This window comes from Methylophilus luteus (assembly GCF_042676265.1).
Classification (GTDB): domain Bacteria; phylum Pseudomonadota; class Gammaproteobacteria; order Burkholderiales; family Methylophilaceae; genus Methylophilus; species Methylophilus luteus.
In genome coordinates, this window is sequence record NZ_JBHTKB010000001.1 from 1,758,719 (window position 1) to 1,816,389 (window position 57,671).

Sequence of the window (57,671 nt, forward strand, 5' to 3'; positions counted from 1 at the left end):
GCGCGCTGGAACGGCCACCACCTCGGTAATCGCGTATGCCGTATTTCTGGGTATAGGTGTAATCGGCATGCCCGGGCCTGAAGGTATTCATGATCTTGCTGTAATCCTGCGAGCGCTGGTCGGTATTGCGTATCAGCAAACCTATAGGCGCGCCTGTGGTCTTGCCTTCAAACACACCGGACAATATTTCGACTTCATCGGCTTCGGCACGTTGCGTCACATGGCGCGAGGTACCCGGTTTACGCCTGTCCAGATCGATCTGCAGATCCGCCGCTGACAGCTCCAGGCCTGGCGGGCAGCCATCGACCACCCCGCCTATGGCCGGGCCATGCGATTCGCCAAACGAAGTCAGGGTGAACAGCGTACCAATGGTGTTGCCAGACATGCGATTCTCTCATTGAATAATTTGCTCTATTTTAGCATAGACTGGCTTACAGCCTGCCCCCTGGCCTTAGCGCCAGCGCTGACTTGATTTCCACACAACGAACGCTTATGCTGGACCCGCACTGTTTATTCGGACTACCATGGCCAAACGCAAACACCCCCACCGCAAACACCGTTTACTGGGCACTGCCAGCCCGGTGGCTGCACCTGAAACCGACACCGGCGCTGAAACGACACCCGCCTGTATCCATAGCATCAGCTACAACGCCACCGATATAAACTCCAGGCAACTGACCATGCACGACATCGTCGAATGGCAGGCGCCAGCTGCGCATACTTCGTGGATCAACGTGCACGGCGTGCTGGATATCGCCTTGCTGCAGGCGGTCGCCCGCCGTTTCAAGCTGCACCCGCTGGTGCTGGATGACATTTTAAATACCGAACAGCGGCCCAAGCTGGATACTTACCCGGATTATCTGTTTCTGGAAACACGGTTGTTTTATTACGATGCCGAAACCATGAGCGTGAGCTCGGAGCAGATCAGCATGGCACTGGGACGTGAGTGGTTACTTACCTTCCAGGAAAGGCCTTCCGGCAGTTTTGAACCGGTGCGTGAACGCCTGCGACAAGGCCAGGCCCTGCTACGCCAGAGCGGCGCGGATTATTTATGCTATGCCTTGCTGGATAGCCTGATGGAACGTTATTTCCAGGTGCTGGAAGCCATCAATGAAGATGCCGAACGCCTGGAAACGCAATTGCTGGACCAACCCAGCCCGGACGATCTGCAGAACATACACCGTCTCAAGCATGTCACCATACAGTTACGCCGCGCGGTATGGCCTTTGCGCGAAGTGCTGAATAGCCTGATCCGTAACGAGCATGGCTTTTTCAGCCCGCAAACCCTGCCCTACCTGAGAGACCTGTATGACCACACCGCGCATTTCACCGAATCGCTGGAAGCGATACGCGACATGCTGAGTGGCCTGATGGATATTTACATGACCAGCATCAGCCAGCGCGTGAACCTTGAAGTGCGGGCATTGACCGTGGTCGCTATGCTGTTTATGCCAGCCACTCTGATCGCCGGTATCTTCGGTATGAATTTCGACAACATGCCATGGATACATGATCAGTATGGTTTCTGGTGGGCCATGCTGATCATGCTGGGCATAGCCTCAGTGATGCTACTGATGTTCTGGCGTCGGCAATGGCTGGGCAACCGTCGTCACGAGCGTTGATCAGCATCAGACCTGGGTCGTGCGCGGTAACTGCTTGATCACATCCTGCAGCTCGAAATACAGTGTCAGGTGATCACGCGCCCCCGGGCTGCTGGCATCGTATTCAAACACATGCTGCCCCATGCGCCCACACTCGGCGAGCGCGGCATGCTCGGCTATCCGTGTCACCAGCACTTCGCTGCCAAACAGGCGGCGCATCTCCTGCTCGACTTCGGCAGTCATTTCCTTGCGTTTATCGGCGCGCGTGAGCAGGTAGCGGCGTTGCACGCGACGTTTCAATACCGGCTCCAGCGCATTCAGCGCCTTGTCTATTTTCACTGCCGAATGTATGGATAAATAATCTGCTGACACCGGCACCAGCACCAGGTCACTGGCGAATACCGCACTCAGCGGGATCACCCCAATGCCAGGGAAACAATCCATGAATACCGCATATCCGGCATGTGTCTTGTGCAGTTGCGCCAGGCCGTCAGCAAGCCGTTGCAAAGTGGCCGGGCCGCGGCCAAACTGTGAATCCAGGTTCATCAGCTCTTTATTGGCAGCGATCAGTTGCAAACCGTTGCGCAAGGGCTGGATCAAATCGGCCAGCGGCGTGTCTGCCTGATAAAAGCGGAACAGATGCTTTTGCATATCCAGGCCTATATGCTTGAAAGTCTCGGTCAGCCGCGCCTGCGGGTCCATATCCAGCAATAATACCTGCTGGCGTTGACGTTGCCAGGCAGCCGCGAGGTTGAGCGCGGTGGTGGTTGAACCGACATCGGCTTTATGATTATAAATAGCGATTTTCAGCATGATAAGTGTGAGCAGGCAAGCGTAGTGAGAGCCAGATGCTGTGAATGATATTGCCAGTCATCATAAACGATGTTGTTGCCAGACACTACCCCGCGGCTGCGGCAGGCAGTGCTATATGAAACTAGCAGACAAAAAGAAACCCGCTATTGCGGGTTAAAAGGGGGTTTGGATCAGGAGGAAATCAATGCTAGTCGTTGACAAATCAACCAAGCTAGCCATTAAACAAAACATTTTGTGCCCTGTTTAAAGATGACTCTAGTTTAGGAGAGAGTTATTGCAACAATTTGACCGAGCTGTAACTGAATTGTAAAAATGAAAATTTAATTGTTATTGAAATGTAACTGATACAGTACAGCCACATCATCCTGACCATAAAGACTAAAAGCTTGAGAACAGGCCTGCCAGCACTGATAGCCTGGCAGGCCTGCTAATACAAGCAGCAAACGATCAGCTGAAGAAGTCGCGAGCTTTATCGACCCAGCTCTTGTTCTTCGGGCTGTGCTTGCCGGCATCTGCCTGCGTGCTGCTTTCAAATTCGCGCAGCAATTCTTTCTGTTTCTCTGTCAGGCGCACCGGTGTTTCCACCACTACATGCACCATCAGATCACCATGCTCACTGGAGCGCAATGGCTTGATACCTTTGCCGCGCAGGCGGAACACACTGCCGGTTTGCGTTTCAGCCGGGATCTTCATTTTGGCGGCGCCGTCCAGGGTAGGCACTTCTATCTCGCCACCCAATGCCGCCGTGCTAAAGCTGATCGGCATTTCGCAATGCAGGTTAGCGCCTTCGCGCTGGAAGATCGCATGTTCTTTCAGGTGGACCACCACGTATAAATCACCGGTTGGCCCCCCGTTCACGCCTGCTTCGCCTTCGCCGCTCAAACGTATGCGGTCACCTTCATCGACACCAGCCGGGATTTTGACATTGAGGGTCTTGTTTTGCTTGATGCGGCCGCCACCATGACAGGTCGGGCAAGGTTCTTTCACCATTTTGCCGCTACCGTGACATTTAGGGCAGGTTTGCTGCACCGAGAAAAAGCCCTGCTGCATACGCACCTGGCCATGACCGTTACAGGTGGTGCAGGTGACCGGTGAAGTCCCCGGACGTGCGCCTGAACCGTGGCAGGTCTCGCAATTGGCCTGCACCGGGATACGTATCTTGGTTTCAGTGCCTTTGGCTGCCTCTTCCAGGGAGATTTCCAGGTTGTAACGCAGATCGGCACCACGGTACACATTGGAGCGCTGGTTACGGCCACCGCCGCCACCAAAGATATCGCCGAAAATATCACCGAATGCATCGCTGAAGTTGCCGGAATTAAAGCCGCTGAATCCGCCACCACCCATGCTCTGGTCTACACCGGCATGACCATACTGGTCATAGGCTGCACGTTTCTGCTCGTCGCTTAATATTTCGTAGGCTTCTTTGGCTTCCTTAAAGCTTTCTTCCGCTTTAGGGTTATCCGGGTTGCGGTCAGGGTGATATTTCATCGCCAGTTTCTTAAAGGACTTTTTAATTTCCTCGTCACCAGCGTCGCGGTTCACACCCAACACTTCATAGTAATCTTTTTTTGCGGCTGCCATAGTTATTCCGTTTTAATGCGCTTGCGCCAATATGAACAAACACACCCGCGATCTGCGTAGTGTGTTTGCCGGCATCATAAACAAGGGCGGGTAAGCTGCACCCGCCCCTTTTTAAGGTTAGTCTTTTTTCACTTCTTCAAACTCGGCATCTACCACATCGCCTTCCACTGTTTTTTCATCCTGTGGTTGTGCGCCTTCGGTATTGGCCTGCGCTTGTTGCTCAGCGTAGACTTTCTCGCCCAGTTTTTGTGAAGCTTCCATCAGTGCATTGGTTTTGGCCTCGATCGCTTCTTTGTCGTCGCCATCTTTGGCGATCGCTTCCAGGTCTTTGATCGCGTCTTCGATCTTGGCTTTTTCATCGGCATCTATCTTGTCGCCATGTTCAGCCAGCGATTTCTTCACGCTATGCAATACGCTGTCAGCCTGGTTACGGGCGTCGACCAGTTCACGCAACTTTTTGTCTTCATCAGCATATTTAGCGGCATCTTCTTCCATGCGCTGAATCTCTTCTTCAGACAAACCGGAGTTGGCCTTGATCGTGATCTTGTTCTCTTTGCCGGTGGCCTTGTCTTTGGCAGACACATGCAAAATACCGTTGGCATCGATATCAAATGTCACTTCAATCTGCGGCATACCACGTGGTGACGGTGGAATATCGCTGAGGTTGAACTGACCCAGGCTCTTGTTGCCGGCAGCCATTTCACGCTCACCTTGCAACACGTGTATGGTCACCGCGTTCTGGTTATCTTCTGCGGTAGAGAACACTTGCGAAGCCTTGGTAGGAATCGTGGTGTTCTTCTTGATCAGCTTGGTCATCACGCTGCCCAGGGTCTCAATACCCAGCGACAGTGGTGACACGTCCAGCAGCAATACGTCTTTAACGTCGCCTTTCAGCACGCCACCCTGAATCGCAGCACCAACGGCGACCGCTTCATCCGGGTTCACGTCTTTACGTGGTTCTTTGCCAAAGATCTCTTTTACTTTCTCCTGCACTTTTGGCATACGACTTTGACCACCGACCAAAATCACGTCAGAAATATCTGAAGGTGATACACCCGCATCTTTCAATGCAGTTTTGCATGGGCTGATAGTGCGCTCGATCAGGTCTTCGACCAATGCTTCCAGCTTGGCGCGGGTGATTTTCACCACCAAGTGCTTAGGACCGGTCGCATCTGCCGTGATGTAAGGCAAGTTCACTTCAGTCTGCTGTGCACCAGACAGTTCGATCTTGGCTTTTTCAGCAGCTTCTTTCAGGCGTTGCTTGGCCAGCAAGTCGTTGCGCAGGTCCAGGCCGTTCTCTTTTTTGAACTCATCCGCCAGAAAATCTATGATGCGGTTATCAAAGTCTTCACCACCGAGGAAAGTGTCGCCGTTGGTAGACAATACTTCAAACTGGTGCTCGCCATCGATTTCAGTGATCTCGATGATAGACACGTCGAAAGTACCACCACCCAGGTCATACACCGCGATCTTGCGGTCACCTTCCTGCTTGTCCAGGCCAAAAGCCAGGGCCGCCGCAGTTGGTTCGTTGATGATACGTTTCACGTCCAGACCGGCGATACGGCCGGCATCTTTAGTTGCCTGGCGCTGGCTGTCGTTAAAGTAGGCAGGCACCGTGATCACGGCTTCTGTCACTTCTTCGCCCAGGTAATCTTCGGCGGTCTTTTTCATTTTGCGCAAAACTTCGGCAGAGATCTGTGGTGGCGCCTGTTTCTTGTCGCGCACTTCTACCCAGGCATCGCCGTTATCGGCTTTGCTGATGGTGTAAGGCATCAGATCAATGTCTTTTTGCACTTCTTTTTCGTCAAAACGGCGGCCGATCAAACGTTTTACAGCAAACAATGTATTTTTTGGGTTAGTCACCGCCTGGCGTTTGGCTGGTGCACCGACCAGAATCTCGCCGTCTTCCTGATAGGCAATGATAGATGGTGTAGTACGCGCACCTTCAGCGTTCTCTATCACACGTGGCTTGCCACCTTCCATCACGGCGACACACGAGTTGGTGGTCCCCAAGTCAATACCGATAATTTTTCCCATGTTTCGCTTCCTTAAAAATTTTGTGAATCACATTAAGTTGTTTATTGACCAAGTTGTTAATTGATCAAACTATGATGTGATAATTGGGATGCCTGAACAGATTTCAAGCCCCTGTTTATAATGTGGATTATTTTGCCTGTATTACGGTAACCAGCGCCGGGCGCAGCACACGTTCGTTCAGGGCATAGCCTTTTTGCAGCACGCTGAGCACAGTGTTAGGTTCACCTTCTGCCGGCACCATGCTGATAGCCTGGTGCTTATTGGGGTCGAACTTCTCACCCAGTGGGTTGATTTCAGCAATATTGAATTTCTCAAACACACCCAGCAACTGCTTGGCGGTCAATTCAACGCCGTTCTTATAGCTGGCGACATCGGCATTTTCCACGGCTAATGCAGCATCCAGGCTGTCTTTCACTGCCAGCAACTCATTACTGAATTTTTCCAGCGCGAATTTGCGTGCCTTATCAATATCGTCCAGCGCGCGTCTACGTACATTCTCGCCTTCTGCTTTCACGTACAGCACTTGTGCTTTGGCTTCTTCCAGTGCGACTTCCAAGGCTGCGATACGTGCCTCATGGTTGTCAGCGGACTGCTCTGTATGCACTTCATTAACAGCTGCTTCGTTAGCCGCCGTGTCTACGGATGTTTGCGGATCTTGCATGTTACTCCCCTATGAATTCAAGACTTTTCATTTGACGATTTCACACACATGGGGATGACCCTACTGATTTCAAGGGCAAATAGATGATTTTGCAAAAATTGCTGCTGGCAGATCAGGGCTGGCGCTGATTTTCAGCCACGGTGACCTGGGTCACCGCTGCCACCACGGCTGCGATATCAGGCACCTGCTGCTGGCCGCCCAGATTGATAGCCGCTGCCTGGCGCCCGCCAGCCACACCGGTCAGGCCGGGGTCAGTATCCGTATATAAAGCCACCACCGGCACATCCAGGGCTGCGGCAAAGTGCGAAAGCCCGGTATCCACTCCCACCGCAAACCGCGCTTGCGGAATCACAGTTGCCAGTTGCTGCAAGCTCAGCTTAGGTAACACCAGGGCTTGCGGCACGCTGAGGGCGATGCGCTCGGCGCGACTTTTTTCTGCCGCAGAAGCCCACGGCAGGCACATGCTCCAACCTTGCTCGGCATAATGCCGTCCCAGCGCGATCCAGTGCTCTTCCGGCCATAACTTGCTGTCACGGCTGGTGGCATGCAGGGCTATCCACGCTGGCGGCGGCAAGGTGAGCGCGGTGGTTAGCGCACTGGCCGGTTGCACACGCAAGCCATAATCCGGCAGGTCCTGCGGTACGGCATAACCCAGACTGAGCGCCACCAGCGTACGTATGCGCGTGACCGCATGCTGCTGGTAGGAGATGGCGTAACGGTGCTGATAAAAGCGGCTGGCCAGCGGTTCGCGTATGGAGCGTGCATCATAACCATGGTGCGGGCCACGCGCCCAGGCAGCGATGCAGGCGCTTTTCAGCAGGCCCTGCACATCGATCACCGCATCGTAAGCCGGTGCCGCCAATGCGCCCCTGACTTGCCTGATCTCTTGCCAGGTGCGGCAGCGCAATAACTGTTTGCGCCAGCGGCGGATGGCAACAGTAAACACCTGCTGCACCTGCGGGTGCAGGCGGGGAATATCGGCAAAACCCTCTTCGACCAGCCAGTCGATCTGGGCGTCAGGGTAGTGCTGCAAAATATCCTGTACAGCTGGCAAGGCGTGTATCACATCGCCCATAGACGTGGTCTTGACCATCAGAATCCGTTTCATGCCCGCTATTTTCGCATACAATCTAGCCCATGAAGTTTGCTTTTCTGATATTCAAATATTTCCCCTATGGCGGTGTACAGCGTGACATGCTGCGTATCGCCCAGGACTGCGTGGCGCTGGGCCACCAGGTGACTATCTTCACCGGCGAGTGGCAAGGCCCGCAACCGGCTGGTGTGCAGGTGCGCCTGTGTGCTGGCAGCGGCTGGCGCAACCACACCCGGCATGCCAGCCTGATCAGCGCCATGCAGCAGGCCGTGCGCGGTGAACAGTTCGACCTGGTGGTGGGTTTTAACCGCATGCAACCGGTGGATGTCTACTTTGCCGCGGATTCGTGCTTTATTGCCAAAGCGCATGAAGAACGGCCGTGGTGGTATAGGCTGACCAGCCGCTACCGCTGGTTTCAGCAGGCGGAACAAGCGATTTTCTCGCCTGCCAGCCATACGCATATATTGACGTTGACGGCACAGGAACAAGCCACTTTCCAGCACTGGTACCAGACGCCGCATGCACGCTTTCACCTGATCCCGCCTATCCTGGACCCGCAGCGCTTTCCGCCATTTGAACGCGTGCAGGCAAAACAATGGCTGGCAGCCACTTTTGGCATACTGCCTGAGCACACCGCATTGCTGCTGGTGGGTTCCGGCTTTAAGACCAAGGGTGCTGACCGCGCGGTCACGGCTATCGCTGCTTTGCCTGAGCAGGTCAGAAAAAACGTGCGCATGCTGATCATAGGCCAGGATAATCCGCGCTGGTTACAGCAACTTATCCAGGCGCAAGGCCTGAGCCAGCAGGTGCAGGTGCTGGGCGGACGTGATGATATCCCGCAACTGATGCAAGCCTGTGACTGGCTGGTGCATCCGGCCAGGCGCGAACTGGCAGGCCATGTATTACTGGAAGCCATGGCCTGCGGCCTACCGGTGATCACGACAGAGGTATGCGGCTATGCGCCACATATCGCTAACGCCGGTGCCGGTATCGTGCTTGCCAGCCCGTTCGCGCAAGAAGCACTCAACCAGGCCCTGGCAACCGCACTCACTACATCACGGGAACGATTTAGCCAGGCCGGACTCAGTTATGCTGCGCAGTTGATGCGCGATAACCCAGGAAAGGCAGAAGCCCACATACTCACGCAGTTAGCTTCGGAAACCACTTTGCATACACCATCGCCAGTCAGACAAAACAACCAGTCGCAAGGCAGCCAGCTATGGCTGTCACCCAGGCACGCACCCGCACTGCAGGCATATTCTTTTGAAGACTTTATGGCCTTGCAGGGCTACACCGTGCGTGCGGCGGCCAACCGCAAGACCATGCGCATCAATATTGGCGGATCATCCTATTTCATCAAGCAGCATGAGGCCACCGGCTGGCGCGAGATCGCCAAAAACTGGCTCAGTTTCAAACGCCCTATCATAGGTGCCATGACTGAAGTGCGCGCCATCCAGGCGCTGGAAAACATAGGCATAGCGACTACGCCTATCGCCGCCTGGGGCATACAGGGCCATTGTGCTGCCAGCCAGCGTTCATTCTTGCTGACTGAAGATCTGGGTGACATACACTCGCTGGAAGATATCTGCAAACACTGGCGATCACAACCGGCCACAGCAGAAACGCGGCAGGCGATGCTGATCGCAGTGGCCAGGCTGGCGAGAAAATTCCATGCCGCCGGCTTGTGCCACAGAGACTTTTATCTGTGCCATATCGCCTTGCAGAAATCTGCGCCGCTGAGCGCAGACAGCGAGTTTTACCTGCTGGATCTGCACCGCGTACTGCAAGGCGTTTCGCCGCATGGCACCGCCGTACGCAAAGACATTGCCGGGCTGATCTTCTCCTGTATGGATTTCGGTTTTACGCGGCAGGACTGGCAGGTGTTTAAAGCCCATTACTTGCCCCAGACTGACCAGTTCTGGGCGCAGGCCTTTGCGCGGGCTGAGCGTTTGCATGCCAAATTTCATAGCCCTAAACAGCAGAGCAAGTATCAACAGCAGCGCGATGCTACCGACTTGTAGCGCTGTTAAATGCTAGTGGCCTACCTGGCTACGTGTCTGGTGGATTACTTAGGCGGATTACTGGGCAGAGCCTGGCGCGGCGCGGCCAGGCATAAACGGGATATTGCGCAACTTGTCGGCCGCCGCCTTGCTGTCTTCACTGCGCTTCAAGGCATAGGCTTTGGCCTGCTCAAGCAAGGGTGCAGACGGCAGGTTGGGGTCATCCGGCAGTGAAGAAAGTCTTTCAAAACTTTCTTCATAGGTGTTGGCGACTTGCTGGTCGATCTGCGTTGCCATCTCGTCAAAACTGACCGTCCCCTCGCGCCCTTCCAGCATGATGGCATTCCATTTACGGTTGGCCTGCTGGTCTATCAGGGTGAATTTTTGTACCTGTTTGCGTATCGCCTGCTCTTCATGCCAGCGGTATTTAGGCTCAGGTAAATGGCCTAGCAATATGGCTATACCCAGCAGCCAGCTGATCGCACTGATCAAACGCCAGCGTTGCAGATGCTGATGCCGGACTGCTGTGGCAGGCAGGCACAGCACGGCAAATACGATACCGGTCACAAAACCGCCTATATGCGCAGAATTATCTATGCCGGGGATGATAAAACCCATGGCTATGGTCAGGGCTGAAAACGCCATTGCGCCCCAGAACAGCCAGCGGAACTCCTGCCGTTGCATCTGGTGCCTGCTGTACCAGACGTAGACCAGCAAGGCGCCATAAATACCAAAAATCGCGCCCGAAGCACCGCCAGACACGGCCTGGTTACCCTGTATCACCAGTGACAACAGGTTACCGGCTACGCCGCTGACCAGGTAGATGCCCAGAAAACGGGCCGGGCCAAACATGCGTTCTACCAGCTTGCCGCCATCCCATAGCGCCAGCATATTCATACCCAGGTGCAATGCGCCAAAATGCAGGAACATGGCGCTAGCCAGCCGCCACCACTGCCCGTCCGCAGTCGCCGGCGCAAAGTTGGCACCCCAGGTCAGTTGCACATTATTTGGTGAATGCCAGAAGCCGGCACCGCCCCACAACATGAGCACGAACACCAGCAGGTTAAGCGCGATCAACAGCCTGGTGACCGGCGGCACAGCCGCGCGCAAGCCGATCTGGCTTAGCGGTGCCTGCTGTGGCTGGGTTGCCATTTAAGCGGGGTTTCCTTGATAAGGCAGGTGCAATAGCGGTGGCTGTTGCAGCCAGTCTGTCAGTGTCTGCAGATTTTCGTCCTGCATGGCCATATGCGAGTCGATCTGGTTAGCCACCCAGCCACAACACGGGATCTGCCGCTGCTGTAACAACTGTGCCGTCAGCAAGGCATGATTGATACAGCCCAGCCGCATACCCACCACCAGTAGTGCTGGTAACTGCAATGCCTGCACCAGGTCGGCAATGCTGTGGGTGGCATTCAGCGGCACCAGCAAACCGCCGGCGCCTTCAACGATCACCACATCGGACATGGCGGCCAACTCTGTAAAAGCTGACTGGATCACATCCAGCCGGATGTCGACGCCAGCCGCTATCGCCGCCAGGTGCGGCGCGATGGCCGGTTGAAAACAATAGGGGTTGACCAGTTCTGGCGGTGCCTGCACGTTAGACGCTGCGGTCAGCCGCATCACATCTTCGTTTTGCCAGCGGCCAGCCAGCCACTCGCAGCCAGAAGCCACCGGCTTCATACCCACCACTTTCAAACCTTGTGCGACCAACTGCTGTATCAGGTGCTCAGTCACCGTGGTCTTGCCGACACCGGTATCGGTGCCGGTGACAAACAAATGGCGCGGCAAACCGGTGCTGACCATTTACACTCCTACGGTCTTGCGCGGCATTAACTGGACCGGGCTGGTGCCGGGCGCGGTGTAAGGCTGGCTGCCGGTCCAGGCATGCACGAATACCACCTCATAGGTCGCCGGTAATTTGCCTTGCTGGCGAAAGCCTTCGTAACCCTGGCGCAGCTTTTGCAAAAAACCTTTTCCGGTCAGGCCTTTGGGGCGGCCGGCCGTGGCATTGTGCGCGCCTATGGCTTTGAGGTCGCGCATCACCGATTCAACGCTATCGTAAGTCAGGGTGTAATGCATCACGTCCAGCACCGGGGCATTGAAACCGGCGCGGGTCATGGCATCACCGATATCGTGCATATCGATAAAACGGCTGACATGGGTATGCTCGGCACCCGAAGCAGCGCGCAACTCTTTCAAGGTATCCGGCCCCAGGGTGGCAAACATCAGCAGGCCATCCGGGCGCAGTACCCGGCGGAACTCCTGCAGGGCGGCATCGAGGTCATTGCACCACTGCATGGCCAGGTTGGACCACACCATATCGACACTGCCGGTAGCCAGCGGCAATGACTCGATATCGGCACACACCAGGCGCGGCGATGACTGCCAGAATCTATACCAGGGGAATAATGCGCGGCTGCGTGACAGCATGCCTTCGGCGATATCCAGTGCGATCCCTTGCGCAGCGCGATAATGCCTGAGCAAGGCACTCAGGCCATGACCGGTACCGCATCCGGCGTCCAGTATCACTTTGGGCTGCAATTTGACCACATCGAGCCGGCTGAGCATTTCTTCACGCACCTGGCGCTGCAGAATGGCGGCGGCATCATAGTGTTTTGCCGCCCGGTGAAACGACTGCCGCATGCGCGACTTGTCTATTGAATATTCATCCTGCATTTAGCGCTCCGCGACAGTGCGCACGGCAGACTCATCGGCCATAAAGGTCTCTACCGTTTCGCAGAAAGCATCGGCATGCGAAAGAAACGGCGCGTGCGCCGCACCGGCGATCACGCGTAATTTTGCGCGTTGCAAATGCATGGCCAGCCAATGCGCGGCACTCACCGGTGCCAGCGTGTCACGGTCACCATGGATGATCAGGGTGGGCTGATACAAGCGGCTGATCTCTTCGCGCAGGTCGGTCTGCAACAGGATATCCAGCGCCTGGTTCAGGCTCTCCTGCGTGGGTGTCGGTTTGGCAGCAAACGCGATGCGCAGCTGGCGTATAGTGCTGCGCGTATCTTTGGCATGCATGCATTGCAGGGTGAGAAAATTGAGCAAAGTCGCATGAAAGTCTTTTTCAAAACGCTCGTTGAACTGCTGAAAATGCCTGGCCTCTATGCCGTGCGGCCAATCCGGCTTGCTGACAAAGCTGGGGTTAGTACCGACAAGAATGAGTTTTTCTACCCGGTCCGGCTGGTTCAATGCGATCTGTTGCGCGATCAGGCCGCCCAGCGACCAGCCCAGTATGGTGGACACACCGGGGATCTCTTCGGCCACGGTCTCCGCCAGGCTGTATAAATGGTAGGGGTTGACCGGGCGGCTTTGCCCCATGCCGGGCAGGTCGACCAGGAATAAGCGGTAGTTGGCAGCAAGCCGTTTGGTGATGCGCTCCCAGACGGCGCTATTCATGCCCCAGCCGTGCAACAGCACCAGCGGCTTGCCCTGCCCCATGATCTCTATAAAGCAGCTCATGCCTTTTCCCCGGCGGGAATGTCACGCTCGGCAGCCTGCAAGGCTGCGATCAAGGCACGCACGTCCTGTTCACTATGGGTGGCAGAGAGTGAAATGCGCAGGCGTGCGGTATTCACAGGCACAGTCGGCGGACGGATGGCAGGCACCAGGATGCCGCGCGCCTGCAGGTACTGGCTGAGCGCCAGCGCCTCAAAATTGTCGCCGACCACCAGTGGCTGTATCGCGGTTTCTGAAGGCAGCAGGTGCCAGCGTGTCAGTGACAGCTCACTTTTCAGCAAGCCTATCATGGCAAACAATTGCTGTCTGCGGGCATCACCGTGCTCTATCTCATGTACCGAGGCCAGTAACGCTGCCGACAACGGCGGCGGTGCCGGTGTGGTGTAAATATAGCTGTTGGCATGCTGGATCAGATAATCGATCACCACCTGCTCACCGGCGACAAAGGCGCCGGCGACACCGGCGGCTTTGCCCAGGGTACCCATCATGATCAGGCGCGGCGACTTTAAGCCCAGATGCTGCAAAGTGCCGCGACCCTGCGGACCCAGCACGCCAAAACCATGCGCATCATCTACATAAAGATAGGCATCGTAACGCTCACACAGTGCCAGGTAGGCGGCCAGCGGTGCGATATCGCCATCCATGCTGAACACGGCATCGGCGGTGATCAGTTTGTGGCGGGCGTTGCTGGCTTGCAGCAGTTTTTCCAGCGCGTCTACATCATTGTGCGCAAAGCGGTGATGGGTGGCACGCGACAGAAAAGCGCCATCGTTGAGGCAGGCATGGTTAAGCTTGTCGGAAAACACCGCGTCGTCGCGACCCATCAGCGCGCTGATGACACCGATATTGGCCATGTAGCCGGTAGAAAACAGCAAGGCGGCCGGCTGACGCACCAGTGCTGCCAGTGCGTGTTCCAGCTGGTCGTGGTAACGGTGATGGCCGGTGATCAGGTTAGAGGCACCACTGCCTACGCCGGCCTCGGCCGCTGCGTGTTGCAAGGCGGCCACCAGCGCAGGGTCATTGGCCAGCCCCAGGTAATCGTTGCTGCAGAATGACAAAAACCGCTGACCATTGGCGGTGATATGTTCAGCCTGCGGCGAATCCAGCAAGCGACGTTGCCGCGTCAGGCCTAGTGTTTTACGCTTTTCCAGGTCAGCGTGCAGAAAGTCCAGCATGTGCGGCCACTCAGGTTTTCTTCAGGTTAGATTTTCTTCAGGCCAAGTTTGGCGAACAGCGCATTGTCGGCATCGGCTTCCGGGTTACCGGTGGTCAGCAGTTTTTCGCCGTAAAAGATGCTGTTGGCACCGGCGAGGAAACACAGTGCCTGCACTGCATCGCCCATGCTTTGCCTGCCGGCAGACAAACGCACAAAACTGTTCGGCATGGTGACACGGGCGGCGGCGATAGTGCGTACGAACTCCAGCGGGTCCAGCGCTTCGGTCCCATGCATAGGGGTACCTTCCACCTGGGTCAGCAAGTTGATAGGCACGCTCTCGGGTGGTTGCTCCATATTGGCCAGTTGCGCCAGCAGGCCGGCGCGCTGGGGACGGCTCTCGCCCATGCCGATGATGCCACCACAACAAACGTTGATGTCTACACTGCGTACGCGGTCCAGGGTATCCAGGCGGTCCTGGTAGGTACGGGTGCTGATGACATCACCATAATACTCAGGCGCGGTGTCCAGGTTATGGTTGTAATAATCTAAACCCGCTTCTTTCAGTTGTTCGGCCTGACCATCCTTGAGCATACCTAAGGTGGCGCAGGTTTCCAGACCCATGGCTTTCACTTCGGCGATCATTTTCAGCACCGGGTCCAGATCACGCTGCTTGGGTCCACGCCAGGCAGCGCCCATGCAGAAACGGCTGGCACCGCTGTCCTTGGCGGCTTTGGCAGCGGCCAATACATCATCCAGCTGCATCAAAGGCTCGTTTTCAACCTCGGTGTGGTAACGCGCCGCTTGCGGACAATAGCCGCAATCTTCAGAACAGCCACCGGTCTTGATAGACAGCAGGGTACTCACTTGTACCGCATTCGGCTCGTGGTGCTCGCGGTGCACCAGTTGCGCCCTATGCAGCAAGTCGTTGAACGGCAGTTCAAACAGTGCCATGATATCGTCGACTGACCAGCGTTCAACGGTCACATGGTCACAGGCACTAGAGGCTCTCAGGCCATCGATATTGATGATGGAAGTTTGCAGTTCGCTGTTGCCAGCGCTAGAAGAAGTTTGTTGTTCCATAATGATCGCACAAGGTTGAAATTGAATGTTTAATGGGCTGAATTATAGGTTGTTTACCCTCAGACGTGAAAAAATTTTACAACAGCTTAAATTTTAATCACCTGAATCCACTGCCGTTGCTACAGCACTGGTTAAACAGCAATCTGCCTTGCCCGCTATGTGCTGCACCCGCGCAACCCCAGCCTTCACTACTACTCGCGCCACTGTGCACTGACTGCGCCAGCGCCCTGCCCTGGTACCACTCAGCACGCTGCCCGCAATGCGCGCTGCCGACCAGCGGCGGCGCTTACTGCGGGATCTGCCTGCAACATCCGCCGGCATTTGACCGCACCCTTGCGCCGCTGCGCTATGCCTATCCGCTGGACCGCCTGTTGCAGCGATTCAAATATCATCAGCAGTTGCCGCTAGGCAAATTACTGGCGCAGACCATGCTGCCGCAGCTGACAGCCTTAGCAGTGGCAGAGCGACCTGAAGTGATGCTGGCTATGCCCATGCACCCGCATCGCGTGCGGCAGCGCGGCTTTAATCATGCGCTGGAACTGGCCAGGCAGTTGCAACCAGCCTGGCAGATACCTTTAGTGATAGACGGCTGCGCGCGCATTCTGGATACGCAGTCACAGGCAGGAATGGATATGAAAACCAGGACCCGCAACCTGCGCGGCGCGTTTGCGACACCACTACAGTGGCAGGGGAAACATGTGCTGATCGTGGATGATGTGATGACCACCGGCGCCAGCATGCATGCGCTGGCGAAAGTGCTGAAGCAGGCCGGTGCCGCCCGTATCACCGCACTGGTGATCGCGCGTACCTTGAAAACCGGTGATGATTAAAAACTTGCGGGTGATGGCGGTGACTGAATGCTGATCACTCGTCACGCGCTTGCGACGCGCCGCCTAGCTGGCGGATACGCTGGGCGACAAATTCGGCCAATCTATCACTCAAAGGCTGGCCTTGCGCCGCCTGTAATTGCTGCAATGCCTGCGCATTCTGGCCGCTGGCCTGCAATGAAATCGCATAAGCCACCTGCCATTGCGCCTGCCCTGGCTGCAACACCAGCGCCCGCTCGAAATAGGGCAAGGCGGCCTGGTGCTGGTTGAGTTGCTGGTAAGCGATCGCCTGCATCCATTGCGCTTCGGCATCGCGGGCAAAGGCATAGGCATGCGGCTTCAGCGTCTGCAGCACTGCTTCTGGCTGCTTATGTGCCAGCTGCCATTTAGCCAGCGATCTGGCCAGGCCCGCCTGTTCAGGAAAACGCTTGATACCAGCCTGCAACAAAGCCACTGCTTCAGTTTCCTGCTTGTTTTCAAACAGATAGGCAGCCAGCAGCTGACGTGCATCCTCAGACTGCGGGTAAGTGACCAGCGCCTGGCGCAAGGTCGCCAACGCCTCGCTGAGACGGCCTTTTTGCTCATGATCCACGGCTTTCTGGATCAGCACATTCACTTGCTGTTCCGGCCGCACATGTTTGCTGACCGTGCCATTATCCTCAGAGGCTGCTTCAGCGCCGGCCCGGTTTTTACCAGCATTGCCGGTTTCCGGCGGCGGCTCTATTACGGACACCACGGTGGCCGAGCCAGCATTATCTGCTGGCCTGATAGTGAACTCGCCTTCTACCTGCGTTGCCTTGTCACTCTTGGCGGCAGCAAGGCTAGCGCGATCATTTTTGGCAGCAGCAGAGCTGGCGCTGTCAGACATAGGCGTGATTTTTTGGCGGATGGGCGGTTTGGTCACCGAGGCAGACAGTTCGGCCTGCCATTCGCTGAATAAAGATTTGGTTAACTGCGGATGGGTATCCGGCGGCGTCTGCTCGACAGCGATCTCAGCTGGCGCCGGCGTGGCCACTGGTGCAACCACAGGTTTGACCGGTACTGCCGCTGCCACCTGGGCCGGTTTATCTTTAGTGAAACCGGCCAGTGCAGAACGGTAAAGCAAGGTCAGCTCGGCACTATGCAGATAAGCCCATACCGCCAGGCCTGCCAGCACCAGCACCATCAGCAGGCGTTTGAACCACTGGCCAGCACCGGTAGGCGCATGTGACAACACCGGCTTGACCTGCTGCCCGGCCCAGCCATCAGTGCTGGTGCCGCCCTGGCGTGCTTCTACGTCTTTCAATACCTGATTAATTAAACTCACTGCTTTTCCTCAAGGCCGGTCAGCGGCCAAAACCAGCCATGGCTGTGTGTAGGGTCAACCACCATTTTAAGCCATGGCTCCACCAGCGGTGCTGTGCCTTGACGCTGGCCTGGGTATCCAGGATAGCCGCTTTCACATCTTCGGCAGATACGCCTTGCTGGCCGCGGCCAAAAGCGGAGAGCAGCGATTTATGCGCCAGGATATTGAGTAACCTGGGGATGCCGTTGGCGTAACGATAGAGCAGGCGCATGCTGGCCGGGGTAAAAATCATGCCGCCCTGGTAGCCGGCCACATGCATGCGATGGTTGAGGTAAAACCCCAATTCTGACCATTGCAGGCTTTTTAACTGGTATTCAAAGCTGATGCGCTGGCGTAACTGGCGGATGGAAGGGTGATTGATACGTTCTTCCAGCTCGGGCTGGCCAAACATCACCACCTGTATCAATTTGCGTTTTTCGGTTTCCAGATTACTGAGCAGGCGCAACGCTTCCAGCGTCTCCAGCGGCATGGCCTGCACTTCATCCAGGCAGACGATCACATGCTTGCCTTCTTCGGCATAGGTGAGCAACCTGCGATGCAAGGCATCTATCATGTCATGGTGGGTAAAGTCCGGCTTGAAGGCCACGCCGAATTCGGTGGCCAGCGTCATGAGCAAGGCATGCGGGTCCAGATAGGGATTGGGGATGAAGGCGACTTTGCAGCTGGACTCCAGTGCCTTGAGCAGGCGGCGGCACAACAGCGTCTTGCCGGTGCCGACCTCCCCTGTGATCTTGACAAAGCCTTCGCCAGACTGGATAGCGACCAGCAGCGTGTTCAGCGCCTCTTGCAGACTGCGTGTCGCATAATAAAAGCTGGTATCCGGGGTGATAGTGAATGGATACTCTTTCAAACCAAAATGTTGCAGGTACATGCCCGCTCCTAGAAACTCTCACCCTTCAGTTTATCAATACGCTCCTGACTATCAAGCATATCTTGCGCCCAGCTGTCGCCGCCACGCACTATGGTCGACTTGAGCAGGATGACCAGCTCTGTTTTTCTGCTCACTTCATCTTTCTGGCGGAACAGGTTACCCAGGAATTTAACATCACCCAGGCCAGGTACTTTGGTACGCGTGTTGTCTATGGTTTCTGACATCAGGCCGCCGATGGCGATCACACTGCCATCCCTGGTGCGCACTATGCTGTCAGTTTCATTAATATTGGATGAAGCAGTTGGAATGGTGTAAGTACCGCCATTGGCTGCCGATAAAGTCACCGTCCGGTTCACCTGGGTCACATCGCTGACAAACGGGTGTACATGCAGGATGATGTTATCACTTCTGTCTATCTGTGGCGTCACATCCAGCGAGATACCCGAAAAGTAAGGTTGCAACTGAATGTCCGGCGTCACGATGGCACCGCCGGTAGTGGTGGTGACGTTGGTTTTCACGTTGGTGACGAAAAACGCATCGTTACCCACTTTAAGCACGGCTTTCTGGTTATTGATGGTGGCGATACGCGGGCTGGAGATGACTTCTACATTACCCTGCGTTTCGAGGAAAGTCAGCAACGCCGAGAAATTACCGCCTTGTACCGCCAGCGCAAAGGCTGCGCCGCCCAGCGGGATAGGCGAGCTATTGGCTAAAAAGCCGGGGCTGGTACTAGACACCACGCCATCGGTGATGGTGCCGGTAGGGCCTATGGAGCTGTTACCGTTGACATTACCGAAGGTCACATCACGCGAACCTCTGCGCAAGAAAGCCCAGTTGATGCCTTGTTGCGATTCTTTGTTGAGCTGCACTTTCAGTATCTTTGCTTCCAGGATCACCTGGCGATCGACGGTCACTTGCATCAGGCTTAAAAACTTCTCCACCTGACGGATCTCTTTGGGCATGGCACGTACCATGATCAGGCCGGATTGCGGATTGATCACTACTTTGCGGCCGCTTTCTTCGCCTATCATGCTGTTCAGCGAGTTGGCCATGTCACCCCAGAAATCATTGTTGGTGCCCATGCTGACATCTGAAGCATACACTTGCAGGTTAGCTGCGCCGCCACCGCTGGAAGCCGGCGTACCGACCGCAGTACCACCTGAAGCAGCCGCCGCCTGTCCGCCACCACCCTGATTGCTGACAGTGCCTGAAGTCACTTTGGTGGCCGAAGTCCCCTTGCGTGCACCAGTGATATAGTTGACCTGGAATACGCGGGTCTGTATGGTTTGCGGCTCGACAAAAATCTGTTTGCCAGTCATTTTGTACTCATAGCCGTAGAGATCACGCAAGGCGTTGAGCGCTTCAAACAGGGTCACGTCACGCAGGTTGATCGAGATATCGCCTTTGAGTTCAGGGCTGAGCGCAATGCTGTATGGGCTGCCAGAGACTATGCCCATCAACACCTGGGTGGCAGGTGCTTTGTTCACTACCAGGTCAAACCTGGGCTCAGCACGTTTGGCCAGCGATTTTGGCGGCTCTATGCGCAGTGGCTCAAACAGCTCATCGGTCACCTCCTTAGGTGGCGGTGCGACTTGCGCTTTGGCCTGGGCTGCAGATTTGCTCAGTTCGCTCTGAATTTTAGGGTTGATAGATACATTACTTGGCGCAAACGGATTGCTGTTACAACCCGCCAGCCCGGCGCTGATCATCATCAAACCCAACGTATTCACAAAAGTTTTCATAGCAGTCTCTCAATGTGTATAAACCCGTATGTCTTGCAGATGCGACATGCAGGTATTTATTACTTTATTTCTTTACTTTACCGGTCTGTCTGGTGGTTTTTGCTTTTGTTTTTACCGGTGGCCTGGCTTCTACGTTATAGCTGGTCAAACCCATGCCTATCACTTTTTTCTCACCTGTTTTACTGATAAATATCGCCTGCTGGTTGCTGACGGAAGTCAGCTTAAAGCCGTTGTAGCTCTCCCCCACCTGTACCATCTGGTCATTCACCACTGCAAACCCGCTTTTGCCATTGTGTTGTATCGCAGAGAGCACCCATGGCTGCTCCTGCTGCGATTGGGCATTAGGCAGATACTCCAGCACCGCAGGCGGCGGCTTGGTCGGGTCGACCAGTTCGGCGTATGCCTGGCCCTGTGCCAGCCCTAACATCAACATTCCCTGTATCAATACGCGCATGCTAGATCCCCAACCATGCATTTTCACCACTCAGGGTATACACCTGAATCGTCAATTCATTTTCCGGATAATCCGACTTCAGTTCTGCGGTTTCCCACGCGACGCGCTGGCTGATGGCTTTTAAGGATTGTGCATAATCCATCAGCGCAAAATATTTGCCTTTCAGTCTCACCTTGACCGCGTGCTGGTAAACATGGGGCACATTCAGCCAGATATCTTCGCTGCCTGCCACCGGCGTGCCGCTGGCAGGGGCAGTCTGCTCCTGGATCAGCTTTCTTTGCTTTTCAATAAAATCCGTCACTGGCAGTGATTGCATTTCAAGCACTTGCACATCGGTATGTTGCTGCAGCAGTTTTTTCAGTAACAGCACCATTTCCTGCGGCGGCACCATATAGGAAGATATCCTCACCAGATCTGAAGACTGACTGGCGATCTTTGCATTCACTTCATCGATATCGTGCTGGAAAGCATTGCTGGCAGGCTGTGGCGCGGCCTGGGTGGCAATGGTGTTCATCTGCTCGGTCAGGGCCGCCGTGTCATTCTGGATCTTTATGATTTCTTCTTGCGTGCTGTTTACCTGGGCACGCTGCGGTTCTAGCAAAAAAGTATCCAGCAAGCCAATCACCGCAAACAGGCCTGCGCCAAAGATCATCCAGCGCTCCCGCTTGGAGAGTGCCAGCCATTTACTGTTAAGGGTGTGTAACTGTTCGAATCGCATGCGTCACTTTCCTATGGCTGCTTCACTTGTGTGCTGGGTTGTTTAGGCTGCCCGGTCTGGCGTACAAAGTCATCCCAGCTCAGCGCGCTCACTGGTTTAGTTCTGTCGCGCAAGTCCTGGCCTTTTACTTCAAACGTATACACCTGTAATTTCACTGGCACTTCTACCACCGGCGCAGGTGCTGCGGCAGGTGCGACTGGTGTCACCGGTGCGGCTGCCACTGCGGCGCCCTTGACACCAGTTTGCGGTGCTGGTGCGGTGGCGACCACCGGTGGCACAGGTGCCACCACGGCTGCTGGCGCAGGCGCGGTTTTCTGTAGTTCTACCTGTTTGAATTGCAAGCCGGAGAACTGAGTGCCTTCAAATACGCGTTGTGCTGATAACAGATCCAGGTACAAAGGGATATCTTCAGTCTGCAAGGCCTGGCCGGAAAGCGAGACATGTTGTGCCGCCGGCTCTATCTTGAAACCAGTCAGCCATAAGCCGGGCTGATGCTGTCCGGTCAGGGCGCGCATATAATCGATCAGGTGATAAGCCTGCTCGGAAATGGATTGCTGGAAAATGGCCAGCATTTGCGATTGCATCTCAAAGCGGCTATTCAGTTTTTTCAGCTCGGCTTCCAGCTTGCTGTTATCCACCGGTGTCACTTTGCTGGCGAACTCATCCACCTTTTTCTGCATGGCAGCATACTGGGCAGTCGCCTGGTCGCGTTGTGTCTGCAACTGCGCATTTTCAGCTTCTATACCGGTGTAGAAATAAAACATGGCCAGCGCCGCCAGTGCATAGACTGCGCCAACCAGGGTCAATGTGAACCAGTCTTTGGACTTGACCAGCCCACTTTCAAACAGGTTGACTTGCTGACTCATGCCACCGCCTCCTGACGCAAGGCTGCACCGAGTGCCGGCAGTAACATGGCTTGTTTTTCCAGGCTGGCAAAATCCTGGTTAGGCGGCAGATCGACGATATCTTCCAGGTTGTAAACATTGACTGGCACATACAGGCTGGTACTCAGGCCTGTCACCAGGTAATCGCGGTTGGCAACCGGGGAAACCACCAGGCGATTGAGGCTCAGGTATGGGAACTGACGATCAAAGCTATCCAGCGAGCGTTGCAACTCCAGCACCAGCTTGTCAAAGTTGCTCTGGTACAACTCACCCCTGTCATTGAGGAAATCCTTATCCAGCTCTATCAGGCGAGCATGGTATAGCTCGCCTTTGGCGGTGAATGTCAGCAGACAACCTCTGGAGAGCATGGTCAGCATGACCAGGGCACGGTCTTCGGTTTCCAGCAATTGGGCGATGTTACGCTGCACCAGCGCATGCACATCGATAGACCTCAAATTGAAACCGGCTTCTACGATCTGGTTACCGATCTGGCTCACGGTGGCTTTTTTGGCACAGATCGCCAGCATGGCTGGCTGGCGATTGGCATAAGCGGGGTCAACCGGTATGTTCACGCCATCCACTACGGCTTGTTCAACTGAATAATCCAGCAGGTCTTTTACCTTCCAGCGCAATGCCTGCTTGATCTCTGATTCGGGCATGGTCGGCTTTTCAATCTGCAACACATTGTATTGGTCTACGTTAAGCATGACATTACAAGGCGTGGTTTTTAAGTCATTTTTGGTCACAAAGTGACGCAATGTGGAGGTAGCCTGCAACGGCACCTGCTGAATTGTGGCTAAAGAGACGGTTGGTTTGGCGCCATCCAGCCCAGGCGTTAACGCCACGGTGCTCACATGCATGTCAGTGAAGCTAACCCCCACCTGCTGCTTGTTCTTTTGTCGTTTAAACCAACTCATAGACATTCATCTACTCTCTATAAGAAATTATTATTTAAAATCAATGTATAACAATTAAATTTTAAAGTGAATATATAGCATTGTATGTTAAAAAACCATCTTTCAAGACGCTAGAAAAACGTCTGATCGCATAAAGTTCTAAAACTGTGCTGTATTAGTTACAAATAGTGTCAACAAATACGCCATCAATCAGTGTTAGCAACTTTAGTGCCTGATTTGGCGCTTCAATCCGGGGATTAAAACAACAAAACCACCTGATTTAGGTGGTTTCGTTTGTACTAGAAGTTTTCTCGCATATAAATGATGGGGGCTTTATAGATGCCGAAGGTGGCACGGCCCGAGGGGTCTGTCGTTCCAAACCACGGCAGCGCGCCATCGTTTGAATTGCTCTCGGCTGAGCCGGTACACACTCTTTCTGGTGGCAGCGGCGGCGCGTCTTTGGCAGCAAGGTTCACCTCCAGATCTACACTGCCGGTATTCGGGGTGGTACCCGACACGCCGGGGGCGCTTAAACGCATTCTAAGCACGCCACCAGCCATTGCTGACGCCACACTCAACTGGGTCTCACACGCATTCAGATTGCCTCTGTAGGTTTTCATGGCAAAGGTCTGAATAGGGATGCTGGTGCAGGCATCGGCTGTGCTTCTGACGAAAGCACTACCATTCCAGAACTGTGCTTCTACCGGTACCGTCAACGGTAGCAACTCCGAGCCATGCGCAGAGCCTATCGCCAGGCGCCCGTACCTGAATGGTATGCCGGGAGACGTGATTGAGGTGGTGTCCGAGGTGACGCCATCGTCATCCACCGGCTTGGCAGAGACCACCACATTTTGCGGGACGCTCTTGCTAGGCGGACGGCTAAGCTGCAGCTTGGCCTTGACTCTTGCTTCACCTCTATTCCAGGTGGCGGGGGTATTTGCCGGGGCACCCGCAGCGGTACTTTCAAAAGTTGGCACAAGCGGACTGGCACTCAGGGTGGCTCCGGCTGGCGCATTTGAGCTGAAGTTATAGCTGTTGAATTTACTCAGATCCAGCCTAGCATAACTGTTGGCTCCATAATCGCCGTGATAGTTTTGCGTTTTTACATTGGCCACATTTTCTGCAGTGATGATGAATGGGGCGTTAAAGCTAGGCATGGTGGGTGTAAATTGCCCATAATAAACAAAGGTAGTGCAGGCATAGGTATCAGGCGTACCTGATGTTTCTTTGAAATGGTCGGGGATAAAACGGCCAAAATAACTGCTGGTGACACTGCCAACCTTGCAGCCATACAGTTTGGGCGTGCCACTACCCACATTATCAAATTCTGTGGCTGGCGCTGAGCTGCAATCGCCTTTTGCCCTGTCTACTTCAGCAAAATTGTCGTCGTAAACGCTGTTTGCCAAAAACTGGAACAGGCCGACTTCACTGTATTTAAAGTTGGTGGCGGCACTTATACCAGTGGCAGCGGGAGGAAAACTGCCTGCTATCGGGCCATCGACACTCTCATAAGTGAGGATACCAACAACAGGTGCACCGGTATGCGCTGTTAATGAGGCGACCCTTGGAGTGCCATTGTAATTGCTCTCGCCAGTCACCGCCTGTAACTGAAAGTCAGTGCCCGCTTTACGGATAGGTGTGGAGCTCGGTCCGGCAGGAAGGCTGGCTGTGGCATTGCTGGAGGTCAGTGTAAATGCCTGCGGACGGACCGCAAAGTTATCACTGGAGCAGCCGTTCTTGTTTAAATTATTATCCACCACCCGGCAGCGTAAATTCGGATAAGCGTTAGGCACATCGGCCGCGCTGAATGAGATGGTTTTCTTTCCGACATCGGTGGACGCGAATGTCACCGTCTTTTTTGCCAAGGGTGCAATGCTAGTCCCACATGCACCGTTGGCATCATTCACCAATTCGACGGTGACACTATCGGTAGCAGAGGCATATCCGGTCGCCTTGGTACCGTTACTGGTCAGCGCATAGACATCCAGATCAAAGGCACGTCCGGCCAACTTGGTATAAATAGGATTGCGGGTATTGGCGGCGTAGGTCAAGCCACTTTCCATACATTCAAACGTGCTTAAACAAGCTGTGCTATTAAAGGTAAAACTGCAACTCTGGGAATTGGTGGCGGTGTTCAAACATTTAACACCATTTAATGGCAGCCTGGCTAAGCCACTTGCTCCCAGGGTATAAGTTGCAGCCGCAGTACCTTGCAAAGTCACAGTATCGATCTGGGCATTACCCCCGACCTCAAATGATGAATTCGGCGAGGTGACAGTAGGCGATGATGGTGAGACAGTCAGATCCCCGGTTAAACTGCCCGAACTTAAAATCTGGGAAGCCGGGCAAGGCACAGTGGATGACAGACATGCCAGAACCTGGATATCCACCGGACACAAGGTACTGGTACCAGGATGGCGGATCTCCAGATGATCATAACTGGGGACATAGGTCGAACCAATCACAAAATCGTAACTGAAGGTGTATATACCAGGCGCTGTGAAGTCATACTCGATTGCAGCACCAGTATCGATATTGGTGGTTGAGATGCTGTTATTTAATGCATTGGTTTTACCTATACCGCACGGGTTATTCTGCGCATCATAAGTCCAGAATGTGTCCCACCTGCCCACACAATAGTTGCTGAATCGTCCGGAACGCTCACGAAAAGACTCTACGATATCCAAATTTGCCGGCAGCGTAGTACTTGATGGGCAATTGCCATTGATCACTGGATAGGTTCCAACGACCTGTCGACCATTAGTATCTACGTAACGTATGCCACATCCATTATCATTACCTCCCAGGTAAGTATCAACGGCGTGGTAATACCTGAAAGGATTACTTGTACTGACTGGATACAACAGAGGAATATTGACTGTCACTTCGGCCGTGACATAGGACAATGGCAAGGTATATTTCCATACCACTGTCACTTGCGGATTACCTGAGGTCAGGCTTGTATTTGGGAGCGTCAGTCGCGAGGTTGTCTGTTGAACTTGTCCACTGGAAGCTGTGGCTGGAGTGACAGACAAATCACCTGTATTGGTATAAGCATTGGGGCTGGCAACACCGTTTCTGGCAAATACAAAATGATTGGGACCATATAAACTTTTATTAGCCCTGATATAAATACCATTATCCAGTCTATTTCTAGCTGTACTGGTGGTCGGAATCTGGGAGTCTTCGAACAATTGCCCTTTGATTGCGCCATTACTGTTGGCCCTGATAATCTGAATCTGGCTACCCCGGTGAATATGAATGCGCAATCCATCACCATCAGCACCACCACCTGAGTTTAAAATCACATCATCAGGTGCGGCGGCCATCACCATTGATATGCCGGACAGACAAAAAAGGCAGATCAACAATGGCAGTATTTTATTCAGTACTTTGTACACGACATTTCCATGTTAGTTGCATTCCTCGCTGCCAGGTGGGGTGTTATAGATACACCGGCTCAATGTCACTGTGATTCTTCGCTCTATATAATCTTGCGACCCCGCCACGCCAACCGAAGCGGTCGAGGTGATGGTATAAATATTAATATCCTGAGTGTTGCCTTTGTCTTGCGCAACCGTTCGGTTGCAAGCGAGCACAATATTAAAACCATTCACGGTAAACGGCGCAGGCGGTACCGGACAAACTTGCATGCCAGCGGGTGTGAGTACCTGAAAAGCAGCCCATTCCACCCCTGCTCTGGCCGCCAGATAGGCCTGCGCACCCTGCACGTCCTGGATAGTGCCCAAATTGGCCAGCATTGCCAGTCGCATGGCGTACCCTACCAGTGCCGCAAGGGTGACCAGTAGAAATATTGCCATAGGCAACATAAAACCTTTTGCGCGATAAGCAATGTTTTTCATGGCGAATTCACCACATTGATCAAGTTAACCAGCCTGACCACCCCGCCATTTTTAGATAACTCCAATTGCGCAGTGACCACGCTTGAGTGCTGCATCACGCCTTCGGTGTAGGTGAAACTGCAGCCGGTGACATCATCGGCCACCACGCGCGCAGTCAAGCCATTGAAGTTGGCCGGATGTGCCGAAGGGATAGCCACACCGCTATACATCAGCAGGCGGCGGTTAGGCAGGTCGCACACGTAAAACACCGCGCCGTTGACGATATAAAAACGACTGGCAGGAGAAGGTAGCGGGAAAGCCGCCCCGGTATATTGCACCTGGGTCAGATTGCTGCCCGGCGCGCTGCTGATGGTGCGTATGGTGTCGCCACTGTAAGCATCAGCACCCGGTATGCCCAGGTTATAGATGACCAGCTGATCCCCCGCCGACACTGGAACAGGCTCACTCAACACAGTAAGAGTATTGAGAGGCTTTTCAAAATCATCCTGTAAATAGCGACCACCCGCCCGTATCGGTACAAACTCCACATAATTGCCTGCGACAGGCACAAAGACGCTGTTCGGCAAGGCATTACGCACATCACGCGACATACGCCGCAATGCGACATCGGCACGGTCAGCCAGCTGGTAATAGGCTTCAGAATTCACATATGCCATCACCGAATGCCGGATAAACGTGGACGAGATACCGCCTATGATGGCCGTCACCGTAATGACGATCACCAGCTCTACCAGCGTAAAGCCGCCTACTGAACCGCGTGTTTTCTTAAACTTTGGGCGCATAACGAACCTTGAAACCGGTCAGTCTGATGGTGGTGTTGGCCGGGCCGGTGACAGTGACCACGATTTTCAAAACTGCATCTGCAGCCATGCCGGTAAACGGGGCCGTACCACCGGCCTGGCTGATCGCTACGGCAGCGCTGTAGGCAGTTAACCCGGGGATAGAGGCAGTGCTGCCGATACGGCAAATACTGGCACAGCCACCGCCGGGCATGGTAAAACCGCCATAATCCGCCACATTATCAAAAGGATTACTGGCACTGTACCGGCTTTCGTTTGCAGGAGTGGGACCATTGAGGTTTGCGTTTTGCGCATTAGTGCAATTGCCGTAACCAGTCGCCGTGCCGGCATTCGGGTCGTCAGGGTCACAAAAGGTGAACGGCATCTGCTGGATCTCCTGCATCAGGGATTCAGCAATGGCGATGGCCTGCTTGCGCGCCAGCGGGTCTGCCGAGTGACCGCTCATCCAGGACAAAGCGCCAACCACCCCGGCAATCGCAGTGGTGACGATGACGATAAACACCACCAGTTCCACCAGCGAAAATCCGCGATTGCGTTTTCGGCTGTGGGCACTGCTGTGTTTATTTTTTTGATTGAAAGTGTGCGTCATATGTGGTGACCGCCAACCAGCGACGGTCAACGTATATAGCCTGTATCCTGCTCAATATTCACTGTGAATGATTGCGCACCATTCTTGTTAGTCACTGTGTAACTGGAGGCGACATTGGGGATCGCCCGCCCCAGCGCATCAAAGCCCAAACTATTATTGAAAGCACTCACAGTGACACTTTTTGAAAAGGTGAATACATAAGCGGTGCCGGTTTCGGGATTGATGACGCTTTGCGCACAAGCTGCATCAAAACACAAACGAACAGTATTAGGCGTCACCGCGGCATTTCGTATAGCATAGACATCCCGTCGCTGGGCGATGGCGGTTTTTTGCGCATAACGCAGCGTAGATGAAAGTAAACCCGCGTCACCGCGGGTTTCAAAGATATCGCCATTTGCAAACCTTGGCGCTGCGACTGCCACCATCACTCCTGCCAGCGCAATCACAACCACCAGTTCTACCAGTGTGAATCCCCGTGACGCTACGACACGCATATTAGCAATTAATTGCCGCCGCATTTATCTTTGGTTAAGTTCGCTGTATCTACCACACCCGTTGTTGGGTTATAGGTCAGCGTACATGTAGCAGAAGTCGCAGAGGCAAAGGTAGCATTATCAACACCACTGGTACCCCAAGTTGGCTTGAAAGATGCGTCGTCTAGCGATTGTAAAGCAGCCCCTATGCCTGCCTGGGTGGATTGTGGGTAACCTTTATCAGTCACGTTCACTGTCTGAGTGCCATCCATTAAGATCGTTGTACCAGTACCACCGTTTGCGATCCAGGCAGCACGGGACATATTGGCTGCAGACCTCATTGAGGCAGCCAGCCCTTGCATGGCCGCCACTCGCGCATTTGACTGCACATTCACAAACCGTGGTAAAGCGGTCGCTGCCAGAATACCTAATACTGCAATCACCACGACCAATTCAACTAATGTAAAGCCCGCTTGTTTTTTCATTACAAAGACTCCTAATCAAAATTCCCTGCCTTTATTCGCACAGTGACAGGTTCTAACTGCGTTAATTTCATTCCAGCAAAATCCGTGCCAGACAATTTTGGTCCATATTCATTCGTAATATACGACCGCTGATTACTGCTACTACGCCGGGCTTGAAGCCGAGTTCTTATAAACACAACACTTTTACAAAAACCATCTCGCAACCTGCGGTCGCTTACTTCAGTTTAACCACCTTTAAGCATGACAGAACTCATATCCCAGATCGGCAGGAATACGCCCAAAGCCAATACCAGCACCAGCGCACCCAAGAACATGATCATAATAGGCTCGATCTGCGCCCCTAATGTCTTAACGTCATATTCCACGTCAGCTTGATACATATCGGCGATTTCTTGCATTAATTCATCCAGCGAGCCGGATTCTTCACCTACCGCGATCATTTGCAGCACCAGCGGATTAAACACCCCGGTTTGCGTGGCTGTCCTTAAAATGGTTTCGCCGCGCTCTATGCCGGTAGACATGCTGAGTATCTTGACCGAAATATAATCATTCTCTACGGTTTGTGATACCAGGCGTAATGCAGAAAGTATGGGCAGGCCACTGCGGGTCGATAGCGCAAAACTGCGCGCAAACCTAGCCATGGTGCCTTTGAAGATGATTTTTCCGGCAATCGGGATACGCATCTTGATGCGATCCCAGTTCGAGCGTCCGGCAGCTGTGCTGACATAGGATTTAAATGTCCATACCGCACCGGCCACCATCGCAATCAATACGAACCAGTAATTGCGCATAAAACTGGAAAATCCTATCAGTATCTTGGTGATAAAAGGCAGGTCGGCATGCATGCTGGCAAACACTTTTTCAAACTGTGGGATCACCATGATATTGATCACGATGATGGCAATGGCCATGGCCGTCATCACAAACAAGGGGTAACGCAAAGCGGATTTGATCTGCCCGCGCATAAAGCGCTCAAATTCAATATGTTCTGCCAGCCGGGCGAAAATATTATCCAGATTACCGGTGGTTTCGCCCACGCGTATCATGCTGATATAAAAGCTATCGAACACTTTGGGATGCTCGGCGAGTGCGAGTGACAATTCGCGCCCTGAATCCAGGCTGACCCGCAACTGACCGACCACGCGTGCCAGTTTGGCATTGCCGACCGAACTCTGAATGCCGGTGAGCGCGCGCATGATAGGAATGCCGGCTTTGAGCAAGGTGAACATCTGGCGGCTGAACAGCATCACGTCCAGGTCAGTCACTTTTTCTTCAAACAGGTTGAGGGCGACGGCAACGGCAGCTCTTTGCTTGATTTCAATCGGCGTGATCTTAGACAGCATCAGGGCGGTGCCCAATGCGTCCAGGTCTGAGGCTTCCTGTGTGCCGGAAACCAGCAGGCCATCTTCACTACGTCCCTTGTAATCAAATACTGGCATGGTCTTTACCCTTCAAACTGGTTATCTACACGCATGATCTCATCCAGTGTAGTCTTACCCTCTAAAGCGAGTTGCAAAGACTGGTCGCGCAGGGTTTGTCCCTTGAGCTTTTCACGCGCTTTGGTGATAAACACGTTGGTGTCCGGCATGTTAGCCGCCAGTGCCAGCTCGTTGGTCATTTCCAGCAGTTCATACAGGCCGACACGCCCCAGGTAACCGGTGCGGTTGCAGTGCTGGCAACCTTTGCCATGCTTGAATAAAGCCGGGATCTCTTCAGGTGGCAATACCTGGCGCAACCAGACCCGCTCAGTTTCATTCGGGGTATGGTCAACCGCACAGTGCGGGCAGATCAACCTGACCAGGCGTTGCGCCATCACACCCAGCAATGACATGGCCACCATAAAGCGTGGCACGCCCATATCGATCAGGCGCACCGGCGCGGTGGAGGCATCGTTGGTATGCAGTGTGGATAAGACCAGGTGACCCGTCATGGACGCGCGCAGACCGGTTTGGGCAGTTTCTTCATCCCGCATCTCACCCACCAGCACGATATCCGGGTCTTGGCGCAGGATGGCACGTAATAATTTGGGGAAATCCAGCTCTATCTTTTCACTGACCTGGGTCTGGATGATGCCAGGTAAGCGATACTCCACCGGGTCTTCTACCGTGATGACCTTGGTCTCGGGCGTGTTGAGTTCACTCAGGGCAGAATAAAGCGTGGTTGTTTTACCGCTACCGGTAGGGCCGGTGACCAGCACCATGCCACTAGGCCGGTTGATCATTTTGCGGAAACGCTCCAGCAGTTCCGGTGGCATACCCAGTTTATCGAGCTGGAAATGCGCAGTGTTCTGGATCAGCAAACGCATGACCACGGTTTCGCCATATTGGGTAGGCATGGTGGAAATACGCATATCCACCGCACGGCCTTTAACGGTAAAGCCAAAACGGCCATCCTGCGGCAAGCGTTTCTCTGAAATATCCAGGCCAGCCATGATCTTTAAACGCATGATCAGCGCAGAAACGATCTTCATATCCGCCTGGGTTTGGAAATGCATGACGCCATCGATGCGGAAACGGATCAGCAGTTTATTTTCCTGCGGTTCTATATGCACATCAGAAGCGCGCACCTGCACCGCATCTTCAAAAATGGTCTGCAGCAGCTTGACCACCGGGGCATCATCAATGCCCAGGTCCACGCCCATCAGGCTGGCGAGGTCTACATTGCTGGCGGCCAGGTCTTCCTGCAGCTCCAGCGCCAGTGAAGAGATCTGTTCGGTTTGCCGGTAGGATCTGTCTATGGTCTGCATGAGCAGACTTTCCTGCACCACCACGATATCGATATCGCGTTTGAGCAGCCGCACTAACTCATCGTAGGCGTAGACATCCGAAGGGTCGACCATGGCGATCAGGAAACTGTCGATACGTTCTTCGAGCAGGATGGCGCGGAAGCGGCGGGATTGCACCTCAGGCAGTTTTTGCACCTGTTTGGCGTCGAGTTCGTACTGACCGAGGTCGAGGAAAGGGATATTCAGCTGATGTGCCACGGCCTCGGCAATTTGCCGTTCACTGGCAAAACCTTTGTCGGCAATGACGCGACCCAGCCGACGGCCTGTCTTGCGCTGTTCTTCCAGCGCTTGATCAAGCTGAGCTTGGGTCATGTAATTTTGTCTGACTAGAATTTCACCTAGTCTAATTTTTTCGGGACGAGCCATGGCTTTGTAATTATTTATCGTAATAGACTTTCTCGTCTATCATATCACCAACATTCTAATCTTTCGTTTGTGAACAAACCGCTAAAAATGTTTCATATCGTGCTTTTTGAACCGGAAATTCCTCCTAATACCGGAAATATCATCCGTTTATGTGCAAATGCCGGGGCCAGCCTGCACCTGGTGCGGCCTTTAGGCTTTGAATTATCTGACAAACACCTCAAACGTGCCGGTCTCGATTACCACGAATATGCCGCATTGAATGTCTACGAAAACTGGGCCGCATGCCAGCAGGCACTGCAGCCAAAACGCATGTTTGCCATCACCACCAAAGGCAGCACCAGGCATAGCGACCTGTCATTTCAAGACGAAGATGTGTTTGTTTTCGGGCCGGAATCACGCGGCCTGCCTGAAGAGATACGTGCGCAATTCACGCCTGAGCACAGAGTCAGGCTCCCTATGCTGCCGCATAGCAGGAGTTTGAACCTGTCAAACTCTGCCGCCATCTTGTTATATGAGGCCTGGCGCCAGACCGGCTTTAGCGGTGGCGTTTGAAGCGGACAAAAAAAGCCCCGATTAAGGGGTAAATCGGGGCAATAGGCCTCATCGTAAAGGCTTCCGCTCAGGGAGGAAAGAAGCGGAAAGATGATTCATCATCATCGTGCTTGTATGAGTAGGTGCAAATTCAAAAAGTTCCAGCCGATTTATTTATGCTCATGAATAGTGATTTGATGGCGCGGGATAGGCTGCTCGAATGCCACATCATGCGATAATAATGCCATGCAATCTGAAATCGATCTATTACAGGGCCTGAACGACAAACAACTGCAAGCGGTCACCCTGCCGCATGTCTCGGCGCTGATCCTGGCGGGTGCGGGCAGTGGCAAGACCCGGGTGCTGACTACGCGTATCGCCTGGCTGATCCAGACCTCGCAGACTTCGCCCATGGGGCTGATGGCAGTGACCTTTACCAATAAGGCCGCCAAAGAGATGCTGACCCGCCTGACCAGCATGCTGCCTATCAACACGCGCGGTATGTGGGCTGGCACTTTCCATGGTTTGTGTAACCGCATGTTGCGCGCCCATTATCGCGAAGCCGGCTTGCCCAGTACTTTCCAGATCCTGGATACTGCAGACCAGCTTTCGGCTATCAAGCGCGTGATGAAAGTCATGAATGTCGATGACGAAAAATACCCGCCCAAACAAGCCATGGGTTATATCAATGGTTGCAAGGAAGAAGGTCTGCGTGCCGACGCTGTAGACGCCTACGATGGCCATAGCCAGAAACTGCGCGAGGTCTATGCCGCTTATGACCAGCAGTGCAATCGCGAAGGTGTCGCCGACTTTGCCGAACTGCTGTTGCGCTGCTACGAGCTGTTGCAACGCGAACCGCATATACGCGCGCATTACCAGCAGCGTTTTCAATATATCCTGGTCGACGAATTCCAGGATACCAACCGCCTGCAATATTTATGGCTGAAACTGCTGGGCGGTGCGCACAACAGTATTTTTGCCGTGGGCGACGATGACCAGAGTATTTATGCTTTCCGTGGCGCGCGCGTCGGCAATATGTCCGATTTCCAGCGTGACTTCAAAGTAGAGAACATCGTCAAGCTGGAAGAAAACTACCGCTCGCACAGCAATATCCTGGATGCGGCCAACGCCATCATCAGCAATAACAGCAACCGTCTGGGCAAGAATCTGTGGACTTCGGCCGGCAAAGGCGAGCCTATCCGCATTTATGAAGCGTATAACGACACTGATGAATCGCAATTCATCGTCGATGAAGTGAATATGCTGCAAAGCGAAGGCGTGCCCCTCAGCGATATCGCCCTGCTTTACCGCAGCAATGCGCAGTCACGCATACTGGAACATTCACTGTTCTCGGCCAATATCCCCTACCGCGTCTATGGCGGCCTGCGCTTTTTTGAGCGCGCCGAAGTCAAGCATGCGCTGGCCTATATACGCCTGATCGCCAATGCCAATGACGATACCGCCTTGTTGCGTATCATCAACTTCCCGCCGCGCGGCATAGGTGCGCGCGGACTGGAACAGCTACAGGAAGCCGCACGCCAGAACGAATGCAGTTTATGGCAGGCCGCCACCAACAAGGTAGGCGAAGGCACGCTGGGCAGCAAAGGCCTGGACGGTTTTGTCGCGTTGATCCGCCATATGGTGGACCAGACCTACGGCATCACCCTGGGCGAGGTGGCAGAAATGGTCATCAACCTGAGCGGCCTGATGGCGCATTACCAGAATGACAAAGAAGGCGAAGACCGGGTAGAGAACCTGCAGGAACTGGTCACCGCCGCTGTCGCGTTCAGCAAACAGGATCTGGGCAACCACCATAATATGGAAGAAGATGCGGACCTGATGACGCAGTTTCTCAACCATGCCAGCCTGGAAGCGGGTGACCACCAGGCGGATGTCGGCCATGAAGCGTTGCAATTAATGACGGTGCACGCCGCCAAAGGCCTGGAGTTTCATAGCGTGTTTATAGGCGGGGTCGAAGAAGGCTTGTTTCCGCATGAGCAGGCCGCTTATGAGAACGGCGGGCTGGAAGAAGAACGCCGCCTGATGTATGTAGCGGTGACACGTGCCCGCCAGCGCCTGTATCTGAGCTACGCACAAAGCCGCATGCTGCACGGCCAGGTGCGTTATGGCATCGCCTCACGCTTTATCGATGAGATCCCCGAAGCACTGACCAAACGGCTGAACAGCAAACCGGCAGCCAAGACCTACGCCACCGGCGGCCAATATACGCCGGCCAAGAGCACACAGGCCAGCTATCCGTTCAAGATAGGCCAGGGTGTACGCCATGGCAAGTTTGGCGAAGGGGTCATCGTCAGCTATGAAGGCAATGCCAGCGACCTGGCAGTGAAAGTCAATTTTGGCAGCGCCGGCCTGAAGACGCTGATGCTGGAATATGCCAGGCTGGAAAAGATTTAAAGCCTGGTGCTGGCCCAGGCCGGCGATGCAACAATAAAAAAACCGCCTGTTTTGCGACAGGCGGTTTTTTAATGCGATTTTCTTAGCTATCCAGCTTCAACCTTTATGCATGCAGCACAGGCGCAGCCCTGAACACATCTTTGTAACTGATATATTGCAATGCAAACATCAGGGCGCTGATCACCAGCAAAGCTGCGAACACCAGCAAAGGCATCAGCAACTCTGCCACCATAGGGATCAAAGCGCCCAAGATGCCTATGACCAGGCCCAGACCCAGCATCACCAACAGCATGCCTACTGTCATCACCACCCAGGAGATGAGCATGGGCACAAAATATTGCAGAATGCCGGCTATGCTGGATTTGATCGCTTTAGGCAGGTTATAACCATTCAAGGCGATCAGCATGGGCGAGAACCAAGTGGCGATAAACAAGGGCAACAGCAGCAGTATCAATTTGATCATGAATGGCAGGAAGCCTTCGAGAAACTTGGTCATCTGTGACTCTGTCATCCCCGCCTTGGAAGGCGCATGGGCAACCAGTTCAGCCAGCTCGCTACCCAGCAGCATAGTCGCCAGCAGCGTGTAGATCAGGCCGCTCAGCCCGAGCAACAACAAGGTTTTAATGTTGGTCTGCAGCTGCAGCCAGACGGTGCGCGGAACCAGCTGGCTCTGCAAGTCCATCTGCCTGTATAACATGACGAAAAAAGCCATACACGCCGGCCAGATCACCACAGTCGCCACTGCCAGGATCTTGTCCAGTGACGGCAACACCCTGAAGATCATGATATAAGCCAGTGCCCATAGCATCCAGACATGCGGCTGCGTCTTAAACAAGGCCAGACTCTCACGCACCCAGCGCAAGCCCTGTTGGGTTCCGGTTTCTGTCATATTCTCCCTTTTTTATCTTTTTAAGTGAAAGCTTTGCGGTTAAGCAGCACCCGCTCAAAATGTGCGGGGTCTTTGGCATGCGTGAGTTCACCCGCAACTGGATAATGAAAATCATACAGGCGCGATAACCAGAAACGCAAGGCAGCCCGCCGCAGCAATGCCGGCCAGTGGGTTTTCTCGGCAGGCGTAAAGGCACGCACAGACTGATAGGCATTCATGAACACCGCCAGTTTTTCATCAACAAAATGGCCATTGGCGTCTACGCACCATTCATTGACAGCAATGGCGACGTCATAGGCCAGCACATCGTGGCAGGCATAATAAAAATCAATAAAGCCGCCCAGCGCATCACCGTCAAACAGCACATTGTCGCGGAACAGATCCCCATGGATCACGCCGTGCGGCACATCGGACAGATCCAGGCTGTGTTGAAACTCCAGTTCTTCTTGCAGCAGGTGTTGCTGCACTGCCGTGAGCTTGGGCATGACCTGCTGGGCCGTCATTGCGCGCCAGCCTTGCCCGCGCTGGTTGTGTGACTGCTCATTGAAATCCAGCCCGGCAAAATGCATGCGTGCCAGCGTCAGCGCCACTGCCTCTATCTGCACCAGGTTAGGCTGGTCTACATCGCTGCCTTTCAGGCAGCTGACCATCAACGCCGGCTTGCCATGTATACGGTGCAGGGCGACGCCATCGCTATCGGCGATAGGCCTGGGGCACAGCACACCATGCCGTGACAGGTGCGCCAGCAAATGGACGAAATAAGGCAGCTCATCAAAATCGTTTTTTTCGAACACCGTCAGCACAAAGCGCGCCTGGCTGGTTTCTACAAAATAATTGGTATTGGTGATCCCGGCAGCAATGCCGCGCAAAGTCTGCAGCTCGCCAATATTAAAAGGCGTCAGCCACTGACGCACTTCTTCCAGACTCAGGGTGGTAAAAACAGACATGTGATTTACAGGCCCGCCCATTTCGGGCTGACCTCAAAGATTAGAATTAGAATCGGAACAGTGTCCATTTAGGCACGGACAGCGGACGGGTCGGGCCATCATTGACCCACTCACCGTTGCGGTCTTCGCGGTGCAGATAATAAGGCTTGCCGCTAGGCGGTGTCACCTTGACCATATAGACGTCGCCATTGATGCTGTATTCCTCAAGCTCGTTTTCGCCATCCTTGCGTTTGGTGATGGTCGGCTTGTCTATGGGCTGGCCCTCAATGATCTTTGGCGGCGAAGGGACTTCCTCCAGCAATTCCGCATCGCCCGGGGCGGCTGCCCAAACCGGCAGTGAAAAACCGGCAACACATACAACAGCAAGCAAAAAACGGGGAAAGTCACGCATGGATAACTCCTTAATCAGTGATTGCTATTCTAGCAAAAAGCCGCCACTCGGCGACATCTGCAACCACAATAACCGCGAAATAAATCAGCAAATGAAACAAATACACGAGCGCGGTGCATGCGCGGACGATGTTTTAATGAAAAACTGTTACAAATAAAGCTGCAGCTTGCGTTCAGCAGGCGTGAGCTCAAAGCCGGTGGTTTCATAATGCTTGAAGATGGCATCCACGATCTGCGGTGGCTCATCAATGAGCTGGATCAGGTCCATATCTGCCTCTGACGCCATGCCCTCAGCCACCAGCGTATTGCGCAACCAGTCTATCAGGCCAGCCCAGTACTGGCTGCCGACCAGGATGATAGGCAGCTTGCGGGTTTTGCCAGTTTGCACCAGCGTGATTGCCTCCATTAATTCGTCCAGCGTACCAAAACCGCCAGGCATGACGACAAAGGCACTCGCATATTTGACGAACATGACTTTGCGCATGAAGAAATATTTAAAGCTGATGCCTATATCCTGGTAGGGATTGCCATGCTGCTCAAAAGGCAGCCTGATATTCAGGCCCACACTGGCACCACGCCCGGGGAAAGCACCTTTATTGGCCGCTTCCATGATGCCGGGGCCACCGCCAGACAGCACACTAAAGCCGGAGTCTGAAAGTAGCCTGGCGATCTCTTCGGTCTGCTTATAGTAAGGATGATCGGGTTTGGTACGCGCGCTGCCAAAAATCGATACGGCAGGCATGATGGCTTTGAGGTTCTCGGTCGCCCCCACAAACTCAGCCATGATCTCAAAGGCGTGCCACGATTCATGGCTGGCATCGGCACCGTTGAGCAATTCAGGCTCAACCGTGCTGGGCAGCTTTTGGTTGTTCATACATCAGTCCTTCAAATTACAAACAAAATTAGTGTACATGAAGTGGCTTTGAATTGCGTAAAATACGCCTGTGAAATGTTTTTGACTGTAAGCAATGGCATCAGCCTGTTGAAATGCAACTATGCAACTCAACCCAAACAATGAACCCTTGAGAACTTAATAATGAAGACCCTGCTTCTGGTTGACGGCTCCAGCTACCTATACCGCGCTTTCCACGCCATGCCTGACCTGCGCAACTCGGCTAATGAACCGGTAGGGGCGATACAGGGCGTGCTCAATATGCTGCGCCGCCTGCACAAAGACTACCCTTCTGATTACAGCGCCTGTGTGTTCGACGCCAAAGGCAAGACTTTCCGCGATGATCTCTATCCGCAATACAAAGCCAACCGCGTCAGCATGCCGGATGACCTGCGCGTGCAGATAGAGCCCTTGTACGAAACCATACGCGCCATGGGCTGGCCGCTGATCATTGAAGACGGGGTTGAAGCCGATGATGTGATAGGCGCCCTGGCCAAACAGGCAGAAAAACAAGGCATTAAAACCATTATCTCCACCGGCGACAAAGACATCACCCAGCTGGTCAACGCGCATATCACTGTCGTCAACACCATGCGTGATGCTTTCCGCAAAACCGATGACGTGCTGGATATCGCCGGCGTGGAGAACAAGTTCGGCATTCCTCCCGAGCTGATCATTGATTACCTGATCCTGGTTGGCGACACCTCGGATAATGTCCCCGGCGTGGAGAAAGTCGGCCCGAAAACCGCCGTCAAATGGCTCAAGGAATACGGCTCACTGGATAATATCGTCGCCAATGCAGACAACATCAAAGGCGTAGTCGGCGATAACCTGCGCAAAGCCCTGCCGTGGTTACCGACGGCCCGCGAGCTGATCACCATACGCTGCGATGTCGGCTTGTGTGAAAAATTTGATGACCTGATCCAGCAGGCGCCGGATATAGAGAAACTGCATGGCCTGTTCGACCATTTCGAGTTCCGCACCTGGAAGCGCGAGCTGGATAAACTAGCTGATGGCTCCACTGCCGGCACTGCCGCTGCCACCTCGCCGCAGCCAGCGGCTGCCGTTGCCACAAAAAATGATTACGTGCCTGACACTCGCCGCCAGTACCAGACCATAGTGACGGAGGCGGCGCTGGATGACTGGTTGCTACGCCTGCAACAGGCAGAGCTGCTGTGCTTTGACACCGAGACCACCTCGCTGGACCCGCTGCAGGCCAAAATAGTCGGCGTGTCATTCAGTGTCACGCCGGGCGAGGCCGCCTATGTGCCGCTCACCCATGATTATTTTGACGCCCCTGCCCAGCTGCCGCTGCAGGCCACGCTGGACAAGCTGAAACCCATACTGGAAAACCCGGCCATCAGAAAAGTCGGCCAGAACCTGAAATACGATATGCATGTGCTGGCCAATCACGGCATACACCTGCAGGGCGTCGCCCACGACACCCTGTTGCAGTCTTATGTGTTTGAGAGCCATAAAGGTCACGGCATGGATGAACTGAGCGAGCGCCACCTGGGCATCTCGCCTATCCCGTTCGAGGCGGTGGCCGGCAAAGGGGCCAAACAGGTAGGTTTTAACCAGGTCACCGTGGAACAGGCCAGCGAGTATTCTGCCGAAGATGCAGATATCACCCTGCAACTGCATCACGCACTGCACCCGCAGGTGGCTGCATCCTCCAGGCTGGAATTCATCTACCAGCAGGTTGAAATGCCCAGCATGCTGGCATTGCAGCGCATGGAGCGTCACGGCGTGCTGATAGACAGCCACATGCTGAACCGCCAGAGCAACGAGATAGGCCTGCGCCTGATGGAACTGGAAAAACAGGCTTATGAGCTGGCAGGCCAGCCATTCAACCTGGGCAGCCCCAAACAATTGCAGGAGATCCTGTTTGGCAAGCTCGGCATCAAGCCGTTAAAGAAAACGCCTTCTGGCGTGCCTTCTACCGATGAGGATGTACTGCAGGAACTGGCGCTGGATCACCCCTTGCCTAAAGTGCTGCTGGAATACCGCGGCCTGGCCAAGCTGAAATCGACCTATACCGACAAACTGCCAAAAATGATCAACGCCGCCACCGGGCGCGTACATACCAACTACAACCAGGCCGTGGCCATCACCGGCAGGCTGGCCAGCAGCGACCCCAATCTGCAGAATATCCCGGTGCGCACGGCAGAAGGCCGCCGTATCCGTGAAGCATTTATTGCCGCACCCGGCAGCCACATCGTCTCTGCCGACTATTCGCAGATCGAGCTGCGTATCATGGCGCACCTGTCGCAGGACGCAGGCATGCTCAGTGCGTTTGCCAACAATGAGGACATACACCGCGCCACTGCGGCTGAAATTTTCGGCGTAGAAAAAACCAGTGTCGATAATGAACAGCGCCGTTATGCCAAAGTGATCAACTTTGGCCTGATTTACGGCATGAGCGCCTTTGGCCTGGCGCAAAACCTGAATATAGAGCGCAGCGCCGCACAAAGCTATATAGAGCGCTATTTCGCCCGTTACCCCGGAGTGCGCAAATATATGAGCGAAACGCGCGAGCTGGCCAAACAGCAAGGTTATGTAGAAACCATTTTTGGTCGCAGGCTATGGGTGCCGGAGATCAACAGCGCCAACGGCAATCGCCGTGCCGGTGCTGAACGCGCCGCCATCAACGCACCTATGCAAGGCACCGCCGCCGACCTGATCAAACTGGCCATGATCGCAGTGGATAAATGGCTGACTGAGGAAAAACTGCACAGCAAACTCATTATGCAGGTGCACGATGAACTGGTGCTGGAAGTGCCGGATGCAGAACTCGCCCTGGTCAAACAACAATTACCGTTGCTGATGCAAAGTGTGGCTACGCTGGATGTGCCGTTACTGGCCGAAGTCGGCGTCGGCAACAACTGGGAAAGTGCGCATTAGCGACAGTCGCTACAATGCTGCAAACCAGGTCAAAACCGGCATGCATGGGAAAAGCGCCCCCGCTATGTTAAGGTAATGTTTCCTACAACTGAAAAGGGGCGGCACTCTCATGAAATCATCTCTCATTATCGGTATTATCCTGATCGCACTTGGCTCTGCCGGTCTGATCTACAAAGGTTTCAGCTATGAAAGCAAAGAGACTGTGGCAAAGATAGGCTCGCTGGAAGCCAGTGCCGATATCACCAAAGATGTTGAAATCCCGCAGGCATTGAGCGTGATCCTGATCATTGCCGGGGCTGGCATCGTACTGGTAGGTTTGAAAAAATAAACTGGCGGCATTCCCGTATCAGTCTTTTCTGACAAGTTTTTCCTACAAGCTCTGACAGATGTAGCCTGCAGTAACCATTAATATGGCTGCTCAAACATTTGATAACAACAATGAGGAAATAACTATGATCTGGACCATCGTAATTGGAATTATTGCTGGCTGGTTGGCAGGTTTGATTATGAAGGGCGACGGCTATGGCCTGATCTGGGATCTGATCCTGGGGATAGCAGGTGCAGTCGTCGGTAGCTGGCTGTTTGGTTTATTGGGCCTGAGTGCGAGTGGCGGTTTGATCGGCAGCATAGTCGTCGCTACCATAGGTGCGATCTTCCTGATCTTCCTGTCGCGGGCTTTGCGCAAGGGCTGACCTGCAGGCAGTAATTAGAGAATGAAGACAATGGCGATGACCTGACAGTCATCGCCATTTTTCTTTTGTGCCTGCATGTAGATTTGCCGACTGGCGCACAAATAAATATGCCGCCGCCAGCGGTATAATTGCTGGCATCTCATCATTGGTCTGACTCACTATGCAGTCCTTCGGTATCTATATCATAGGCGACGAAATATTGTCCGGCAAACGCCAGGACGCGCACCTGAGCAAAGTCATAGAGTTACTTTCCGCACGCGGCCTGCCACTGAGCTGGGCCTATTTTATTGCCGATATCCCCGAGCAGATCACCAGCCACCTCAAAGCCAGCATGGCACGCGGCGAGGTGGTATTCAGCTTTGGCGGCATAGGTGCTACGCCGGATGACCATACCCGGCAATGCGCGGCAGCAGCGGCCGGGGTGCCTATAGAGCGGCATGCGGGTGCGGTCGCCAATATAGAAGCACAATACGGCGCCGGCGCTTACCCCAAACGGGTGCTGATGGCGGATTTTCCGCAAGGCTGTGAGCTGATCCCCAACCCTGTCAACCGCGTCGCCGGTTTCAGCATCAACCAGCATTATTTCGTGCCTGGCTTTCCTGAAATGGCGCACCCTATGGTCGAGTGGGTGCTGGATACCTATTACAGCCACCTGTTTCACACGCGGGACCACATAGAGCAAGCCATAGTAGTGACAGAAGCCGGCGAAAGCGACCTCATAGACCTGATGAACCAGATGCTGCTGCAATACCCCATGCTCAAGCTGTTCAGTCTGCCACGCACCAACCAGCGCAGAACCACAGAAGTCGGCATGAAAGGCGAAAGCGGCCTGGTGCAACAAGCCATGCTGCACCTCAAAGCCGGGGTCACGGCACTCGGTTACCCGTGGGTGGATGTCTGAAGCTATGCAATGCCGTCCGCAATGCGGGGCCTGTTGTATCGCCCCTTCTATCACCAGCCCTATTCCCGGCATGCCGCATGGCAAGCCGGCGGGAGTAGCCTGCGTACAGCTGGATGAGCACTTTGGCTGCAAACTATTTGGCAAGCCGGAACGTCCGGCATTTTGTGGCGGCCTGCAACCCAGCCTGGAAATGTGCGGCACGCCGCAGCAAAGCCGCGACTATGCCATCACCTGGCTGCAGGCACTGGAGCTGGCGACGCAGCCCGGATATTGACCTGAGATCAAGGCTTGCGATAAGCCCAGCGCAACATGGCCAGACCGGCCAAAATCATAGGGATGCACAACCATTGACCCATGCTCAGGCCTAAAGACAACAAGCCGAGAAAGCTGTCTGGTTCACGCGTGAACTCAACCAGGAAACGGAAGCTACCATAGCTGAGCAGGAATACCGCTGAAACCGCGCCTATAGGACGTTTCTTGCCGGCAAAAAACCACAGGATCAAAAACATGGCCACCCCTTCCAGCGCAAATTCATATAACTGCGAAGGGTGCCTGGCCAGGGCGTCCACTTGAGGAAACACCATGCCCCAGTCAGCATGGGTAGGCCTGCCCCATAACTCAGCGTTGATAAAATTACCGAAACGGCCTGCGCCCAAGCCAATCGGCACCAGCGGGGCGACAAAATCCATCAGTTGCAGCCAGGCCACGCCACGTTTGCGCGCAAACAAAGCCATTGCCACCATCACACCGATAAAGCCGCCGTGAAAAGACATGCCGCCCTGCCACAAGGCAAATATCTCCAGCGGATGCTGCAAGAAATACAGCGGCTGATAAAACAATACATAGCCCAGGCGGCCACCCAGCACCACACCCAGCGCGATATAAAACAGCATATCGTCAGGGTCTTTGTGCTGCCACGGTGAGTTGGGGTCTAGCTTACGCAGGCGTTTGACCTGATATTGCCCCAGCCACAGCCCGCCAAAAAAGCCCACCAGATACATCAGGCCGTACCAGTGGATGCCAAAACTGCCAATCTGCAACGCAATAGGGTCAAACCCGGGGTGGATAAACATATACGATGGCTTTGCTGTAAAAAAGCTGCATTATACCTGCTGCGCTAAAACTTCAGTCATGCACGCTGTCTTGTGGCCTGATTTGCCACACCGCCCACGCGCTGATAGCTGCCATCACCGACATATACCAGCCCACCCAGCTCAGGCCGCCTTGCTGCACCAGATACTGCGCGATCGCCGGTGCAAATGAAGCACCCAGGATGCCGCCCAGCTGGTAAGCCAGGCCGGCGCCACTATAACGCACAGCGACCGGAAACTGCTCGGGTAAAAAAGCACCCATGGGGGCAAATGTCACCCCCATTAAAAACAGGGCCAGAAACAGAAACAAGGCGATCCAGACTAATTGCCCGCTGCCCAGCATGGGCGCCAGGGCAAAACCCAACAGCAGCGCCAGCGCCTGGCCGACCAGCAATACCGGCCGCCTGCCGGCACGGTCTGCCCACCAGGCTGCCAATGGTGTCGCCAGCGCCATCCCCAGCACGGCCACACATAACAGCAGCAGGAACACCGGGCGTGGGATATGTAATGCCTGCGTGCCATAGCTCAGGCAAAACACGGTCGCGGTGTAAAACAAGTGATAACACACACTCATGGCCAGGGCGCCCAGCACAATGGCGCGGCCATGTTGCAATATCAGGCTTTTCAGTGGCCAGTGATGCAAATGGTGTGCGGCCTGCGCTTTGGCAAACACCGGGGTTTCAGCCAGCTTGAACCTGACATACAAGCCCACCAGCACCAGTGCCGCACTGATGATAAAAGGCACCCTCCAGCCCCACCGGATGAACTGGGCTTCGGTCAGGCCCAGGCTCAATGCGAGAAAAGTCAGCGTCGCCAGCAGAAAGCCTATGGAAGGCCCCAGCTGCGGAAACATGCCATACCAGCCGCGCTTGCCCGCAGGTGCGTATTCAGTCGCCAGCAAAGCCGCCCCTGCCCACTCGCCGCCCAGCCCTATGCCCTGGCCGAAGCGCAATACGCAGAGTAATAATGGCGCCCACATGCCCAGCGTGTCGTAACCCGGCAACAAGCCGATCAGGAAAGTGGAGGCACCCATCACCAGCAATGAAGCCGCCAGCGTCGACTTACGCCCACGCTTGTCGCCAAAGTGGCCGAACAGCAAGGCACCTAAGGGGCGGGCGATAAACGCCAGGCCAAAAGTCAGCAAAGCGTTTAATGATTGCGCCGCAGGGTCGCTGGCCGGAAAAAACACCTGCCCTATCACCAGCGCCGCGGCCATGGCATAGATATAAAAATCATAGAACTCTATGGCTGTGCCTATAAAGCTGGCAAACGCGATGCGGCTCAGGGAAGGCGCGCCTGCAGTGGACGCGCCTGCAGTGGAGGATGGTACGGAAAGTGAGTCTGTTGATGAGTGATGCATGGCGCCATATTAGGCGGGCTGGCGTGTTTTGCAAACTTTCTGATAACCCTTAGCGACCGGCTTTAATACCACCTCATCCAGCTTTTCATTAAACGCAAACGTCTTACGGTTTATTGCTTCCAGCGGGTCTGGATCACGCGTGGTCGCGCACCCGGAAATGGTGGCAAGTAAAAGCAAATAAAACATGCTGGCTTTGATCAATGTGCTACTCCTCTGAAACCTGGGTATTGCCTAAAACATCTTGTAACTTACGCTACAAAAATGACCGTATGATGTTATTTGTATGGATAGTGGGCAGGTTTGCTCGCCGGCGGGCCAAGTCTGGAGGCTATGCAAGGCTGTTCATATACTTGGTAGATTTCGCTGCAGGAAACAAAAAACCGGGCGTGCAAGGTACTGCACGCCCGGTTTCTTGGACCACAGATAACACAATTACTTTTTGTAATACTCTTCTTGTTTCACGCTTTCTGGCTTCCAGCCGCCACCCAGGGCCTTGAACAGGTCTACAGTGGCTATCAGGGTGTTCTGACGGCTTTGTACCATGGCCTGTGTCGCTTCGTTATGGTTACGCTGCGCATCCAGGACTTCCAGATAGCTGGTGTATCCGGCCTGATAACGGTTTTGCGCCACCGTCAGGATATTCGCCGTGGTTTTTTCCTTGGATTGCGCCAGCGCTTCCTGCTCGCGATACTGGCTGGTGTTCACCAGCGCATCACTGACTTCGGTAAACGCGGTCTGCAAGGTGTTCTGGTAACTGGCCAGGGTTTGCTTTTGCTGCGCAGTGGCCTGCTCTTCACGCGCTTTCAGCCGGCCGCCATTAAAGATAGGCAGGTTGATATCCAGCCCCAGTGACCAGACCCGTGCCGGTGATTTCAGCAAGTTATTCAGCGCGATACTTTCACCGCCATAGGTGGTGGTCAGCGCGATACTCGGGTAGAAAGCTGCACGCGCCACGCCTATATTGGCATTCGCCGCGATCATGGCTTGCTCAGCCTGGCGTACATCCGGCCGTGCTTCCATCAATGCTGAAGGCAGGCCTGTAGGTGGTGTCAGCGGTTGTGGCATCGCCATCAGGTCACCGGCCGGGATCTTCAGGCCCAGGTCTGTGGTTAACAAGCCCAGCTGATGCTCGCTCAAAGCACGCTGTCTTTTCAGTTCCAGCGCCTGCGTTTGCAGCGTGGTAACCACTAACTCCGCCTGATGGGCATCGAGTATGGTAGACACACCACCTTCAACCCGGCGTTTAGCCAGGTCCAGGCTGTCTTGTGCCGTTTTCAGGTTTTGCTGGTTGACCAGCAACTGGCCGTCCAGGCTGCGTATCATCAGGTAATTGTTGGTGACCAGGCTGGAAAGTGACCAGGTGACGGCCTCTTTGGCGTAGCGGGTCGCCAGCAATTGCGCGCGTGCCGCCTCATTGCCGCGGCGCAGCTTGCCCCAGAAATCCAGCTCATAACTGCCGTTCAAGCCTATCTTGTAGGTTTTACGCGGGTTATCGCCAAACACCGGGAAGATACCGGATTCAGTCACCCGGTTACGTATGCCTGAGGTGGTACCGGTCACGGTAGGCAGCAGGCTGGCACCGCTTTCACGCGCAAATGCATCCGCTTCTTCTATGCGGGCAACTGCGGATTGCAGGTTGTTGTTTTTCGCCAGCGCAGTATCTACCAGCTGGTTGAGCTTGCTGTCGTTAAACAATGTCCACCATTGTTGCAATGCCAGTTGCTGTTCCTGGGTCAGCTGGCCAGCCTGGCCAGTGGTATATTCTGCAGGCACTACCGGCTCAGGCCGTGAATAAAATGGCCCCAGCACCTGGCAACCAGCCAGTGACATGGTGACCAGCCCTAACAGCAGCGACTGTTGCAATGGTTTTAAAGTCAATTTCATTGTCGGTTTCATACCGATTCCTCTTCTTCAATATGACCGTGGTGACGCACTTTTTTCTCGTTGGTCAACCAGGTAAAGAACAATGGGATAAAGATGGTGGCAATAAATGTCGCCAGCAACATACCGCCAAACACGCCGGTACCCATAGACTGCCGCGCTGCCGCGCCAGCCCCGGTGGCAAACACCAGCGGCAGGATACCCAGCATGAACGCCATGGAAGTCATCACGATAGGCCTGAAACGCAGACGTGCGGCTTCCAGTGCGGCTTCGGCTAACGGCATGCCCTCTTCCATCTTCTGCGAGGCGAATTCCACGATCAGGATCGCGTTCTTCGCCGCCAGCCCGATCAGGGTGATCAAGCCGATCTGGAAGTAAATGTCGTTATTCATGCCACGTGTCAGCACAGCGATCAAGGCGCCTGTCATCGCAAACGGGATCGCCATAATCACAGCCAGTGGCAACGCCCAGGTTTCAAACTGTGCCGCCAGGATCAGGAACACCATAATGGTCGCAAAACCAAAGGCAACCAATGCGGCAGAACCGGTACGGTTTTCCTGGTAAGCCTGACCAGTCCAGGCGATCTGGTAGCCATCTGGCAGGTTCTCTCTGGCAATCTTCTCCACCAGTTTGATCGCGTCACCCGAACTCACACCAGGCGCGCCGCTACCAAACACTTTGGCAGACAACAGGCCGTTGTAGCGCTCAAGCTGTTCAGCACCGACGATGTTGCTGACTTTAGCCAGGGCCGACATAGGCACCATGTTGCCGTTAGGGCTGTCTTCAGTCGGCTGACTACGCACATAGACTTTGCCCAGGTCTTCCGGTTTCATACGGTAAGCGGCTTCGGCTTGCAACTGCACGCGGTAAGTACGGCCGCTACGGTTAAAGTCGTTTACATACAGCGAACCCATGGTGCTTTGCAATGTGGCATAAATGTCGGCGATCTTCACATTCTGTGACAAGGCCTTGGCTTCATCCACCTCAATAAACAACTGCGGCACGGTGGGGCGGAAGAAACTGTTGATACCGGTTAATTGCGGATTAGCGCGCATGGCATCCATAAAGTTGTTCATGACTTGCGCCAGCTTGGCGGCATCGGTATCGCCATGGGCTTGCACATAAACTTCAAAACCACCGGCAGAACCCAGGCCACGAATGGCTGGTGGGTTCACCGCAAAGCCCATACCGTCAGGCTGGCTCATGCCGACACCAATCAGCTTGCCTACCATCTGGTCTGCATTGGTGGTCCGTTTATCCCAGTCCGTCATACGCACGAACATGGTACCGGCGTTGGTCTTATTGGCACCGGTCAGCAGTTCAAAACCGTTCACCGCAAACTCGTGCGCAGTGGCTGGGTCTTTGGCGATGGCAGAACGGATGTTTTCCACCGTTTGTGAAGTCCGTTTCAGGGTCGCGCCATCCGGCATGACCACGATACTGATCACATAGCCCTGATCTTCTGGCGGCACAAAGCCACCCGGTACTGCGCGGAACAGGAAGATCATGACGATCACCATGCCACCAAACACCACGGCACCGATGATTTTATGATGCAGGGTCAGGTTCACCGTGCCAGTGTACCAGCTGGTTAATCGGCCAAAGCCACGGTTAAACGCACGGAAGAAACCATTTTCATGGTGGCTGTTTTTCAGGATCATGGCGCACAGGGCTGGCGTCAGCGTCAACGCCACTACACCCGAGATCACCACAGAAATGGCAACAGTCACCGCGAACTGCCTATACAGTTCACCGGCGATACCACCCTGGAAAGCGACCGGCACGAACACCGCACACAGCACCAGCACGATAGCCACCACCGCTGCCTGTACCTGGGCGATAGACTTGATCGCCGCCTGTAAAGGATTGAGGTTTTCTTCCTTCATCAACCGTTCGGTGTTTTCCAGCACCACGATGGCGTCATCGACCACGATACCAATGGCAAGAATCATCGCAAACATGGTCAGCAGGTTGATGGAGAACCCGAACAGGTATAAACCGGCAAACGTACCGACGATAGAGATAGGCACCGCGATCATAGGGATCAAAGTCGCGCGCCAGCTCTGCAGGAACAGGAACACCACCAGCACCACCAGGATCAGCGCTTCACCAAAAGTGTGGAACACTTCTTCGATCGTGGCTTTCACAAAGTCACTGGTGTCGTAAGGAATGTTGTAATCCATGCCCTCAGGGAACTTGGCTTTCAACTCATCCACTTTGGCCTTGATCGCTTCTGCGGTTTCCAGCGCATTGGCACCGGTCTGCAAGAAGATAGGCAGCGCCACCCCTGGTTGCCCGTTCAGGGCAGAAGCCACGTTATAGGTTTGCGCACCCAGCTCGATACGCGCCACATCTTTCAGGCGCAGCACGCCGTTAGGGCCTTGTGCACGGATAATGATGTTGCCGAACTCTTCAGGCTCGATCAGACGGCCTTTAGCGGTCACCGTAAACGATAATTGCTGACTAGGCAGGGCCGGTTCGGCACCTATCTTACCCGCGGCATATTGCGCGTTCTGTGCATTGATGGCAGCAGAGATATCAGTGGTGGAAACCCCCAGTTGTGCCATACGGTCAGGGCGCAACCAGATACGCATGGAGTAATCCTGGCCACCAAAAATGGTGACATCGCCCACGCCTTTGATACGCTTGAACTCATCCAGCACATTCAGTGTGGCGTAGTTACTCAGGAACAGACGGTCATGCTCTTTTTTCTTGGAGATCAGCATCACCACCAACAGAATATCGTTGGAACGCTTTTGCACCACGACACCGGTCCTGCGCACATCTTCCGGCAGCCTGGGCAAGGCGATATTCACGCGGTTGCTGACGTTAAAGGTCGCCTGGTCGACATCGGTACCAATATCAAAAGTCGCCGTGATGGTCAGTGTACCGCTACTGTCTGAACTAGAGTTGAAGTAAAGCAGGTTTTCCACCCCGCTCAACTGCTCCTCAATCGGGGCAGCCACGGTTTTAGACAGTGTCTCGGCACTGGCGCCAGGATAGCTGGCTGTGATCAATACGGTTGGCGGTGCAATCTGCGGATACTGTGCGATCGGCAATTTAAATGCCGCTGCCAATCCTGCCAACACGATGATGATAGACAGCACGCTGGCAAAAATCGGGCGTGTGATAAAAAATCGGGTCATATCGTTTTTCCTGAAATCGGCCTGAACCAAGAGTGTTCAGGCCGTAAATAACATGATTTTGTTACTAAGGACCTGGCTAAACCTGCTTAAGATTTAGCCTTGTCTTGCGCGGCAGGTTTCTCTGCTGCTGGCTGACCTGCTGCAGGCGCGGCGTCTGGCGCATGCGGCGCAACTGGCGCACCTGGACGCACTTTGATCAGGTTATCAAGAATCACCTGGTCACCGGCCTTCAGGCCTTCAAGCACGCTCCAGCGCTCACCGAACCAGCCACCAGCCACGATAGGCCGCGCAGCAGCAACGGTTTTGCCTTCTTTATCTTTTTCCGCCACAAACACGAATTTGCCTTGCTGGCCGGTCAACACCGCAGTTTGCGGGATCAGGAACACGCCATCACGCTTGCCGGTAGTCAGACGCACGCGTACAAATTGGCCGGGCAACAATGCGCTGTCCGGATTCTGGAACTCGGCACGTAACTGCTGGGTACCCAGTGCCGGATCGATCTGGCTGGCTGAGAAGTTGATTTTGCCTGATTGCGGATATTCACTGTTGTCGCCCAGGATCAAACGTACATCTTGTACCTTACCTGGACGCAGATGACCACCCAGGCTGATCAGGTCAGATTCCGACAGACTGAAACGCACCCAGATAGGCGACACTTGCACTATGGTGCTGAGCAAAGTGGTGTTGGCACTTGCCAGCGCACCTTCAGACAGTACAAAACGGCCGGCGATGCCGCTTTCCGGTGCCTTGACGTGGGTATAAGACAGATTCAGCTCTGCTTCACGCAATTGCGCCTGATACTGCATCATGGTCGCAGTGGCCACTGAGTTATCAGAAGTAGCGTTATCGTACTCACGCTGGCTAATCGATTTAGTCTCCAGCAAGCCTTTCAGACGCTGCGCTTCACGCGCAGTCTGGTCTATCCTGGCTTTTTGCTGGGCGATCATGGCGCGCGCCTGGTCTACCTGCAATTGGAAAGGCATAGGGTCGATCAGGAACATGTCCTGGCCAGCCTTGACGGCCTCACCTTCCTGATACAAGCGTTTCAGTACTATGCCACCAACGCGGGGGCGTACTTCTATCTGCTTGGCACCTTCGGTTTGTGCGACCACTTCGGTCTGGATAGGCACTGTTTCGGCAGTGACTGATTGCACACTGACCGGCATGGCCTGCATGGCGCCAGCGCCAGGCCCTTGTTCGTTGGCAGACTTTCCGCAAGCACTTAATACAACGCCCAAAGCCAATAAAACCACTGCACGATGAGGTTGGATACTCTGTGAAATCAACATGTTATCCCTTAATAATTTTCAAAATAAACTTGATTACATACAATCTTGGATGTATATTATATACAAACACGGATGTATGTAAATGGGTTACGCAAAAAATTCATATTACCTGTCGCATCCTGCAACTTAACAGCTATGATTCTTTTTCTTTATTATGGAGTGACGCTTTAGCATGGTACGAAAAACCAAAGAAGACGCCGCAATCACCCGTCAACGCATAGTCAGCGCCGCACGTGAAGTGTTCCTGATCAAAGGGGTAAGCCGCACCAGCCTGGAGCATATCGCGACTCACGCTGGCGTCACACGTGGTGCCGTTTACTGGCACTTTGCCAATAAGGCAGAGTTGTTCCATGCCATGCGTGAAGAAGTTTACCTGCCCTTGATAGACCGCATGGAAGATACCTTGCTGGGTAACCCCGAAGGCGGCAGTTTCGACCCGCTGGGCCGCATACGCAAACATCTGGAAAACACCATACAAATGCTCGATGAGGACCTGACCGCACGCGAGACTTATGAGGTGATGATGACCAAGTGCGAATATGTAGATGAGTTCGCAGATGTGTTGAAATCTATTTTAGGCAATTGCAGCGGATTAATCCACAAATTAGAGCAGGCTTACGCCAAGGCGCAGGAAATGGGGCAAGTGGGCACCCAGGCGACCGCGGGTGAACTGGCGCTGGATACGCACCTGTTTTTCTCCGGCCTGTTACATATGTGGGTCAAGGATACCGAAGGCACGCTGTTCCGCCATAACGCCCTGCAACTGATAGATACACATATCAAACTGCGTAAAAAATAAGCAAATAAGTCTTAAACAATTCCATCCCTACCGATTTACAGTTAAAATAGTCAGTCTTTTCACTGACTTATCAGAGCCTACTGATTCTCATGCAAATCGGACCCCATCTCTTAAAGAATAACCTGGTTGTCGCGCCCATGGCTGGCGTCACCGACCGCCCTTTCCGCATGCTATGCAAAAAAATGGGTGCCGGCCTGGCCGTGTCCGAAATGGTCACTTCCAACTCTTTGTTATATGGCAGTGAAAAAACCAAACGCCGCGCCAACCACGAAGGTGAAGTCAGCCCGATCTCGGTGCAGATAGCCGGTGCCGAACCAGCCATGATGGCCGAAGCCGCGCGCCACAATGTAGATAACGGCGCGCAGATCATCGATATCAATATGGGCTGTCCGGCGAAAAAAATCTGTAATGTGATGGCCGGTTCTGCCTTGCTCAGAGATGAGCCACTGGTTTCACAGATCCTCAAAGCGGTAGTCAATGCCGTTGATGTACCAGTCACCCTCAAGATCCGTACCGGCTGGGACAGGCAGAACAAAAACGCCATCATGATCGCCAGAATGGCTGAAGATATAGGCGTGCAGGCCCTGACCATACACGGCCGCACCCGTAACGACCTTTACCATGGCGATGCCGAATATGACACCATCGCGGCCGTCAAACAGGCCATACGCATTCCGCTGATCGCCAATGGTGATATCACCACCCCGGAAAAAGCCAGGTTTGTGCTCGATTACACCAAAGCCGACGCAGTGATGATAGGCCGCGCCGCGCAAGGCCGCCCGTGGATATTCCGCGAGACCGAGCATTTCCTCAACACCGGCGAACATATGCTACCGCCTACGGTAGATGAGATCCACCAGGTCATGCTCGAGCATCTGCATGATCTATATGCTTTTTATGGTGAACTGACCGGCATGCGGGTCGCGCGCAAACATATTTCCTGGTACACCAAAGGCCTGGCCGGCTCTGCCGCCTTCCGCCACAATATGAACACCCTGCAGACCATAGACCTGCAACTGGAAGCCATCAATGGCTTTTTTGTCGAGCTCAAAGCCAAAAATGACAGGCTGGTCTATGCTGATGATACGGCTGAAAACGAAGAAGAAAACAATCAGGAGCTGGCAGCATAATGCAAACCGATGGCAAAATCAGTCTCGCCATCCGCGAGTCACTGGACGAATATTTCACCCACCTCGATGGCCAGCCGCCACATGCCATTTATGACATGGTATTAGGCTGTGTAGAAAAGCCCATGCTGGAAGTCGTGCTGATCAAGGTCGGCGGCAACCAAAGCAAAGCGGCCGATATGCTGGGCATCAACCGTAACACCTTACGCAAAAAAATGGCCGCTTACGGCCTTGAGTAACAAACGCCCTACCCGGCTCTGACGCTAGAGCCAACCACTTTTTATTATCAAGCAAACTCTCAGATCAAATACCATGACAATTAAACGCGCGCTTATCAGTGTCTCAGATAAAACCGGAGTGCTCGAACTGGCACAAACCTTACAGCAACTGGGCGTAGAACTGCTTTCTACCGGCGGCACCGCCAAACTTTTCCGTGAGCACAATATCCCGGTCAAGGAAGTCAGCGACTTTACCGGCTTTCCTGAAATGCTGGATGGCCGGGTCAAGACCCTGCATCCCAAAGTACATGGCGGCTTACTCGGCCGTCGCGACTTGCCTGAACATGTCGCCGCCATGCAAGCGCATGGCATAGAGAATATAGACCTGTTGGTGGTCAACCTCTACCCGTTTGAAGCCACCGTTGCCAAAGCAGACTGTACGCTGGAAGATGCGATCGAAAATATCGATATCGGTGGCCCGGCCATGGTGCGCTCTGCCGCCAAAAACTGGAACGACGTCGCAGTACTGACCGATGCCGCACAATATGCCGAAGTCACCGCCGAGCTGAAAGCCAACCAGGGCGCAGTCTCAAAGGCCACCCGCTTCAAATTATCGGTGGCGGCGTTCAACCGCATTGCCCAATACGACGCCGCTATCAGCAACTACCTGTCTGCCATCGATTTTGACCAGACAGAATCTGCCGGCAAACCGGTGCTGAGCCAGTTTGCTGGCCAGATGAACAGCAGTTTTATCAAGGTGCAGGATCTGCGCTATGGCGAAAACAGCCACCAGCAAGCGGCGTTCTACCGTGACCTGTATCCGGCGCCAGGCAGCCTGGCTACTGCCGAACAGCTGCAGGGCAAAGAATTAAGTTATAACAATATCGCCGATGCCGATGCCGCCTGGGAAGCAGTGAAATCTTTCAACACCCCGGCCTGCGTCATTGTAAAACACGCTAACCCATGTGGCGTGGCCATAGGTGCGCATGCATACGAAGCCTACAGCAAGGCCTTTAAAACCGACCCTACCTCGGCTTTTGGCGGCATCATCGCCTTTAACACCACGCTGGATGGAGCCGCTGCCGAAGCCGTGAGCAAGCAGTTCGTGGAAGTATTGATCGCGCCTGAGTTTACGCCAGAAGCCCTGGCTATTTTCAGCGCCAAAGCCAATGTGCGCGTGCTGAAGATAACTCTGCCCAAAGGTGGCAGCACCGCCTGGCAGCAAGGCCGCAATGCGGTCGATTCCAAACGCGTGGGTTCCGGCATCCTGCTGCAGTCTGCCGACAACCACGATCTGCAACTGGCGGATGTCAAAGTAGTCACCAAGCTGCAACCAAGTCCTGAACAAATGCAAGACCTGCTGTTTGCCTGGAATGTAGCGAAATATGTAAAATCGAATGCCATCGTCTTCTGCGGCAATGGCATGACCCTGGGCGTGGGCGCAGGCCAGATGAGCCGCGTAGACAGCACCAAGATCGCCGCCATCAAGGCACAAAACGCCGGCCTCAGCCTGCAGAACTCGGTGGTCGCTTCCGACGCATTCTTCCCGTTCCGTGATGGTGTAGACGTACTGGCCGACGCCGGTGCCAGCTGCGTGATCCACCCGGGCGGCAGCATGCGTGATGAAGAAGTGATCGCAGCGGCAGATGAACGTGGCCTGGCCATGGTCGTCACCGGCATCCGTCATTTCAGACATTAAATTTTTGCCACAGAGGACCCGTAGATCACAGAGTAAAATGCTTTGTAACCTTGCAGTTCTCTGTGTGCTCTGTGCCCTCTGTGGCTATAACTTTAGGTAGTTAATTATGAAAATCTTAGTGATTGGGTCTGGCGGCCGTGAGCACGCCCTGGCCTGGAAAGTATCGCACAATAAAGCAGTCAGCCATGTGTTTGTCGCGCCTGGCAATGCCGGGACTGCCACCAATCCAGGCATGACCAATGTGCCGATTACCAAGATAGATGAACTGGTAAAATTCGCGCAGGACGAACAGATAGCCCTCACCATTGTCGGCCCGGAAGCACCGTTATCACAAGGTGTGGTGGATGCTTTCCGCGCCGCCGATTTAAAAATCTTTGGCCCGACCAAAGCCGCGGCACAACTGGAAAGCTCGAAGGATTTTGCCAAAGCGTTCATGTACCGCCACAATATCCCTACCGCCAAATACCAGACTTTTAGCGACCTCACTGCAGCGCATGCTTATATAGATGCCAACGGTGCACCTATCGTGATCAAAGCCGATGGTCTGGCTGCGGGCAAAGGCGTGGTGGTAGCGATGACGCTGGCCGAAGCACACGCCGCCGTGGATGCCATGCTGGCTGACAACAAGCTGGGCGATGCCGGCGCCCGCGTGGTGATTGAGGAGTTCCTGCAAGGCGAAGAAGCCAGCTTTATGGTGATGGTCGATGGCAAGAACATCTTGCCGCTGGCCACCAGCCAGGATCACAAACGCTTGCTGGATGCCGACCAGGGCCCTAACACAGGTGGCATGGGTGCTTACTCCCCGGCACCGGTAGTCACCCCGGAAGTGCACGACAGGGCCATGCGCGAAATCATTATCCCTACCGTAGAAGGCATGGCGAAAGACGGTATTCCTTACACCGGCTTTTTGTATGCGGGCCTGATGATCTCGCCAGCGGGCGAAGTGAAAACTCTGGAATTCAACTGCCGCATGGGTGACCCGGAAACGCAGCCTATCATGATGCGGCTGAAATCCGACCTGGTGGCTTTGGCCGAACATGCCGTGCAGGGCACGCTGGACCAGGCCACTACCGAATGGGATAGCCGCTTTGCTTTAGGCGTGGTGATGGCGAGCGCCAACTACCCGGAAACGCCAAAACTGGGCGATGAGATCACCGGTTTGCCAGACAATGTGCAGGACGGGCATGTGTTCCATGCCGGCACCAGCCTGAAAGACGGTAAAGTCGTCACCAGTGGCGGGCGTGTATTATGCGTGACGGCATTGGGGGCAGACGTGAAATCAGCCCAGCAAGCCGCTTACCGCATTCTTGAAACTATCAAGTTTGCGGGCGCGCAACATCGCCAGGATATCGGTTACCGCGCGATCAGCGATTAACGTGATCAGCTGATCAGCCATTGACCTGATCAACCATTAAAGAGTGAAGTTATGACAGACACTATCCAGCCACAAGCCGTTTACGATTTCCTGCAAGGGTTGCAGGCACGCATAGTCGAGGCGGTCGAGCTGGTAGATGGCAAGAATTTCCTGCAGGATAGCTGGCAAAGGCCGGAAGGTGGCGGCGGCAATTCCTGCCTGCTGGAAAACGGCAATGTGTTCGAGCGCGCCGGCGTCGGTTTCTCCCATGTATTAGGTAACAAATTACCGCCGGCGGCCAGTATCGCCCACCCAGAAGCAGCCGGCAGGCCGTGGGAAGCCATGGGCGTGTCTTTGGTGTTTCATCCGCATAACCCCTACATCCCTACCGTGCATATGAATGTGCGTTTTTTTGTCGCCAGGGCGCAGCAGGCAGGCGAACAGGATATCTGGTGGTTTGGCGGCGGCATGGACCTCACCCCCTACTATGGCGACGAGGAGGACTGCATCCAGTTCCACCGCGTCAACAAAGAGGCGCTGGCCCCGTTTGGCGCGCAA

Annotated in this window: 53 protein-coding genes (2 of these 53 running past the window's edge); 16 read left to right on the forward strand and 37 right to left on the reverse strand. The window is 54.3% G+C overall.

Features of this window, described 5'->3' with window-relative positions; all coding sequences use genetic code 11:
* Positions 1–385, reverse strand: the 5' end (the start) of a protein-coding gene (gene aroC / locus ACFQ1Z_RS08235) for a chorismate synthase (RefSeq protein WP_379056923.1). 707 nt of this gene lie to the left of the window's left edge; only the first 385 of its 1,092 coding nucleotides appear in the window; its start codon is at positions 383–385; its stop codon lies beyond the left edge, outside the window.
* Positions 386–524: 139 nt separating this feature from the next.
* Between aroC and corA the strand changes: the two genes are divergently transcribed.
* Complete coding sequence (corA, locus tag ACFQ1Z_RS08240) at positions 525–1,622, forward strand: magnesium/cobalt transporter CorA (RefSeq protein ID WP_379056925.1); 1,098 nt, start codon at positions 525–527, stop codon at positions 1,620–1,622.
* A 6-nt stretch (positions 1,623–1,628) separates the two neighbouring features.
* Here the strand turns inward: corA and ACFQ1Z_RS08245 are convergent, their stop codons facing one another.
* From ACFQ1Z_RS08245 to waaC, 5 genes are all read right to left on the reverse strand, one after another.
* Positions 1,629–2,414, reverse strand: a complete 786-nt coding sequence (locus tag ACFQ1Z_RS08245; protein ID WP_379056926.1) for a ParA family protein — start codon at positions 2,412–2,414, stop codon at positions 1,629–1,631.
* 447 nt (positions 2,415–2,861) lie between these two features.
* Positions 2,862–3,995, reverse strand: a complete 1,134-nt coding sequence (gene dnaJ, locus ACFQ1Z_RS08250; protein ID WP_379056927.1) for a molecular chaperone DnaJ — start codon at positions 3,993–3,995, stop codon at positions 2,862–2,864.
* 117 nt (positions 3,996–4,112) lie between these two features.
* Positions 4,113–6,032 (reverse strand): molecular chaperone DnaK, encoded by a 1,920-nt coding sequence (gene dnaK / locus ACFQ1Z_RS08255; RefSeq protein WP_379056928.1) that lies wholly within the window; start codon positions 6,030–6,032, stop codon positions 4,113–4,115.
* 127 nt (positions 6,033–6,159) lie between these two features.
* Positions 6,160–6,693 carry a nucleotide exchange factor GrpE gene (gene grpE, locus ACFQ1Z_RS08260; RefSeq protein ID WP_379056930.1) on the reverse strand — a complete coding sequence of 178 codons (534 nt, stop codon included), beginning with the start codon at positions 6,691–6,693 and terminating at the stop codon, positions 6,160–6,162.
* Positions 6,694–6,805: 112 nt separating this feature from the next.
* Positions 6,806–7,801: a lipopolysaccharide heptosyltransferase I gene (gene waaC / locus ACFQ1Z_RS08265; protein ID WP_379056931.1), complete on the reverse strand. Its 996-nt coding sequence runs from the start codon at positions 7,799–7,801 to the stop codon at positions 6,806–6,808.
* Positions 7,802–7,830: 29 nt separating this feature from the next.
* Here waaC and rfaP point away from each other — a divergent pair, with 29 nt between their 5' ends.
* Complete coding sequence (rfaP, locus tag ACFQ1Z_RS08270; RefSeq protein WP_379056933.1) at positions 7,831–9,807, forward strand: lipopolysaccharide core heptose(I) kinase RfaP; 1,977 nt, start codon at positions 7,831–7,833, stop codon at positions 9,805–9,807.
* Positions 9,808–9,864: 57 nt separating this feature from the next.
* Here the strand turns inward: rfaP and ACFQ1Z_RS08275 are convergent, their stop codons facing one another.
* From ACFQ1Z_RS08275 to bioB, 6 genes are read right to left on the reverse strand one after another with little or no spacing between them, the layout of a single operon-like run.
* On the reverse strand, positions 9,865–10,938 hold the full coding sequence (locus tag ACFQ1Z_RS08275; protein WP_379056935.1) for a rhomboid family intramembrane serine protease: 1,074 nt from the start codon (positions 10,936–10,938) through the stop codon (positions 9,865–9,867).
* The gene (gene bioD / locus ACFQ1Z_RS08280) at positions 10,939–11,589 is read right to left on the reverse strand and encodes a dethiobiotin synthase (RefSeq protein ID WP_379056937.1); all 651 of its coding nucleotides are present in this window, start codon (positions 11,587–11,589) and stop codon (positions 10,939–10,941) included.
* Positions 11,590–12,462, reverse strand: coding sequence for a malonyl-ACP O-methyltransferase BioC (gene bioC / locus ACFQ1Z_RS08285; RefSeq protein WP_379056938.1), 873 nt, complete (start codon positions 12,460–12,462; stop codon positions 11,590–11,592).
* Positions 12,463–13,257 carry a pimeloyl-ACP methyl ester esterase BioH gene (gene bioH, locus ACFQ1Z_RS08290; protein ID WP_379056939.1) on the reverse strand — a complete coding sequence of 265 codons (795 nt, stop codon included), beginning with the start codon at positions 13,255–13,257 and terminating at the stop codon, positions 12,463–12,465.
* Positions 13,254–14,429 (reverse strand): 8-amino-7-oxononanoate synthase, encoded by a 1,176-nt coding sequence (gene bioF, locus ACFQ1Z_RS08295; protein WP_379056940.1) that lies wholly within the window; start codon positions 14,427–14,429, stop codon positions 13,254–13,256. Before bioF ends, bioH begins: the two co-directional genes overlap by 4 nt.
* Before the next feature lie 26 nt (positions 14,430–14,455).
* On the reverse strand, positions 14,456–15,490 hold the full coding sequence (bioB, locus tag ACFQ1Z_RS08300) for a biotin synthase BioB (protein ID WP_379056941.1): 1,035 nt from the start codon (positions 15,488–15,490) through the stop codon (positions 14,456–14,458).
* A 65-nt stretch (positions 15,491–15,555) separates the two neighbouring features.
* Here bioB and ACFQ1Z_RS08305 point away from each other — a divergent pair, with 65 nt between their 5' ends.
* On the forward strand, positions 15,556–16,320 hold the full coding sequence (locus ACFQ1Z_RS08305; RefSeq protein ID WP_379056943.1) for a ComF family protein: 765 nt from the start codon (positions 15,556–15,558) through the stop codon (positions 16,318–16,320).
* Positions 16,321–16,354: 34 nt separating this feature from the next.
* On the opposite strand, the gene ACFQ1Z_RS08310 is transcribed toward ACFQ1Z_RS08305, so the two are convergent.
* The 15 genes from ACFQ1Z_RS08310 to ACFQ1Z_RS08380 form a co-directional block, all read right to left on the reverse strand.
* Complete coding sequence (locus tag ACFQ1Z_RS08310) at positions 16,355–17,623, reverse strand: tetratricopeptide repeat protein (RefSeq protein ID WP_379056944.1); 1,269 nt, start codon at positions 17,621–17,623, stop codon at positions 16,355–16,357.
* A gap of 19 nt (positions 17,624–17,642) precedes the next feature.
* Positions 17,643–18,533, reverse strand: a complete 891-nt coding sequence (locus tag ACFQ1Z_RS08315) for an ExeA family protein (protein WP_379056946.1) — start codon at positions 18,531–18,533, stop codon at positions 17,643–17,645.
* Between the two features lie 8 nt (positions 18,534–18,541).
* Positions 18,542–20,275, reverse strand: a complete 1,734-nt coding sequence (locus tag ACFQ1Z_RS08320) for a secretin N-terminal domain-containing protein (protein ID WP_379056947.1) — start codon at positions 20,273–20,275, stop codon at positions 18,542–18,544.
* Positions 20,276–20,339: 64 nt separating this feature from the next.
* On the reverse strand, positions 20,340–20,702 hold the full coding sequence (locus tag ACFQ1Z_RS08325) for a hypothetical protein (protein ID WP_379056948.1): 363 nt from the start codon (positions 20,700–20,702) through the stop codon (positions 20,340–20,342).
* A 28-nt stretch (positions 20,703–20,730) separates the two neighbouring features.
* On the reverse strand, positions 20,731–21,447 hold the full coding sequence (gene gspM / locus ACFQ1Z_RS08330; RefSeq protein WP_379056950.1) for a type II secretion system protein GspM: 717 nt from the start codon (positions 21,445–21,447) through the stop codon (positions 20,731–20,733).
* 11 nt (positions 21,448–21,458) lie between these two features.
* A complete protein-coding gene (locus ACFQ1Z_RS08335) occupies positions 21,459–22,313 on the reverse strand; it encodes a PilN domain-containing protein (protein ID WP_379056951.1) in 855 nt (284 codons plus the stop codon).
* On the reverse strand, positions 22,310–23,248 hold the full coding sequence (locus ACFQ1Z_RS08340) for a hypothetical protein (RefSeq protein WP_379056952.1): 939 nt from the start codon (positions 23,246–23,248) through the stop codon (positions 22,310–22,312). Before ACFQ1Z_RS08340 ends, ACFQ1Z_RS08335 begins: the two co-directional genes overlap by 4 nt.
* A 278-nt stretch (positions 23,249–23,526) precedes the next feature.
* The gene (locus tag ACFQ1Z_RS08345; protein WP_379056953.1) at positions 23,527–26,628 is read right to left on the reverse strand and encodes a DUF6701 domain-containing protein; all 3,102 of its coding nucleotides are present in this window, start codon (positions 26,626–26,628) and stop codon (positions 23,527–23,529) included.
* Positions 26,629–26,640: 12 nt separating this feature from the next.
* On the reverse strand, positions 26,641–27,048 hold the full coding sequence (locus ACFQ1Z_RS08350; RefSeq protein WP_379056955.1) for a hypothetical protein: 408 nt from the start codon (positions 27,046–27,048) through the stop codon (positions 26,641–26,643).
* Positions 27,049–27,086: 38 nt separating this feature from the next.
* The gene (locus ACFQ1Z_RS08355; protein ID WP_379056957.1) at positions 27,087–27,872 is read right to left on the reverse strand and encodes a PulJ/GspJ family protein; all 786 of its coding nucleotides are present in this window, start codon (positions 27,870–27,872) and stop codon (positions 27,087–27,089) included.
* Entirely contained in the window at positions 27,856–28,479 is a 624-nt protein-coding gene (locus ACFQ1Z_RS08360) for a prepilin-type N-terminal cleavage/methylation domain-containing protein (protein ID WP_379056959.1), read from the reverse strand. Before ACFQ1Z_RS08360 ends, ACFQ1Z_RS08355 begins: the two co-directional genes overlap by 17 nt.
* A gap of 26 nt (positions 28,480–28,505) precedes the next feature.
* Positions 28,506–28,997: a Tfp pilus assembly protein FimT/FimU gene (locus ACFQ1Z_RS08365; RefSeq protein ID WP_379056960.1), complete on the reverse strand. Its 492-nt coding sequence runs from the start codon at positions 28,995–28,997 to the stop codon at positions 28,506–28,508.
* Positions 28,982–29,437, reverse strand: coding sequence for a type II secretion system protein (locus tag ACFQ1Z_RS08370; RefSeq protein ID WP_379056962.1), 456 nt, complete (start codon positions 29,435–29,437; stop codon positions 28,982–28,984). The genes ACFQ1Z_RS08365 and ACFQ1Z_RS08370 overlap by 16 nt, the downstream gene beginning before the upstream one ends.
* Positions 29,438–29,661: 224 nt before the next feature.
* Entirely contained in the window at positions 29,662–30,876 is a 1,215-nt protein-coding gene (locus ACFQ1Z_RS08375) for a type II secretion system F family protein (RefSeq protein WP_379056964.1), read from the reverse strand.
* Between the two features lie 5 nt (positions 30,877–30,881).
* Positions 30,882–32,534 carry a GspE/PulE family protein gene (locus ACFQ1Z_RS08380; protein ID WP_379056965.1) on the reverse strand — a complete coding sequence of 551 codons (1,653 nt, stop codon included), beginning with the start codon at positions 32,532–32,534 and terminating at the stop codon, positions 30,882–30,884.
* A 141-nt stretch (positions 32,535–32,675) separates the two neighbouring features.
* Between ACFQ1Z_RS08380 and trmL the strand changes: the two genes are divergently transcribed.
* Together trmL and ACFQ1Z_RS08390 are read left to right on the forward strand one after the other, a co-directional pair.
* Positions 32,676–33,140 (forward strand): tRNA (uridine(34)/cytosine(34)/5-carboxymethylaminomethyluridine(34)-2'-O)-methyltransferase TrmL, encoded by a 465-nt coding sequence (gene trmL / locus ACFQ1Z_RS08385; protein ID WP_379056966.1) that lies wholly within the window; start codon positions 32,676–32,678, stop codon positions 33,138–33,140.
* Positions 33,141–33,365: 225 nt separating this feature from the next.
* Positions 33,366–35,534, forward strand: a complete 2,169-nt coding sequence (locus ACFQ1Z_RS08390; RefSeq protein ID WP_379056967.1) for a UvrD-helicase domain-containing protein — start codon at positions 33,366–33,368, stop codon at positions 35,532–35,534.
* Between the two features lie 103 nt (positions 35,535–35,637).
* On the opposite strand, the gene ACFQ1Z_RS08395 is transcribed toward ACFQ1Z_RS08390, so the two are convergent.
* The 4 genes from ACFQ1Z_RS08395 to ACFQ1Z_RS08410 form a co-directional block, all read right to left on the reverse strand.
* The gene (locus tag ACFQ1Z_RS08395; protein ID WP_379056968.1) at positions 35,638–36,423 is read right to left on the reverse strand and encodes a BPSS1780 family membrane protein; all 786 of its coding nucleotides are present in this window, start codon (positions 36,421–36,423) and stop codon (positions 35,638–35,640) included.
* Between the two features lie 20 nt (positions 36,424–36,443).
* Entirely contained in the window at positions 36,444–37,370 is a 927-nt protein-coding gene (locus tag ACFQ1Z_RS08400; protein ID WP_379056969.1) for a homoserine kinase, read from the reverse strand.
* A gap of 46 nt (positions 37,371–37,416) precedes the next feature.
* Positions 37,417–37,761: a DUF2782 domain-containing protein gene (locus tag ACFQ1Z_RS08405; RefSeq protein WP_379056970.1), complete on the reverse strand. Its 345-nt coding sequence runs from the start codon at positions 37,759–37,761 to the stop codon at positions 37,417–37,419.
* A 147-nt stretch (positions 37,762–37,908) separates the two neighbouring features.
* Positions 37,909–38,634, reverse strand: a complete 726-nt coding sequence (locus ACFQ1Z_RS08410; RefSeq protein WP_379056971.1) for an LOG family protein — start codon at positions 38,632–38,634, stop codon at positions 37,909–37,911.
* Between the two features lie 162 nt (positions 38,635–38,796).
* Between ACFQ1Z_RS08410 and polA the strand changes: the two genes are divergently transcribed.
* The 5 genes from polA (at position 38,797) to ACFQ1Z_RS08435 (ending at position 43,423) form a co-directional block, all read left to right on the forward strand.
* The gene (gene polA, locus ACFQ1Z_RS08415) at positions 38,797–41,556 is read left to right on the forward strand and encodes a DNA polymerase I (protein ID WP_379056972.1); all 2,760 of its coding nucleotides are present in this window, start codon (positions 38,797–38,799) and stop codon (positions 41,554–41,556) included.
* 109 nt (positions 41,557–41,665) lie between these two features.
* The gene (locus ACFQ1Z_RS08420; protein ID WP_379056973.1) at positions 41,666–41,884 is read left to right on the forward strand and encodes a hypothetical protein; all 219 of its coding nucleotides are present in this window, start codon (positions 41,666–41,668) and stop codon (positions 41,882–41,884) included.
* Positions 41,885–42,008: 124 nt separating this feature from the next.
* Positions 42,009–42,248: a GlsB/YeaQ/YmgE family stress response membrane protein gene (locus ACFQ1Z_RS08425; RefSeq protein WP_379056974.1), complete on the forward strand. Its 240-nt coding sequence runs from the start codon at positions 42,009–42,011 to the stop codon at positions 42,246–42,248.
* 160 nt (positions 42,249–42,408) lie between these two features.
* Positions 42,409–43,149, forward strand: a complete 741-nt coding sequence (locus ACFQ1Z_RS08430) for a competence/damage-inducible protein A (protein ID WP_379056975.1) — start codon at positions 42,409–42,411, stop codon at positions 43,147–43,149.
* A gap of 4 nt (positions 43,150–43,153) precedes the next feature.
* Positions 43,154–43,423 carry a YkgJ family cysteine cluster protein gene (locus ACFQ1Z_RS08435; protein WP_379056976.1) on the forward strand — a complete coding sequence of 90 codons (270 nt, stop codon included), beginning with the start codon at positions 43,154–43,156 and terminating at the stop codon, positions 43,421–43,423.
* A gap of 7 nt (positions 43,424–43,430) precedes the next feature.
* Here ACFQ1Z_RS08435 and lgt read toward each other — a convergent pair whose 3' ends face one another.
* The 6 genes from lgt to ACFQ1Z_RS08465 all read right to left on the reverse strand — a co-directional run bounded on the left by lgt (position 43,431) and on the right by ACFQ1Z_RS08465 (position 51,916).
* The gene (lgt, locus tag ACFQ1Z_RS08440; protein WP_379056977.1) at positions 43,431–44,222 is read right to left on the reverse strand and encodes a prolipoprotein diacylglyceryl transferase; all 792 of its coding nucleotides are present in this window, start codon (positions 44,220–44,222) and stop codon (positions 43,431–43,433) included.
* 52 nt (positions 44,223–44,274) lie between these two features.
* Positions 44,275–45,600, reverse strand: coding sequence for an MFS transporter (locus ACFQ1Z_RS08445; RefSeq protein ID WP_379056978.1), 1,326 nt, complete (start codon positions 45,598–45,600; stop codon positions 44,275–44,277).
* Between the two features lie 9 nt (positions 45,601–45,609).
* Complete coding sequence (locus ACFQ1Z_RS08450; protein ID WP_379056979.1) at positions 45,610–45,801, reverse strand: MlaA family lipoprotein; 192 nt, start codon at positions 45,799–45,801, stop codon at positions 45,610–45,612.
* 231 nt (positions 45,802–46,032) lie between these two features.
* Positions 46,033–47,484, reverse strand: coding sequence for an efflux transporter outer membrane subunit (locus tag ACFQ1Z_RS08455; protein WP_379056980.1), 1,452 nt, complete (start codon positions 47,482–47,484; stop codon positions 46,033–46,035).
* 8 nt (positions 47,485–47,492) lie between these two features.
* The gene (locus ACFQ1Z_RS08460; RefSeq protein ID WP_379056981.1) at positions 47,493–50,627 is read right to left on the reverse strand and encodes an efflux RND transporter permease subunit; all 3,135 of its coding nucleotides are present in this window, start codon (positions 50,625–50,627) and stop codon (positions 47,493–47,495) included.
* Positions 50,628–50,713: 86 nt separating this feature from the next.
* Positions 50,714–51,916 carry an efflux RND transporter periplasmic adaptor subunit gene (locus ACFQ1Z_RS08465; RefSeq protein WP_379056982.1) on the reverse strand — a complete coding sequence of 401 codons (1,203 nt, stop codon included), beginning with the start codon at positions 51,914–51,916 and terminating at the stop codon, positions 50,714–50,716.
* 172 nt (positions 51,917–52,088) lie between these two features.
* Between ACFQ1Z_RS08465 and ACFQ1Z_RS08470 the strand changes: the two genes are divergently transcribed.
* The 6 genes from ACFQ1Z_RS08470 to hemF all read left to right on the forward strand — a co-directional run.
* Positions 52,089–52,715, forward strand: coding sequence for a TetR family transcriptional regulator (locus ACFQ1Z_RS08470; protein WP_379056983.1), 627 nt, complete (start codon positions 52,089–52,091; stop codon positions 52,713–52,715).
* A gap of 89 nt (positions 52,716–52,804) precedes the next feature.
* Positions 52,805–53,845, forward strand: a complete 1,041-nt coding sequence (gene dusB / locus ACFQ1Z_RS08475; RefSeq protein ID WP_379056984.1) for a tRNA dihydrouridine synthase DusB — start codon at positions 52,805–52,807, stop codon at positions 53,843–53,845.
* Positions 53,845–54,081: a helix-turn-helix domain-containing protein gene (locus ACFQ1Z_RS08480; protein ID WP_379032405.1), complete on the forward strand. Its 237-nt coding sequence runs from the start codon at positions 53,845–53,847 to the stop codon at positions 54,079–54,081. The genes dusB and ACFQ1Z_RS08480 overlap by 1 nt, the downstream gene beginning before the upstream one ends.
* Positions 54,082–54,154: 73 nt before the next feature.
* Complete coding sequence (purH, locus tag ACFQ1Z_RS08485; protein WP_379056985.1) at positions 54,155–55,759, forward strand: bifunctional phosphoribosylaminoimidazolecarboxamide formyltransferase/IMP cyclohydrolase; 1,605 nt, start codon at positions 54,155–54,157, stop codon at positions 55,757–55,759.
* Between the two features lie 106 nt (positions 55,760–55,865).
* The gene (purD, locus tag ACFQ1Z_RS08490) at positions 55,866–57,134 is read left to right on the forward strand and encodes a phosphoribosylamine--glycine ligase (protein ID WP_379056986.1); all 1,269 of its coding nucleotides are present in this window, start codon (positions 55,866–55,868) and stop codon (positions 57,132–57,134) included.
* A gap of 51 nt (positions 57,135–57,185) precedes the next feature.
* Positions 57,186–57,671: the 5' portion of an oxygen-dependent coproporphyrinogen oxidase gene (gene hemF, locus ACFQ1Z_RS08495; RefSeq protein ID WP_379056987.1), read on the forward strand. It continues 429 nt past the right edge of the window; 486 of the gene's 915 nt are visible here — the first part of the coding sequence; its start codon is at positions 57,186–57,188; its stop codon lies off the right edge, out of view.

Excerpts from the sequence above, each read along its gene's own strand:
- corA (WP_379056925.1), top strand. The coding sequence starts at position 525 with ATGGCCAAACGCAAACACCCCCACCGCAAACACCGTTTACTGGGCACT.
- ACFQ1Z_RS08245 (WP_379056926.1), bottom strand. The coding sequence starts at position 2,414 with ATGCTGAAAATCGCTATTTATAATCATAAAGCCGATGTCGGTTCAACC.
- dnaJ (WP_379056927.1), bottom strand. The coding sequence starts at position 3,995 with ATGGCAGCCGCAAAAAAAGATTACTATGAAGTGTTGGGTGTGAACCGC.
- dnaK (WP_379056928.1), bottom strand. The coding sequence starts at position 6,032 with ATGGGAAAAATTATCGGTATTGACTTGGGGACCACCAACTCGTGTGTC.
- grpE (WP_379056930.1), bottom strand. The coding sequence starts at position 6,693 with ATGCAAGATCCGCAAACATCCGTAGACACGGCGGCTAACGAAGCAGCT.
- waaC (WP_379056931.1), bottom strand. The coding sequence starts at position 7,801 with ATGAAACGGATTCTGATGGTCAAGACCACGTCTATGGGCGATGTGATA.
- rfaP (WP_379056933.1), top strand. The coding sequence starts at position 7,831 with ATGAAGTTTGCTTTTCTGATATTCAAATATTTCCCCTATGGCGGTGTA.
- ACFQ1Z_RS08275 (WP_379056935.1), bottom strand. The coding sequence starts at position 10,938 with ATGGCAACCCAGCCACAGCAGGCACCGCTAAGCCAGATCGGCTTGCGC.
- bioD (WP_379056937.1), bottom strand. The coding sequence starts at position 11,589 with ATGGTCAGCACCGGTTTGCCGCGCCATTTGTTTGTCACCGGCACCGAT.
- bioC (WP_379056938.1), bottom strand. The coding sequence starts at position 12,462 with ATGCAGGATGAATATTCAATAGACAAGTCGCGCATGCGGCAGTCGTTT.
- bioH (WP_379056939.1), bottom strand. The coding sequence starts at position 13,257 with ATGAGCTGCTTTATAGAGATCATGGGGCAGGGCAAGCCGCTGGTGCTG.
- bioF (WP_379056940.1), bottom strand. The coding sequence starts at position 14,429 with ATGCTGGACTTTCTGCACGCTGACCTGGAAAAGCGTAAAACACTAGGC.
- bioB (WP_379056941.1), bottom strand. The coding sequence starts at position 15,490 with ATGGAACAACAAACTTCTTCTAGCGCTGGCAACAGCGAACTGCAAACT.
- ACFQ1Z_RS08315 (WP_379056946.1), bottom strand. The coding sequence starts at position 18,533 with ATGTACCTGCAACATTTTGGTTTGAAAGAGTATCCATTCACTATCACC.
- ACFQ1Z_RS08320 (WP_379056947.1), bottom strand. The coding sequence starts at position 20,275 with ATGAAAACTTTTGTGAATACGTTGGGTTTGATGATGATCAGCGCCGGG.
- ACFQ1Z_RS08325 (WP_379056948.1), bottom strand. The coding sequence starts at position 20,702 with ATGTTAGGGCTGGCACAGGGCCAGGCATACGCCGAACTGGTCGACCCG.
- gspM (WP_379056950.1), bottom strand. The coding sequence starts at position 21,447 with ATGCGATTCGAACAGTTACACACCCTTAACAGTAAATGGCTGGCACTC.
- ACFQ1Z_RS08335 (WP_379056951.1), bottom strand. The coding sequence starts at position 22,313 with ATGAGTCAGCAAGTCAACCTGTTTGAAAGTGGGCTGGTCAAGTCCAAA.
- ACFQ1Z_RS08340 (WP_379056952.1), bottom strand. The coding sequence starts at position 23,248 with ATGAGTTGGTTTAAACGACAAAAGAACAAGCAGCAGGTGGGGGTTAGC.
- ACFQ1Z_RS08350 (WP_379056955.1), bottom strand. The coding sequence starts at position 27,048 with ATGGCAATATTTCTACTGGTCACCCTTGCGGCACTGGTAGGGTACGCC.
- ACFQ1Z_RS08355 (WP_379056957.1), bottom strand. The coding sequence starts at position 27,872 with ATGCGCCCAAAGTTTAAGAAAACACGCGGTTCAGTAGGCGGCTTTACG.
- ACFQ1Z_RS08360 (WP_379056959.1), bottom strand. The coding sequence starts at position 28,479 with ATGACGCACACTTTCAATCAAAAAAATAAACACAGCAGTGCCCACAGC.
- ACFQ1Z_RS08365 (WP_379056960.1), bottom strand. The coding sequence starts at position 28,997 with ATGCGGCGGCAATTAATTGCTAATATGCGTGTCGTAGCGTCACGGGGA.
- ACFQ1Z_RS08370 (WP_379056962.1), bottom strand. The coding sequence starts at position 29,437 with ATGAAAAAACAAGCGGGCTTTACATTAGTTGAATTGGTCGTGGTGATT.
- ACFQ1Z_RS08375 (WP_379056964.1), bottom strand. The coding sequence starts at position 30,876 with ATGCCAGTATTTGATTACAAGGGACGTAGTGAAGATGGCCTGCTGGTT.
- ACFQ1Z_RS08380 (WP_379056965.1), bottom strand. The coding sequence starts at position 32,534 with ATGACCCAAGCTCAGCTTGATCAAGCGCTGGAAGAACAGCGCAAGACA.
- trmL (WP_379056966.1), top strand. The coding sequence starts at position 32,676 with ATGTTTCATATCGTGCTTTTTGAACCGGAAATTCCTCCTAATACCGGA.
- ACFQ1Z_RS08390 (WP_379056967.1), top strand. The coding sequence starts at position 33,366 with ATGCAATCTGAAATCGATCTATTACAGGGCCTGAACGACAAACAACTG.
- ACFQ1Z_RS08395 (WP_379056968.1), bottom strand. The coding sequence starts at position 36,423 with ATGACAGAAACCGGAACCCAACAGGGCTTGCGCTGGGTGCGTGAGAGT.
- ACFQ1Z_RS08400 (WP_379056969.1), bottom strand. The coding sequence starts at position 37,370 with ATGTCTGTTTTTACCACCCTGAGTCTGGAAGAAGTGCGTCAGTGGCTG.
- ACFQ1Z_RS08405 (WP_379056970.1), bottom strand. The coding sequence starts at position 37,761 with ATGCGTGACTTTCCCCGTTTTTTGCTTGCTGTTGTATGTGTTGCCGGT.
- ACFQ1Z_RS08410 (WP_379056971.1), bottom strand. The coding sequence starts at position 38,634 with ATGAACAACCAAAAGCTGCCCAGCACGGTTGAGCCTGAATTGCTCAAC.
- polA (WP_379056972.1), top strand. The coding sequence starts at position 38,797 with ATGAAGACCCTGCTTCTGGTTGACGGCTCCAGCTACCTATACCGCGCT.
- ACFQ1Z_RS08420 (WP_379056973.1), top strand. The coding sequence starts at position 41,666 with ATGAAATCATCTCTCATTATCGGTATTATCCTGATCGCACTTGGCTCT.
- ACFQ1Z_RS08425 (WP_379056974.1), top strand. The coding sequence starts at position 42,009 with ATGATCTGGACCATCGTAATTGGAATTATTGCTGGCTGGTTGGCAGGT.
- ACFQ1Z_RS08430 (WP_379056975.1), top strand. The coding sequence starts at position 42,409 with ATGCAGTCCTTCGGTATCTATATCATAGGCGACGAAATATTGTCCGGC.
- ACFQ1Z_RS08435 (WP_379056976.1), top strand. The coding sequence starts at position 43,154 with ATGCAATGCCGTCCGCAATGCGGGGCCTGTTGTATCGCCCCTTCTATC.
- lgt (WP_379056977.1), bottom strand. The coding sequence starts at position 44,222 with ATGTTTATCCACCCCGGGTTTGACCCTATTGCGTTGCAGATTGGCAGT.
- ACFQ1Z_RS08445 (WP_379056978.1), bottom strand. The coding sequence starts at position 45,600 with ATGCATCACTCATCAACAGACTCACTTTCCGTACCATCCTCCACTGCA.
- ACFQ1Z_RS08455 (WP_379056980.1), bottom strand. The coding sequence starts at position 47,484 with ATGAAATTGACTTTAAAACCATTGCAACAGTCGCTGCTGTTAGGGCTG.
- ACFQ1Z_RS08460 (WP_379056981.1), bottom strand. The coding sequence starts at position 50,627 with ATGACCCGATTTTTTATCACACGCCCGATTTTTGCCAGCGTGCTGTCT.
- ACFQ1Z_RS08465 (WP_379056982.1), bottom strand. The coding sequence starts at position 51,916 with ATGTTGATTTCACAGAGTATCCAACCTCATCGTGCAGTGGTTTTATTG.
- ACFQ1Z_RS08470 (WP_379056983.1), top strand. The coding sequence starts at position 52,089 with ATGGTACGAAAAACCAAAGAAGACGCCGCAATCACCCGTCAACGCATA.
- dusB (WP_379056984.1), top strand. The coding sequence starts at position 52,805 with ATGCAAATCGGACCCCATCTCTTAAAGAATAACCTGGTTGTCGCGCCC.
- ACFQ1Z_RS08480 (WP_379032405.1), top strand. The coding sequence starts at position 53,845 with ATGCAAACCGATGGCAAAATCAGTCTCGCCATCCGCGAGTCACTGGAC.
- purH (WP_379056985.1), top strand. The coding sequence starts at position 54,155 with ATGACAATTAAACGCGCGCTTATCAGTGTCTCAGATAAAACCGGAGTG.
- purD (WP_379056986.1), top strand. The coding sequence starts at position 55,866 with ATGAAAATCTTAGTGATTGGGTCTGGCGGCCGTGAGCACGCCCTGGCC.